Source organism: Caulobacter segnis, from assembly GCF_023935105.1.
GTDB classification, from domain to species: Bacteria; Pseudomonadota; Alphaproteobacteria; order Caulobacterales; family Caulobacteraceae; genus Caulobacter; species Caulobacter segnis_B.
Map to the genome: position 1 here is coordinate 2,291,020 of NZ_CP096040.1, position 57,671 is coordinate 2,348,690.

Consider the following 57,671-nt stretch of genomic DNA (forward strand, 5'->3'; position numbering starts at 1 on the left):
CTTTGCTGGTCTGTCCAGCGCCCTCCCTGGCCCGGAGGGCGGCGCAGCGGTTACTTGGCCACCGGAACCGCCTCGTCGACCGAGAAGTCCGTCGATCGGCCCGGCGCCTCGGTCCCGGGCTGACCCGAACCGACGCTCACCTGATAGCGGCCGGGGCTCACGCTGCGCGCGCCATCCAGATCCACCGAACTGAGATCGCGTGGCGACAGCGAGAAGGTGACCGAGCGAGTCTCGCCAGGCTTGAGCGAGAGCCGCTGGAAGCCGCGCAGGGCCAAGCGCGGCGCGCCGGGCGTCTTGGGGAAACTCAGATAGAGCTGAGCGACCTCGTCACCGGCCCTGGCGCCCGTATTGCGGACGGTGGTGGTCACTCTCAGGCCCTGGCCGGCCCCCTTGGCGGACGACTCGAGCTTCAAGGGGCTGTAGTCGAAGCGCGTGTAGCTGAGGCCAAAGCCGAACGGATAGACCGGCGCGCCCTCGAAGTAGCGATAGGTGCGCCCCTTCATGCTGTAGTCGTCGAACGGCGGCAGTTCGTCGGTCGAGCGATAGAAGGTCAGCGGCAGGCGCCCGGCCGGATTGGTCTTGCCGCTCAGGACGTTGGCGATCGCCAAGCCGCCCGACTGGCCCGGATACCAGGCCTCCAAGAGCGCGGCGGCATTGGCCTTGGCCCACGAGAAATTCAGCGGGCTGCCGTTCATCGCCACGACGACCAACGGCTTGCCCAGCGCCTTTGCCTGCTCCAGCAGGGCCTGCTGATCGGCCGGAATGTCCAGGGTGGTCTTGTCGCCGCCCTTGAAGCCGGGGATTTCGACCGGGGACTCCTCGGCCTCCAGGTCGGAGGTGAGGCCCACGACGGCGACAAGAACGTCTGCCTTGGCCGCGGCGGCCTTGAGTTCGGCCGCCGGGTCTGTGGCGATGCGCTTCCAGACCAGGCTGACGCCGGACAGGGCGTGCGACTCCGACATCACCTCGATCGGATAGCGGCGGCCCTTTTCGAGGCGCAGGGTCTTCATGGTCGGCAGGCTGGCCCAACCGGATTTGCGCAGGTCGGCGAAGGGTTTGCCGTCGACCTTCAACTCGCCGTTGAAGCCAGCCAAGCCCAGGCGGTAGGTCCCGCTCTCGGGCGGAACCAGGAACCCCGTCCAGATGACCCGGTGGTGGTCGGATACATCGGCCAGATCCAGGCTGCGGGCCGCTACGTCGGCCTCGACCCGCATCACCACCGGCTTTTCGGCATAGGTCATCTTGGCGACCGCGTCGCCGAACGCGCCGGGCGCGAAACGGGTGGGCGGCGTTTGCTTGGTGTTGAAGTATCGCGCCAGAAGGCCTGGCTTGCCGTCGGGCGTGCGCAGGGCCGAGGTGGGCACGCGGTCGCCATCGGTGAACGAGGCGCCGAACGGCGCGTAGTGGACCTGAGCATTCGGCAGGGCGCGGCGCAGCCCGTCCACCACCGAGATCGGCGGCGCCGATAGGGCCGAGGAATAGTTGCCTCTCAGGACGCGAGTGGCGTCCCCCAGCGGACCGATCACCGCGATCCGCAGGCCGGGTTTCAGCGGCAGAACCCCGTCGTTCTTCAGGAGGACGAGGCTCTTCTCGCTGGCCGTCAGCGCCAGGGCCTCGTGGTCGGGCGTCATCACCGCGGCCGGGGCCGTCGGGCGCGCGTCGCCGCCGCCGTTGGCGGGCAGATCGCCGGTCCGGATCCGCGCCGAGAACAGGCGCACCAGGGCGGTGTCGATCTCGCCGATGGTGATCAGGCCGCGATCCAGCGCCTCGCGATAACGGCCGGCCAGGCCGTCGGTATCGGTCAGGGTGGCGCCGTTGCATTCGTTGTCGACGCCGGCCCGCAGGGACGCGGCCACGGCGGCGGCCGCGTCGGGGGCGTACTTGTGATGGTCGGCGATGTCCTTGACCGCGTCGCAGTCCGAAACGACGTAGCCGTCGAACCTCCAGGCGCCGCGCAAGTGATCCTTCAGCAGCAGGTCACTGGCGCAGGCCGGTTGGCCGTCGATGCGATTGTAGGCGCACATGATCGAGCCGGCCTTGCCGTCGACGACCGCGGCGCGGAAGGCGGGCAGGTAGGTGTCTTCGAGGTCGTGGCGCGAGACGAAGACATTGGCGCTGTGGCGGGTCGATTCAGGGCCGCTGTGCACGGCGTAGTGCTTGGGCGTGGCGATGACGGTCGGTCGATCCGGGTTATCGCCCTGAATGCCCTGCACGAAGGCGACGCCCATCCGCGCCGTCAGATACGGATCCTCGCCGTAGGTTTCCTGGCCGCGGCCCCAGCGCGGATCGCGGAAGATGTTGATGTTTGGCGACCAGGTGTCGAGGCCCGTGCCGATCCGTCCCATCCGGCCAGTCGCGCGGGCCAGCTTATGCAGGTCGCGCACCTCGGCGCCGATCGCGCCGGCGACGTCGTGAACCAGCGTGGGATCGAAGGTCGCCGCCAAGCCTACCGGCTCGGGGAAGTTGGTCGTCGGCAGGGCGCCCAGCGCCCCGTGCAGGGATTCGGTCCACCAGTTGTAGGCGGGTATGCCCAGCCTTGGAATCGCGGGCGCGGTGTTCAGCAACTGCTCGAGCTTCTCGTCGAGCGTCATCTTGCCGACCAGGTCCTCGGCCAGGCGCTCGGTCTTGGCGCGATCGGCCGGGCCGGACGGAGAGGCCGGCGCGGCGGCCATGGCTTGAACGGGGCTGACGCCAGCCGCCAAGGCCGCCCAAAGCGCGGTCGCCAGAGCGCAACGGCGCCAATTTGTTCTGAACATGTGTCGCACCGTGTGAAGCAGTCTCGTTTTGTGTCTGGAGAGGTTGGGATGAACCGAGGCGAGCCGACGCGCCATGGGCCGCTCTTGGCCAGGCCGGGCCGTCGCGCCTTTCGGTGACGTCTTCATACGGGCTGCAGTCCGTGCTCGACGATCTTGCGGATCAGGTCGCGGTGGCGCGGCAGGCCAGCGCGCAGCCGTTCTGTTTGCATCGCGTTCTCGCGGATGGCGCGCTCGGCGATCGTCCGCTCGTCGGCCAGGGCCTCGGGCTCGACCTCGGTGCGAAAGCCCATGCCGTAGAGAACGTACTGGTAGCTCGCCGCGGGGAACACCTCGTCGGCCCGATCGAACTCGTCGTGCAGCCACGGCCCCTGGTGCCGCCACAAGAGCAGGAGATCGGCGAGGCGATCGGGGACGGTCTCGCGCGCGCGATTGTCGCGCCAGAAGGCCGTATCCTCGCGCTTGCTGAGTACGTAGTGCAGCTTCAGGAAATCGATGATGCGGCCCCACCGGTAGTGGGTGGTGGCGTTGAAGCGGGCGGCGACGACGTCCATCACCTCGCGGCAGGCCGGCATCTGTTCGGAGATCAGCTTGGCGGAGAGCTCGATTAAGACGATGGCGGAAGCCTCGAGCGGTTCCAGGAAGCCGGCCGCGAGGCCCACGGCGACGCAGTTGCGTTTCCAGAACGTCTCGCGATGTCCCGAGCGGATCGCGATCTTGCGGGCCGGCAGATCGCGGCTGGCCGGGCCGAGATAGGCGCGAAGCTCCCGCTCGGCGTCCTCGTCGCTGATGTGGCGGCTGGAATAGACGTGCCCGGTTCCTCGGCGCGTGGGCAGACTGATGTCCCAGATCCATCCCGCCGACTGGGCGGTCGAGATCGTATGGCTGGCGATCGGGCTGTTCTCGTGCTCGTAGGGGACCTGGATCGCCAGGGCCGTGTCGCAGAACAGCACGTCGCCGCAGTCGCGGAAGGGCACGCCCAGCGCCTCGCCCAGCAACAGCGAGCGGAAGCCCGTGCAGTCCACGAACAGATCGCCTTCGATCTCGCCGTGCTGCTCGGTGAGAATGGCGCGAATGTCGCCGTCTTCGGCCAGGGCGACGCTGCGGACGTCGGCCAGGACATGGCGCACGCCCAGCTTCTCGCAGCAGTGGCGCTGCAGGAACGGCGCGAACTTGCCCGCGTCGAGGTGGTAGGCGTAGTTGGCCGCGCCCTGATAGGGCGCGGAGGTAATGGTCTTGGGGGCCAGACCGTCGTCGCAGAGGCGTCCCTGCGGCGTCACGGCGTCGCAGAAGCTCTGGTCGCTGGCGGCGGTTAGCCAGTGGGGCGCGAGGTTCACCTGCGAGAAGCCCTGCGGGAGCATCAGGGGGTGATAGTAGGCGTCATCGGCCGCGCCGGTCGTCCAGCGCGCGAACTTGGCGCCCTGCTTGAACGCCGCGTCGCATTCCCGGAAGAAGTCGGTCTCCGAGACGCCGATCTTGGCCAGGCTGGTCCGCAGTGTCGGCCAGGTGCCTTCACCGACACCGATGATCGGCGTGTTGGGCGACTCCACCAGCGTCACGGTGAAGCCTGTCGACCGGCGCGCCTTGTGCTTGGCGGCGATCAGGCCGGCCGTGAGCCAGCCGGCGGTTCCGCCGCCGACGATGACGATGTTCTTGACCGGGCGAACCATGACGAAACTTTGAAAAAATGGCCGGGGACAGAGGGAACACGTCCCCGGCCAAGGGGAGTAGGGAAGTGTCTAGAAGCGGAACCGCGCGCCCGCCGTATAGCGGCGGCCGTAGGCGAACACGTCGAGCAGCTGATTGTCGAACCGCCCGTGCGTGCTCTGAACCTCATTGGTCAGGTTCAGCGCCTCGAAGAAGAGATTGATCTGCTTCGTCAGAGCGTAGCTCGTGCTGAAGTCGATCTGCAGGTTCGGGTTTTCGAAGGTCGGCTCCGAACCGAAAGCGCCGGTGTTCTGGTTCTGGCCGAAGGCGCGCAGATACTCCTTGCGGTAGTTGACCGCGACCCGCGCCTCGAGACCGTTCTTGTCATAGAAGGCCACGAGGTTGGCGGAGTCGGCCAGACCGGTGATCGCGAAGCCGCTCTGGGAGATGTCCTTGCGATCGTAGGGCCTGTTGGTGTCCACGAGCGTGGCGTTGGCGTTGAAGCCGAAGCCGCTGTCGCCGAACACGTGCTGCCAGGCCAGTTCGACGCCGCGCACGGTCGCCTCCGGTCCGTTCACCTGCTGGGTGACGCTGAAGATCGCCGGCTGACCGGTCGTGGGATCGATCACGCCGTTGATGGTCTGCCGGGTGGTGCCGCCGACGATGAAGTTGCTGACGTCCTTCACGAAGAAGTTCACCGCCGCGTACGAGTTCGGCTTGTAGTACCACTCGACCGCCGCGTCGAAGTTGTCGGCCAGGTAAGGCTTCAGCGCGGGGCTGCCGCCGCTGGCCGTCAGGGCGCCGACGCGCTGGCCGGTGCCCACGCTGGCGACCGGGGTCAGCAGGTTGAGGCCGGGGCGGGTGAGGGTCCGCGACGCATCCAGCCGCAGGTGGATGCTCTCGGTCAGCTCCAGCTTCATGTCGACGCTGGGCAACAGGTAGGAATAGTTGCTCTTGGTCGAGACCGCCTGCGGCTGGCTCAGGGTCACGGTCAGCAGGGTGGGGTCACCGGTGCTGCGCGTGATCGCCGTCGGCACCTGGCCGAAGCCGTTTGAGGTGACGTGAGTGTTCTCCTCGCGCAGGCCGGCGTTGAAGTGGAACGGCATGCCGGCCACGTCGACGTCGAAATTGGCCCGGACGAACAGCGCCCACGTCTTCTCGGTGATGTCGCGGATGCTGCCGTTGTCCAGCGCCAGGTCGAAGGCGCCGGTGAACTGCGTGCCGACGCCGCCGCCGCCGTAGTTGAAGCCGGGGATGTTCTTGGTCTGCGGATTGCCCAGGCCGGTCAGGAATTGCTGATAGGCGTGGGCGTCGAACTTCAGCAGGTACGGCGGCAGGGCGCCGTCGAAGCCGGGGATGAAGTTCTTGGTGCTGACACGCTCAGTGAACAGGCTGGCCGGCACCATCACACCGCCGTTCGGGCCCGAGGCGGGACCGTAGCCGGGGTAGGCCTGCCAGAAGTTGTTCACGAACGTGTTGCTCTGCTGGAACTGGTAGTGATCTTCCAGATAGCTGCCGCCGGCCTTGATCTTGAAGCCGTCCTGCTCCCAGGAGCCCGCGAACCGCAGTTGCTTGACGACGTCGGTGTTTTCCTGAGCCTGGCGCACGACGACGTGCGAGCCCATCACCGAGGTGTCGGCCCAGCGTGTGGCGTCGCCGTTCGGGCCGTAGCTGTGCAGCACGGGCAGGGTGTTCTTGCTGTCGCCGCCGATGCTGATGCCCAGGGACGGGCCAATGCCGAAACCGTAGCCGACATCGGCCCCGTCGCTGCTGATCTCGCCGCCGGGGTTCAGCCAGCTCTTGGCGTAGCTGCCGTCGACCTCGAACTTCAGGTTCTCCGACGCGTCCCACTGGACGTTTAGGCCCGTCTGGTTGGTCCGCAGAACCGAGCGGTCGGTGCCGGCCGTGAAGTCGGTCTGAGAGCCGGCCTGGCTGAAGTCGACAGTCGTGCCATTCTGGTCGAGCTTGACGTTTCGCAGGCCTTCCTGATTGAACCAGATGCCGTAACCGAAATTGTCGGATCGGATTTTCTGCTCCGAGTAGTTGTCGTCCAGCGTCACTGTGACGCCGTCCGTCGGGGCCCATTGCAAGGCGATGCGCCCGTCGATGCGCTCGTCTTTCGTATAGATCTGGCTGGCGCCGGCCTGCTGCTCGAACCAGCCCAGAACCGTCTTGTTCGACGAGGCCAGCTGAGCGGGCGTGCAGGTCGCGGTCAGTTGGCAGGGGGCGTAGTAGCCGCCCGGCCAACCGCTGATATAGACGCGGTTGGTTTGGGTGTCGTGGCGCGTGTACATCGCGTCGACCAGGACGCCGAACTTGTTGTCGGCGAAGGTGTCGCTGAACAGCGCTCCGACGGTCGGGACGAACTTGCCCGCGTCATCCTGCACCGAGCCGGAGGCGGTGAACGCCATGCGGCGACCGGGATGGTCGAAGGGCTTGGGGAAGGCGACGTTGACCGTGGCCCCGATCGAGCTGCTCGACAGGGTGACGTCCGGCGTCTTCAGGACCGACAGGCCGCCCACGAAATCAGCGCCGACGGTGCTGAAGTCCACCGAACGACCGCCGGTGGCGGTCGAGATCCGGCGGCCATCGTACAGGGTCTCGTTGAAGTCGCCGCCGAACCCGCGGACGGTGATGCCCTGCGGTTCGCCTCGCGCGCCCGACCGCTGGATCGAGACGCCGGGAAGGCGTTGCAGCGAAGCAGCCACGTTGGAGTCAGGGAACTTGCCGATATCCTCGGCCGAGATGGCGTCGACGACGCCCGCCGAGGTCCGTTTGATGTCGAGGTTGCGCTGCAACGAGCCGCGCAGGCCCGTGACGATGACTTCCTCGACGACGCTGGGATCGCTGGTGCGCTCCGAAGCGGCCTGGTCGGCCGCCGGCGCGGCCAAGGCTGTCGCCGTAACGATGGCCGCCTCTCCGCCGCGCTCGGCGGCGTTGGCTGCGCCGCAAAGCGCTAGCGCGACAAGACTCGAGGCGCTGGCCAAGGCGGCTTTGGAAACGCGCCGCCTCTGAACCAGATTACTCTGATAATTAAATAAGAGCATTTTGTCCTCCCCCTCACGGGTGTCATGATTGACCAATGGACCGGCACGAGCGGCCGGCTTTACACGCGATCGCTTTAACGTCGCGATTTCAATGGACAAAGAGGGGGTATTCACCGCCTAAGCGATGCTGCTGCATCATAGCCTCCCTGCGCATATTTTTGTTATTGAGAGGACGCTAACGCCAAAAGGTACCGGTATCAATATTTATTTGTCGGTGTAATTATCGATGCAACGAGCGTCTCGCGGTCCAGGCCGCGTGGGCATAGAACAGAAGGCCGCTCGCGCGGTCCGTGTATGGAATGGGAGGAAGAAACCATGGCGGCGACGCTGGAGCTTTTGAACGCCGAGCAGCACGCCGGCCTCCATCTGGGCGACCTCCCGTCCAGCAGCCCGCACTTCGTACAGATCGTCGCCAGCGAGTTTGTTGCCGCCGCGGCGGTCTGCCCGATCTTCCTGACCAAGAACGCCGAGACCGGCCGATTTTACGCTGGCGCGTTGTTCGGCTTCGAACCGGGAGAGGATCTGACCTCGAACGGCCAGGGCGAAGCGCGGCTGTTCACGCCTCTCGATCTGGTTCGCTTGGGCTTCTTCGTCACGTCCGACGGCGCCATGGCGATCGATCCCCAGCACCCGCGGTTCGCCGTCACTTCGGGCGCGGCGCTGTTCGAGGACGACGGGCGGCCCGCTCCGGCCCTGCGGCGCGTGCAGCACGCCCTGGCGCAGCTGAACGCTGGCGTGCCGGAGACGGACGCCTTCATCGAGGCGGCGGTCGCGGCGCGACTGGTCGAACCCGTGGACGTCGACCTGTCGTTCGACGACGGGCGGACCTTGCGCCTGGCGGGACTGTACACCATCAGCCTCGACGCCTTGGGCGAGCTAGACGACGCGACCGCGGTGGACTTCTTCCGCCGCGGCTATCTGCAGCTGATCTACGCCATGGCGGGCTCTCTCAAGCAGGTCAGCCGCCTGGCCAAGCTGCGGAACGAAAAGATCGCCGCATGAGGCGCGAGGGGGCGGCCGATATCGAGGTCGTCGATCCCGCCCGGCTCGACCAGGGCGGGGCGGCGGCGTTCGCCCAGGCGGTCGCGGCCAAGTGCGCGCCGGTCCTGTTGCCTGGCCTTTGCCGCCCATGGCCCGTCGTCGAGGCGGGCCGGCGGGGCTGGCCGGCATTGTCCGCCTATCTCGCCAGCCTGGACGCCGGGCTGAAGGGGCAGGCCTTCATCGGCGCGCCAGCGATCGCCGGCCGTTACGATTATGGCGAGGGAGCGGGCGGCTTCAACTTCGAGCGCGCCTCCTTGACCCTGGCACAGTCCTTGGAGCGCATCGGCGCGGCCGCCGCCGATCCCGGCCTGGCCAGCGTCTACATGGGCTCGCTGCCTGCCGACGACTATGCGCCGGGGTTCGCGAACGACAATCCCGCGAGCTTCCTGCCGGTCCTGGCCCGGCCTCGTCTGTGGCTGGGCAACGCCAGCCGCATCGCCTGCCACTATGACAGCTTCGACAATCTGGCCTGCGTGATCGCCGGGCGGCGACGGTTCACGCTGTATCCGCCCGACGCCATCGGCGATCTCTACGTCGGACCGATCGACCATACCCTGGCTGGCCAGCCGACCAGCCTGGCCGCGAGCGCGGGGCTGGACGATCCGCGCTATCCCCGTTTCGGCGCGGCGGCGAACCGAGCGATCGTCGTGGAGCTGGAACCTGGCGACGCGCTCTATCTGCCCAAGCTGTGGTGGCATCAGGTCGAGGCCCTGGAGCCGGCGAACCTGCTGGTCAACTACTGGTGGGACGCCTTCGCGGCGGGGCCCGACGCGCCCTACGTGACCATGATGCTGGCGATGATCGCCATCGCCGAGCGCCCGCCGGCCGAGCGCGCGGCGTGGCGGGCGTTCTTCGACCACTATGTCTTCCGGCCGGACGGCCATCCCCTGGCCCACATGCCGGTAGAGCGCCATGGCCTGCTCGGGCCGTTGGCGGAAAACTATGGCCGCATCCGCGCGATCGTCATGAAGACGCTGCGCGGCGGTTAGGACGCCGGCCGGGCGTGGCCGGCGTCCTCCAACCTATTTTGCGGCGATCGGGAATTCGAACACCGTCGCCGAGATCGGCGAAACGACGAGGCCAGCGCCTGGGAGTGGCGCGGCGCTCTCGGCGACGGTGACCCCGGCTGGCGCGCCGACCTTGTTCTCGGCCTTCAGCGAAGCCCCGCCCAGCACCCACTTGCGACCCGCGCCGCGAACGGCGAGGGCCTTGAGGTCCAGCTTCACGGTCTGGGGGGCGAAGGTCGGGTTGACCACGCCGATCCGCAGCGACTTGCCGTCCGGGCTGAGGCCCGCGATGACGTCGAGCGGATAGGTCGGGCTGCCGGCCCGCACCTTGGGATGGTTGAAGCCCACTGGATAGCGCGGCTCAGGCTGCGGCGCGTCGCCCTGGACCGACACCGGCGTGACGCCGGCTCCGAAGCGCTGGCCGTACAGCTTGAAGACCTGGCCCGTCGAGTTCAGCACCGCGTCGGTCGGGGTGATGTCCATCGTCGAGGCGCCGGTGGTGAAGGCGCTCATGGTCAGGAAATCGGTGTGACGCAGCATCTCCTGCAGCACCATGGCGTAGGCCAGGGCCGACTTCAGATTCACCTGGCCGAAGTAGGCGTACTCGTCGATCGACAGGAAGATCGCCTTGTCCTTCATCGCCGGGAAGCGCTGCTGGTAGATCTTCCACTGTTCGGCCTTCATGCGGACCTGGTTGGACGGCGAGCGGGCGTATTCGATCAGTTCGGCGTCTTCCGGCGCGTCGGGGCGGACTTCCGGCTGATCGTACCAGTGCTCGGAAACGCCGTCGAAATTGCCCCAGGCCTTGTCGAGCAGTCCGCCTGTCCAGTCCCATTCGCCGCCGAATTTCGGCGCGACGCTTTCGAGCGAGGCGTTCTCCTTCGTGCCTTTGGGGTGACCCTGGTCGGGCATGGCGCCCGAGCCGATCAGGGTGATCGAGGGATCGACCGCCCGCATGGCCTTGGCGAAGGCGTTGTGCTTGATCATGAAGTACTCGAGCGACGTCTTGCCGATCTGCCACCAGCCGTAGGGCTCGTTGCCGATGTTCCAGAACTTCACGCCATAGGGTTCGGGGTGGCCGTTGGCGGCGCGGCGGGATCCCCAGACGCTGGTCGCCGGACCATTCAGATATTCCACCTCCTCGGCGGCCGAGTTGGCGTCGCCCAGACCCGCATTGACCGTGACATAGGGCTCGACGCCAATGATCTTGGTCAGATCCATCCACTCGTCCATGCCGATGTCGTCAGGCTGCATCGCGCTCCAGGCGTAGTCGAACATCGGCGGCCGCTTGTCACGCGGGCCGATGGCGCTGTGCCAGTCCCAGTCCGACAGGAAGTTGCCGCCGGGCAGGCGCCACATGCCCGAGTTCAGCGACCGGGCGATGGCCGTGGTGTCGGCCCGCCAGCCGCGAATGTTGTCGGCCGGCATCAGCGACACGACGCCGACGCGGAAGGATCCCGAACCCAGTCCGGTGATCTCCAGTCGCGCATCGGCCGTGTCGACAGGCGCGGTGAAGCTGATCTCCGTCTTGCGCCACGCAGCGCTGGGCGAGGGGAGGGCGACGACCTGCCGTTCGTCGGGGCCAGGTCCCCAGACGAGCGCCGCTTCGAGCTTGGCGCCCGGGTCGCCGTCGAACACGACATAGCCGTCGTAGCGCTTGCCCTTGGCCAGGCCGATCCCGGCTTGCGAGAGGCCCTTGCGCACCGAAGCATCGACCGCGACCCGGGGGCTCTGCTCGCCGACATAGGGCGCCTTGGCGTCCATGGTCACGGCCATGTCGCCGCCGACCGGCCGCCACTTGCGATAGCTGACGCCCGGACGCCCCTCGGCGTTGAGGGGCGGCGGCTTGTCGAAGGCTGGGGCCACGACCGGATAGTAGAACTTGCGGTCGTCCAGCATCTCGGCCCACAGCGTGCGCGCCACCAGCCCGCCGATGGGCTCGATGAACATGCCGTACTCGTACTTCGTCACCGGCTTGGCGCGGCTGGCGCCATCGATGGCCACCTTCACCGGCGGCGCGGCGAGCGCCGCGGACATCGGCGCCGTCAGGCTGGCGCACGCGGCCAGCAGCAATCCATATCGCATTCGACTCCTCCCTATTACTCTGCGTTTTTATGAGGTTTCGCGCTCCGGCTTCGAAGCGTGTCGCCCTGAGAGCTATTCGTGTTCACAGCAGGTGAGCAGGGTTCGAAGACGCCCCACCACCATCAGGACGATTGACACATCCAGAATTTGCCGGACAAATGGTAGCGCTAACAGATCGCGCTGGGCAAGAGGCTTGAAGGCGCGGCGGGGAGGATCGGATGATCATCAAGGTTGGGCGCGACCGACGCTCGAACGGCGCTTGGACCACGGCTGGATTGCTGGCGACGGCGGTGCTGCTGGCCATGTCCAGTGTCGCCAGCGCCCAGGTGGCGACCCCCGCGCCGGCGCCGGTGGCGGGCGCCAAGCCGGCTACCGTCCAGAAGATCAAGGTCCACTCGGCTGGCGTCGAGGGCAATCTCGAAGGGGAGAGCGCCGACCGGGACGTCTTCGTGGTGCTGCCCCCGAGCTACGCCGCCAATCCCAAGCGACGTTATCCGGTGGTCTACGCCCTGCACGGCTATTCGATCGGTGCCGAGCAATGGATCAGCGAAATCCACGCGCCCCAGACCATCGAAGGCGCCTTCGCCAAGGGCGCGCGCGAAATGATCGTCGTGCTGCCGGACAGCAAGACCGTCCACAATGGGTCGATGTATTCGAGCTCGCGCACCACCGGCGATTTCGAGGCCTTCATCGCCCGGGACCTGGTCGCCTATATCGACAAGCACTATCGCACCTTGCCCGTCCGCGAGAGTCGTGGGCTGGTGGGACATTCGATGGGCGGCTACGGCGCCAGCCGCATCGGCATGCGGCATGCGGACGTGTTCGGCGCGCTCTACATGATGAGTCCCTGCTGCCTGTCGCCGCGCGATGCCGGTCCGCCCGGAGGTGCCGGCGACGCGGCGCTGGCCCAGGTCAAGACGCTGGAAGACGCCAAGAAGCTGCCGTGGGGACTGCGCGCGCAACTGGCCACGGCCGCCGCCTGGTCGCCCAATCCTGACAAGCCGCCTCTATTCCTGGACTTGCCGGTCGAGAACGGCGTGGCGCGGCCGGACGTGCTGGCCAAGTGGGCCGCCAACGCGCCCCTGGCCTTTGTCGACCAGTACATCTCGGCGCTCGGCCGCCACAAGGCCATCGCCATCGATGTCGGCGACCGCGACGGGCTGAGGACGGACGCGGCCAAGCTGCACGCGGTGCTGGATCGCTATGGTCTTCGCAACAGCTTCGAGGTCTATCCAGGCGACCACACCAGCGGCGTGCCGTTGCGGTTGCAGGATCATGTCCTGCCGTTCTTCAGCGACAACCTGGCCTTCGGGACGCGCTAGGAGGCGCCTAGGTCTTCATCCTGGCCAAGCGCGATGGGGCGGCGGCGATCGCGCCGCGGTTCCAGCGCTGGCGGCCATGAATCCCATCCAGGGGTATTCGCGTGAGGCGGTCTTGCTCTTCGATGTCCACCACCGCGGCGAGATAGGTGTCGAACAGCGCTCCGACGGCGTGGCGCGCCTCAAGGGACGAGCGCCGCATGAGGGCGTCTACGACCATGGTCTGTCGCGCGCGAACGGCCCGCCCCTCGCGCGCCAGCGCCACGTTCAAAGGATCCCGGATCGTCGGCCGGGCCACTGCGGCGTCCCACAGTTGCGCGATGGAAATCGAGATCGCGCCATTGCCGGTGGCGCGGGCCAGGCCGGTGTGGAAATCGCGGCAGGCCTCGGTGGTGATCGGGCCGGAGAGGCTGGGGCAGGGCCTGAGCGGTGCCGACTCCTTCTCGTCAAGACTTGCCGTCAGGCCGGCGGCCTCGACCTCGAAGGCGCGGCAGGCCTGGAGCAGGGCGACCAGGTCGAAGGCCGATCCATGGCCCTCGTTCTCAAGGCGACCGCTGATCACCTGGCTGCCCACGCCATGGTGAGACTCGACCACGCCCAGACACTCCAGGATGATCAGGGCTTCGCGCAGCGTCGTGCGGCTGACCGGAAATTCGGCCATAAGCGCGTGCTCGGTCGGCAACCAGTCGCCTCGGGCAAAGACGCCCGCCTTGATGCGGTTCAGAAGCACGTAGGCCAGTCGATGCGGCGCGCGACGCCCCAGAGGCGTGGCTTGACCAGTCCGCAACGGGGCAAACGACGGCATCGGCGTCTCGAATTCACTCACCCGAAAAATACGAGAGCGGCCCGTGCGTGGTCAAACGGATTTCCGCTGATGAGAAAGATCTTATATATGAAAAGTCATTCAGATATGCGCCTCGTGGCGCCGTCCGCGACGCGACCGCTGCTGGGGCGCGCGTGATGAACAAGGCGACGAAAGCGGCCAACACGGCGCGCATGATCCTGTCAGGCTTGCTGGGCCTGGCGGTCGTCGCGGGGGCCTCGGGCGCGGTGGCCCAGGTCTGGCGGTCCGATTCCGGGCGCGGAACCTATTCCAACCCGCCGCTCAACGCCGACTATCCCGATCCCGACATCATCCGGGTCGGCGAGGACTTCTATTTCGCCTCGACAACCTTCCTGAACACGCCGGGCCTCGTGATCCTGCACTCGAAGGACCTGGTGAACTGGGACATCGCCAGCCACGTCATGCCGCGTCTGACGGGCAATCCCAAGTATGATCTCGTCGATGGCGGCGACTACCGGCATGGCGTCTACGCGCCCAGCCTCCGCTATCACGAGGGCCGCTTCTACATCGCCGTCACCCCGGTCGGCGGCAAGACGCGGATCTACTCCGCCGCGAAGATCACCGGACCCTGGTCCATGCGTGAACTCGACCGCGAGGCCTTCGATCCTGGCCTGTTCATCGATAACGACGGCAAGGCCTATGTCTTCACCTCGATCGGCTCGGACGGGACGATCACGCTGCTCAGCCTGAACGCCGACCTGTCCGCCGTCGTCGACGCCCGCGTCGTCCATTTCAACAAGGGCGCCGAGGGCTCGAAGGTGATCCGGCGCGGCGACTGGTACTATCTGTTCAACGCCATTCCCTCGCGTCTGGGGCTGACGGTCTCGCGGGCGAAAAGCCTGACGGGGCCTTGGGAAACGCGCCCCCAGATCGACGACAAGACAGGTGGTCACCAGGGCGCCTTGGTCGATCTGCCCGATGGCGGCTGGTACGGCTTCGTGATGCTCGACGCTGGCGCGGTCGGCCGCGTGACCAATATCAGCCCGGTCTTCTGGCAAGACGACTGGCCGGTGTGGGGAACGCCTGAGGCGCCGGGGCGCGTGCCCAGAAGCGCCGCCAAACCGATCCTGGGCAAGCCATTCCAGGAGCCGCCCAGCTCCGACGACTTCTCGCGGGCCGTGCTGGGGCGTCAGTGGCAGTGGAACCATAATCCGGACGACCGGCGCTGGTCGCTGACTGAGCGGCCGGGGTTCATGCGGCTGAAGGCGACGACCAGCGACGGCTTCTGGACCGCCCGCAACACGCTCGTGCAGAAAGGGCAGGGTCCGCGCAGCCGGGGCGTGGCCAAGCTGGATGTGCGGGGGCTGGCGGTCGGCGACGAATGCGGCCTGGGCACATTCGGCAAGTTTTCCAGCCAACTGGTGGTTACTCGGACCGTCGACGGGCAGGGCCAGGTGAGTGCGCGCCTGATCGAAAGCACGACGCAGGGTCCCAAGATCGTATCGCGGTCGGAACCGCGTCCCGCGCCGCTGACGGATCTGTGGCTGTCGGTGACGATGGACTTCACCACCGACAAGAGCGCGCTGAGCTACAGCCTGGACGGCAAGGCCTGGGTGCCTATGCCGGGTGACTTCCCGCTGGCGTTCGATTGGCGGACGGGCACCTTCCAGGGCGAGCAGTACGGCCTGTTCTGCTACAATCCCAAGGGCGGGGACGGGCGCCTCGACATCGACAGTTTCACCTTAGGCAGGCCGTAGGCCCTAGGTCTGGCTACATGGCCAGGCGCGTGTCGTCCAACGCCAGGTCGACCAGCGCGCGCATCGCCGCGCTGGCCGCATCGGGATCGCCTGCGGCGATGGCGTCGCAGACCCGGGCGTGGTCTGGCACCGGATCGCGGGGCAGGGCGCGCGAGCGTTGCTTGAACTCGGTGGTCCAGCTCACGGCGGCGCTGATGCTGGCGCTGAGGGCGATCATGGCGTCGTTGTGGGTCGCGCGTAGCAGGGCGGCATGGAATTCGCGATCGGCCATCCGCCCCGCCTCGGTCGCCAGGGTGTGCCGCTTCATCCTGGCCAGGGCTTCGCGCATGGCCTTGATGTCGTCCTTGTCCCGGCGCTCGGCCGCGAAACGCGCCGCGGCGGGTTCGACAACGGCGCGCAGCTCGAAAAGGTCGCGCACGAAGCCCAGGTCCGGCTCGGCCGCGAAGGCCCAGGCCAGCACGGTCGGGTCCAGCACGTTCCAGCGGCTGCGCGGCAACACGCGCGTGCCCGCCTTGGGGCGGCTTTCCACCAGGCCTTTTGCGGTCAGCACCTGAACGGCTTCGCGATAGGCGCTACGCGAGACCTCCAGGGCTTCGGCATTGGCGATTTCGCCGCTCAGGGTCTCTCCGGGAGCGATCTGTCCAGAGACGATCGCCGTGCCAAGATAGTGGGCGACAGCGCCGCGCAGGCGTCGGCCAGACCCTCTCGCCGATCGCGTGATCGGCTTGTTGTCCGGCTCGTCCGAGGGCATGAGCGTGAAACTCCTGGGGATGCGCGGAATCTATAAGCGCAACCCAGCTCGGCTTGGCAAGTTGCCAGGCAATTTGAGAGGCGGCCGCGCCCTGGAATTTACCCCTTCCAGCATTGAAATCAGAGACATTTTTGGACGTCTTTCGGCCCAGGGTAGTGGGTGCGCGCCCAACCCACGTCCGCGAGTGGTCAGACCTCAGGCGACGCCGCCCAGCTATTGCGCCGATATTCCACATATGAAATATTCTTCGCATACAAAAATATCTGGGGAGAAAGCGGCTCATGGTTCCCAATCGGCGCGCGCTATTTGGCGGCTTGGCTGCCGTCGGCGCGGCGGGCGCGTTTCCCGCGACAGGCAGCCAACTGGCCCCCTCGGGCTTCGACCGGGTCGCCGACGGGCCGTTCAAGCCGTCCTGGGAGTCGCTGAACGCGGGCTACGCCGCGCCCGACTGGTTCCGTGACGCCAAGTTCGGGCTCTGGGCCCATTGGGGCGCGCAGTGCGTGCCGGAAGCCGGAGACTGGTACGCGCGCAACATGTATCTGCCGGGGCAGCGCGCCTACGAGCATCACCGCAAGACCTACGGCCATCCCGCCGACACAGGTTTCATCGACCTCTATCCCAAGTGGCGCGCGGAGAACTGGAACCCCGACGACCTGCTGGATCTCTATGCGGGCGCCGGCGCCAAGTATTTCGTGGCCATGGCCAACCACCACGACAATTTCGACGCCTTCGACTCGAAGTTCCACGACTGGAACTCGGTCCGCCTGGGACCCAAGAAGGACATCATCGGCATCTGGAGCAAGGCCGCTCGTCGGCGTGGCTTGCGCTTCGGCGTTTCGAACCATTCGGCTCATGCCTGGCACTGGTTCCAGCCCGCCTATGGCTACGATCCAGAAGGCCCCCGCCAGGGTCAGCGTTACGACGCCTTCAAGCTCTACGCGGTCGACGGCAAGGGCAAGTGGTGGGAGGGGCTGGATCCACAGCAGCTCTATGGCGGGCCGGCCATGGTCATGCCCGACGGCCTGGCCAGCGTGGCCGAGGCCAACAAATGGCACGAGGCCAATGATCGGGTCTGGACCGAGACGGCGCCGCTGAGCAATCCGGCCTTCACGCGCCAATGGTACCTGCGCTGCAAGGACCTGATCGACAGCTACAAGCCCGATCTCGTCTATTTCGACAATTTCGACCTGCCGCTGGAGCAGGCCGGCCTGGATATCGCCGCCCATTTCTACAACGCCTCGCGCCAGTGGAATGGCGGCAAGCTCGAGGCGGTCATCAACATCAAGCCAGAACATGGCCGACTGGTCCCGGGCGTCGTGCCCGATGTCGAGCGCGGCCTTCGCAGCGAGATCAGCCCGATCGCCTGGCAAACCGATACCTGTATCGGCGCCTGGCACTACGATCGCGAGATCTTCGAGAAGAAGCGCTATCTGCCCGCGTCCGAGGTGGTGCATCGGCTATGCGACATCGTCTCCAAGAACGGCAACCTGTTGCTGAGCGTGCCGGTGCGGCCCGACGGCACGATCGATTCCGAGGAGCGCCGGATCGTGCAGGAGATCGGCGGCTGGATGGCGCGGTTCTCCGACGCGATCCATGGCACCCGGCCCTGGGTGATCTATGGCGAGGGGCCGACCGAAGTGATGAGCGGCATGTTCAACGAGGCCAAGCAGAAGTCCTTCACCCCGGCCGACATCCGCTTCACGACCAAGGGCAAGAGCCTGTACGCCATTGCGCTGGGGACGCCGCGCGATGGTCAGGTGTCGGTGAAGGCGCTGGCCAAGGGCGGGCCGCATGCGCGTCGGCCCGTGCGGCGGGTCACTCTGGCGGGAGACAACGCGCCGCTGGCCTATCGCCAGGACGCCACGGGACTGCACGTCTCGGTTCCCGAGCGCGCGATGCACCCCTTCGGCGTCGCACTCCGCATCGACGGCGTCATCTGAGGCGCGGCGGGAGCTAGGCCGTCCCTTGCACTTCCCGGGAGATGGCCGCGGCCGTCTCCCGTACGTCGTCGATGATCTCGTCGACCGGCCGGACGCCGCGCTTGTACAGATAGGGCATGGTCAGGGCCGCGATCGCCGCTCCGCCGGTCATGATCGGCGCGGAGATGTCGATGATGTTGGGCACCAGGTCGCTTTCGGCCCGCCAATAGCCTTGCCGGGCGACCTGGCTGGCATTGGCCAGGAAGGCCGCCTGATCGTCCGGCGCCACGTCCTTGAAGATCACGTCCCGCCATCGGGCCTGCACCGGCGGCGGCTGGAAGGCGTAGAGCACCATGCCCGAGGTCGCCGCCACGATATCGCGGCGATGGCCGGTGCGCACCGAGTAGCCGTAGTAGCCTGGGTTCTCGATCCGGGCGATGACCACGATCTGCTCGCGCGAGGCCTGGGCCAGGTGGCAGGACTGTTCGACCTGCGCGGCCAGTTCGCGCATCAGCGGAAGGGCCGCCTCGAGGAGGTTCTTGACCGGCGCGCGCGCCATGCCCAACCGAAACAGGCGGTTGGTCAGGGCGTAGCCGTCTCCGGCCGGCGATGTCTCGATGAAGCCCTTGAACTCCAGGACCTGGACCATCCGGAAGATCTCACTGACCGATTTCTCCAGGGCGACCGAGATCTGGGACAAGGTCATCGCCTGGCCCTGCCCAGCCAGGAGGTCAAGAATATCCAGACCCTTCTCGAGGGCGGGCGCGGTATACTTGCGATCCGACATGGCGGGTCCCCGAACGAAGGGTTCAGCCTCTAACTTTGGCTGGACGCGCAAGCAAGCCGGGCATGGGCCAGCTGTTCGAGCGCTTACAGGTTGAGCCGCTCATAGGAGGCGCGACCTTCGGGACGTTCGCGGCCGCGGACTTCTCCACCCAGCGGAACGCCATTCACCGCTTCCGCTAAGGCAACAGCCGCCTCCAGCCAGCCAAGCGTCATGGCCGGGCGCGCCTGATCACAAGCCGAAGCGCCGGTACGGGCAAGTTCATCGATCGATCTTGGATAGGATAGTTGCGGGTCGATGAATATCCGCGAGGCGCGGCGACGAAGTCGGTCCAGGCATAGATAAACAAAAATGGAGGGATAGTTCCTGGCCAGGAATGGCATTCTTATGTCGGCGTCCGTGCTGGCGCTTACGCTTTTAGCTCCCACCGTTCATGCGCAGACCGCATCGACGACGGCATCCCCCGCCGAGCCGAGCTCCGAAATCCAGGAGATCGTGGTCACGGCCACGCGCCAAGCCACCAATCAGCAGGCCACCCCGATCGCGATCACGGCCGTGACCTCCAAGCAGGCCAGCAATTTCGCGCCGAGCGACTGCACCACCGGCCACCAGGGCGGCGACGACGTTCGCGCCGTCAAGGGCTCGCTTCTGATCGCGCCGAACGATCGCGTCCGCCTGACGGTCTCGGCCGACTACACCCACGACCAGTCCGAAAATCCGGCCGACCAGCTGTTGTCCGTCACCGGTCCGGGCTCGACCAACCTCCAGGCCGAGGCCGGCTATTTCGGGATCGCCTATGACAGCCGGTTCGTGACAGGCAATCCGTTCACCACCTACGCCACCTATACCGATCCGGTAGGCTCGGGCGTGGTGATCCCGGGCAGCACCTTCCACAATGGGCTGGTCAACCGGGGCGGCGCCAAGTTCAGCCCGATCAACGATCTCCAGAACCGAGGCGTTTCGGGTCCCTCCCGGCATAGCGCAACCGTCGCGTGATCGGCGCGACAAGCCAACGGCCCCTCTTCATCGCAAGGGCCCGCCAGGATACGCCCCCCGCTAGTAGCGCTAACTGGCCACCCCAGGCTTAGACCCTCATTCCGGTTTAGCGCTCAACCTAATGCGTCTTGACACGATGACGCCGATGCCTCATGTCTGATGAAGGTTTAGCGGTAATCCAAATCTGGATTGCCCGAAAGCCGCCGAAACAGGCGGCGCGCCACTAGGGGAGGATTCAAATGAGCCATCATCGCTCTAAGACCGTCATTCTTCGCTGTTCCGCCAGCCTGATCGTGATGGCGACCGCGCTGGGCGCGTCGTCGGCGTTCGCGCAGGACGCTGCCGCGGCCAAGCCCGATGTCGCCGAGGTCGGCGAAGTCGTGGTCACGGCCCAGAAGCGTTCCGAGCGCCTCGTTGAAGTGCCGATCGCCGTCAGCGCCGTCAGCGCCGACGCCCTGGAAAAGGCGCAGATCAACGACACCGCCTCGCTGAGCAAGGCCGTTCCGTCGCTGAGCTTCCAGCAGGGCAACAACCCCAACAACAGCACCTTCCGTGTCCGTGGCGTCGGCGCCCAGCTGTTCGGCCAGGCGGTCGAGCCAGCCGTGTCGGTCGTCGTCGACGGTGTGGTCGGCGCGCGTTCGGCCCAGGGCTTCGCCGACCTGGCGGACATCGAGCGCATCGAGGTGCTGCGCGGCCCGCAGGGGACGCTGTTCGGCAAGAACGCCACCGCCGGCGTCCTGAACATCGTCACCCTGAAGCCCGACGACTACTTCAACGGCAAGGTCGACGCGACGATCGCCGAGGACAATGAGTACCGCATCAAGGGCACCGTCACCGGACCGATCGCCGAGGGGCTGAACGGCCGCGTCAGCGGTTTCTACAACCATGTCGGCGGCTTCATCCGCAACGTGGCCACCGGCAAGGACACCAACGGCTTCGAGAGCTGGGGCGTGCGCGGCAAGCTCGAGCTGGACAAGGGCGGTCCGTTCACGGCCCTGCTGACCGCCGAGGTTCGCGAGATCGACGCCAACTGCTGCTCGCGCGTGCCGGTGAAGGTGGTCACGCCGGCCATTCAGACGCTGCTCGGCTCGATCGTCGCTTCGCCGGACAACCGCCAGGTGTCCAACGACGACGCCAGCTACAGCTTCAGCCAGCTGGCGTCCGTGTCGCTGCAGACTGACTATGATCTAGGCCAAGCGACCATCACCTCGATCTCGGCCTATCAGCACTGGAAGTCCAAGGACCAGTTCGAGCCCGACCAGATCGTCTCGAACCCGGTTCGCTACGTCGGCAACTTCGGTTACGCGCAGTGGAACGCCAACGCTTCGTCGACCGCCTATGACGCCTGGTCGGAAGAGTTGCGGATCGCGTCCAACGGTTCGACGCCGCTGACCTATGTCGCGGGTGTCTATCTGGCGGGCCTGGACATGGACCGGGGGCTGGATCGCCGGCAGGTCCGCTGCGCCTCGGGCGTGATCGGCCAGACCTGCACCGGCGCCCAAACGGGCCTTTCGTCGGGTTTCCGCGGCAACTTCAAGAGCAAGAGCTCGGCGATCTTCGGCCAGGCCGACTACAACCTCGTGGCCGGCCTGCACGTCCTGGGCGGCCTGCGCGTCTCCTATGAGAAGCAGACCGTGACAGGGAACCGCTATGTGCCGGTGGTCGCGGGCGATCTGCCGTTCGCGGGCCTGACGAACGACAGCGGGACCTCGACGCGCGACGACACCGCCGTCACCGGCAAGGCCGGCCTGCGCTACGAGTTCAACCGCAACACCAACATGTATGCGAGCTACACCCGCGGCTATAAGGCCTTCGCGCTGGACATCGACGCGGGCACCACCTTCTCGGACAACAAGGGTCTCAACCCGGAACATGTCGACGCCTACGAGATCGGCCTGAAGACGCGCACGTTGGACGGCAAGCTCGACGTCAACATCGCTGTCTTCCGCACCGACTTCGCCAACCTGCAGGTCCAGGCGATCGACCAGACCAACGGCAATTTCCAGGTCCGTCTGCTGAACGCCGGCCAATCGCGCTCGCAGGGTTTCGAGATCGAGTCGACCTGGCGTCCGGTCAGCGGCCTGTCGATCCCGGTCGGCTTCACCTATCTGGACGCCACGATCGACGTGAACGGCCAGACCTGCGCCTTCCAGCAGCAGGCCGCGGCCCAGACCTTCGCGGCCAACTACCCGGTCAACACCTGCTACAAGCGCCAGACCACCAGCGGCGGCGTCACCACGACGTCCAGCCCGATCATCGACGTGAAGGGCGGCAAGCTGCCGCTGGCCCCGCGCTATCGCGTCAACCTGGCTCCGCGCTACGACTTCGACCTGAACGCCGACTGGCGGGCGTTCGTGCAGGCCAACATCAACTACCAATCGCGCCAGATCTTCCAGATCAACCAGGATCCGCTGCTCGAGCAGAAGGGCTACACCCAGGTCGATCTCAGCGTCGGCGTGTCGACGGGCAAGATCAGCCTGACCGCGTTCGCCAAGAACGTCTTCGACAAGACCTACTACTCGCAGCTGAACCACGGCACGATCCTGACCGCCGCCGCGACGCCCTACGACCTGTGGGCCAACATTCCCAAGGACGCCGACCGCTACTTCGGCGCTACCCTGGGCTATCGCTTCTGACATCCTTGACGCCGATCGCCCGCCACCACGGCGGCGCGGTCGGCGTCGACAGACCATGATCGGGGAGCAGAGCGTGAACCAGCAGACATCCAATCCCGCCTCGGACGGGCAGCCGCGTTGGCCTTCGCCGGCCTCGGCCTGGTACGCGGCCGTCATCCTGATGCTGGCCAACACCCTGGCGTTCATCGACCGCCAGGCGCTGGCGCTGCTGGTCCAGCCCATCAAACAGGATCTGCAGATTTCCGACACCGCCATCAGCCTGCTCTACGGGCTGAGCTTCACGATCTTCTACGTCGCCGTGGGCCTTCCCGTCGCATGGCTGGCCGATCGCTCGAACCGCCGCAATATCGTCGTGGCGTCCGTGGCGATCTGGAGCCTGATGACCTCGCTCTGCGGTCTGGCGCGCAACTTCCCCATGCTGTTCCTGGCGCGGGTCGGCGTCGGGGCGGGGGAGGGAGGCTTCAGCCCCTCGGCCTATTCGATGCTGGCCGACTATTTTCCCAAGGAGCGGCTGCCGGCCGCCATGGGCGTTTATCAGATGGGCGTCTATCTGGGCGGCGCCGGCGCGCTCCTGATCGGCGGCCTGATCGCCACCGTGATCCCGCCCGAAAGCCTCGTGACCCTGCCGCTGCTCGGGGCGGTGAAGGGCTGGCACATCGTCTTCCTGCTGCTGGGCGTCCCGGGCCTGCTGCTGTCGCTGCTGCTGCTGACCGTACGCGAGCCGGCGCGAATGTCGGCGACGGGCCAGGCGGGAGCGGCCGAGCGCGCTAGCCTCGGCGAGCTGTTCCGCCACCTGGGCCGTCATGCCGGCGCCTATGTCGGCATCGGTCTGGGCTTTGCGCTGATGATCTTCGTCGGCAACGGCACCGGCGCCTGGATCCCGGCCTTCCTGACCCGCAAGTTCGGATGGACCACGGCCGAGATCGGCCATTCGTACGGCCTGGTTGTGTTCCTCTGCGGCACCACCGGCGCGCTGACGGGCGGCTTCGTGGCCAGCCTCCTGCGCAAGCGCGGACACGACAAGGCCAACCTGCTGACGGCGGTGTTCGGCTTCGTCGCCCTGATCCCGATCACCGTCAGCTTTCCCCTGATGCCGACGGCGGGGCTGTCCCTGGGCCTGATCGGCCTGATGAACTTCTTCGCCGGCTTCAACTTCGGCGGCGGTCTGGCGGCCTTGCAGGAGCTGACGCCCAACCGCATGCGGGCGCTGGTCTCGGCGGGCTACCTCCTGACGATCAACCTGATCGGCGCGGCGCTCGGCCCGACGGCCGTGGCCGTGGTGACCGACTACTGGTTCCACGACCCGAGCCGCCTGCCGCAAGCCATTTCGGTGACCTGCGCGATCGCCTCGCCGCTGTCGGTGGTGATGCTGCTCATCGGGCTGCGGGGCTACAGCCACGCCCTCAAGACTTCCACCAACGCCTGAACGATCGAGCCCGGCCATGACCACGCATCTGCCCAATGACCAGCGATCGCAGCTCGAGGATCTGTACCGCGAGATGGACCCCAGCGCCCTGACGCCGCTGTGGGAGGTGCTGGCGGCCCTGGTCAAGCCGGAGCCCCGTCCGCAGGCCATCGCCCACAGGTGGTCCTACGATGAGGCGCGCGGCTATCTGATGCGCGCGGGGGACCTAATCAGCGCCGAACAGGCCGAACGCCGGGTTCTGGTGCTGGAAAACCCTGGCATCCGGGGACAGTCGGCGATCACCGGCAGCCTCTATGCCGGCCTGCAGCTGATCCTGCCCGGCGAGATCGCGCCCTGCCACCGCCATACCCAATGCGCGCTGCGCTTCGTGATGGAAGGCAGCGGCGCCTACACCACGGTGGACGGCGAGAAGGCGGTGATGAACCCCTTCGACCTGGTGCTGACGCCCAACTGGCAGTGGCACGATCACGGCAATCCCTCCGACAAGCCGATGATCTGGCTCGACGGCCTGGACATCCCGACCGTGCGGATCTTCGACACGACCTTCTCCGAACGGCTGGACGACAAAGTCCATCCCGAGACCGCGCCCGCCGGCGCGACCCTGGCCACCTATGGGGGCAACCTGAGGCCCTTCCGCGGATCGGCCGCAGACCGCCGGCCCGCCGAGCGTCCGCTGTTCCACTATCCCTATGTCCAATGGCGCCAGGCGCTGACCGTGATGGCCCAGAGCGCGGCGATCGATCCGCATCTCGGTCACGCCCTGGAGTTCACCAATCCGGCCGATGGCGGGCCCGTGCTGCCGACGATCTCGGCTCATGTCCGGCTGATCCCGGCCGGCTTCGAGACCCGCCCGCGCCGCGCCACCGACGGCGCCGTCTTCGTCGTGTGCGAGGGCAGGGGGCGCGCGCGGATCGGCGACACCGAGGTCGAGCTTCGCGAGCGCGACGTGTTCGTCGTCCCGTGCTGGCAATCGCTGGTCCTGCAAGCCGACGAGGACCTGGTGCTGTTCGCCTATTCGGACAAGGCCTCCCAGCAAAAGCTTGGTCTGTACAAAGAGGAATCTCAATGAGCGTTCTGTTCGACGTTCCGGCCGCTCCGGTCGTCAAGACCACCGACGGCAAGGCCTTCCCGGTCCGCCGAGTCTTCTGCATTGGGCGCAACTACGCCGCCCACGCGCGGGAGATGGGGCGCGATCCCGACGCCGAACCGCCGTTCTTCTTCACCAAGTGGGCCGAAACGGTCGTCCCCAGCGGATCCGAGATCGCCTATCCCGGTGAGACCGAGAACTTCCACTACGAAGCCGAGCTGGTCGTGGCTATCGGCAAGGGCGGCCGCCGGATCGCGGTCGAGGACGCCGCGAGCCATATCTACGGCCATGCGATCGGCCTCGACATGACGCGTCGGGACTTGCAATTGGTCGCCCGCGAAAAGGGCCGGCCCTGGGACACCGGAAAGAACGTCGAGCAATCCTCGCCCATCGGCCTGATCCATCCGATCGCCGAGACCGGCGAACTGACTTCGGGCGCCATTCGCCTGGCCGTCAACGACACGGTGAAGCAGGACGCCGACCTGGCCGAGCTGATCTGGTCGGTGAATGAAGTCATCGCCTACGTCTCGCGGTTCTACCGCCTTGAGCCGGGCGACTTGATCTACACCGGCACGCCCGCGGGCGTCGGCGCCGTGGTTCCGGGCGACAGGATCGTGGTCACCATCGCCGGCCTCTCCGACTGCGTGGTCACCATCGGCCCACCGGCCGAGGACTGAGCCGGTGCTGCTGCACGGCTTCTTCCGCTCGGGCGCCTCGCACCGGGTCCGCATCGCCCTGAACCTGAAGGGCCTGGCCTATGAAAGCCGGACCTACGTCCTGCGCGAGGGCGAGCAGCGGTCGGCCGCCTATCTGGCGCTCAATCCCGAGGGGCTGGTGCCAGCGCTTGAGCTTTCCGACGGCGTCGTGCTGACCCAGTCGCTGGCGATCTGCGAATATCTGGACGAGATCCATCCCGAGCCGCCGCTGCTGCCCCGCGATCCGGTCCGCCGCGCCCAGGTCCGAGCCTTCGCCCAGGCCATCGCCTGTGACGTGCATCCGGTTCAGAACCTGAAGGTCCTACGGCGTGTCGAGGCCCTGACGGGCAGCGAAGAGGCGTCCGTCGCTTGGGCGCGGGAGACCATCCAGGCGGGCCTGGACGTCTGCGAACAGAGAGCCGCGCGCGAAGAGGGGCCGTTCTGCTTCGGCGACGCGGTCACCCTCGCCGACATCTGCCTGATCCCCCAGCTGGGCAACGCGCGACGTTTCGGCGCCGAGCTTCGTTGGCCGCGGTTGCTGGCCGTGGAGGCGGCCTGCGACGCGCTCGAGGTCTTCCAACGCGCCGCGCCGCGAAACCAACCCGACGCGGCCTGAGACGTCGCTTCCGATTTTTCGAGACTGGAGAGTTCTCCCCGATGCTTTCGATCGACACCCCGCCGACCCAGGGCGCGGCGACCGGCTGGGATGTGCCGATGGAAGGCGCCGAGGACGAGGTCGCCCGCGGCCTCATCGCCCAGATGACCCTCGCCGAAAAGGTCGAGATGATGTCCGGGCGTGGCTTCTTCACCCAGCTCGCCGAAGACAACCGCGTCTGGGGCGCCCGGCCCTATCGCGCCGGCAGCGGCAATGCGCGGCTGGGCGTTCCGCCGCTGTTGTTCACCGACGGACCGCGCGGCGTGAACCGCGAGGGCTCGACCTGCTTTCCCTGTTCGATGGCGCGCGGGGCGACGTTCGACGCCGACCTCGAGCGCCGGATCGGCGAGGTGATCGGCATCGAGGCGCGCGCGCGTGGCTGCACCTTCACCGGCGCCGTCTGCATCAACCTTCTGCGCCATCCCGCCTGGGGACGGGCGCAGGAAACCTATGGCGAGGACAGCTGGCACCTGGGCGTCATGGGCGCAGCCCTCGGCGCGGGGATCCAGGCCCACAACGTGATCGGCACCGTCAAGCACTTCGCGGTGAACTCGATGGAGAACGCGCGCTTCAAGGTCGACGTGCGCATCGACGAGCGGACGCTGCACGAGGTCTATCTGCCCCACTTCCGCTATTGCCTGGACGCGGGCGTGGCTTCGGTCATGGGGGCCTACAACAAGGTCAACGGCGAGTACTGCGGTCATCACCACGAACTGCTGACGGACATTCTGCGCGGCGAGTGGGGCTTCGACGGCTTCACCCATTCCGACTGGGTGCGCGGCGTGCGCGAGGTGCGCGGCGCGGCGGCTGGCCTGGACATCGAAAACCCCGAGCCGCTGGTTTTCGGCGAAGCTCTTGTGGCGGCGGTCGAGAATGGCGAGATCGCCGAGGCGGTCGTGGACGAAGCCTGCCTGCGCATTCTGCGCATCCAGATCCGCTTTGCGCGGCGGACGGATCCGCTGCCCGTCTATGACGAGCGTCTGGTCGCGTCCGAGCGCCATATCGCCCTGGCGCGCGAAGCCGCGACCAAGGCGGCGGTGCTGCTCGAGAACGATGGCGTCCTGCCGCTGGCGGCGGGCAAGCTCGGCAAGCTGGCCGTCCTGGGGCGGCTGGCCGCGCTTCCGAATGTCGGCGACAACGGCTCCAGCCGGGTCAAGCCGCCGTACGTCGTCACGCCCCTGATCGGCCTGCAACGGGCGCTGGGCGAGGACCGCGTGCTGCATGCCGACGAGAGCGACCTGGTCGCGGTCGCCGCCGTCGCAGGCCAGGCCGACGCCTGCGTCGTCGTCGTCGGCTATACGGCCGAGGAGGAGGGCGAGTACATCATCGGCGATATCGCCCTCGGCGCCGACAAGGACGCTTCGCCGAAGGGCGTTGGCCCTCGCACCAGCATCTCCGATCGCCCTATCGGCGGGGATCGGGCGTCGCTGGGCCTTCCCGAAGAACAGGTCGCGCTGATCCGCGCCGCCGCCGCGTCGGGCAAGCCGGTCATCGTCGTGATCGTGGCGGGTTCAGCGGTCATGGTCGAGGAATGGCGCGAGGCGGCCAATGCGATCGTGCTGGGCTTCTATTCGGGGATGGAGGGCGGCGTGGCCCTGGCCGACCTGCTGCTGGGCCAAGCCAACTTCTCGGGCCGCCTGCCGTTCACGGTGGCCCGCGACGCCGGCGACTATCCGTTCTTCGACGCCGACGCCGACAGCATCGAGTACGGCTATTGGCACGGATACGCCAAGTTCGATCGCGAGGCGATCGAGCCGCGCTATCCCTTTGGCCACGGCCTGTCCTACACGCGCTACGCGCAAAGCCAGCTTCGGGCGTGGCGGGAAGGCGACGAGATTGTCGCCAGCATCCAGGTCGCCAACACCGGCGACGTCGCCGGCGAGCAGGTGGTGCAGTGCTACATCGGTCCGCCGGGCGTTGCGGCCGAGCGTCCGCTGAGCACCCTGCGCGCCTTCACACGGGTCGCCCTCGCGGCGGGCGAAGCCAAGGTGGTCGAGCTCCGCGTTCCGCTCGAAACCCTGCGCTGGCGCGATCCCACGCATCACGACTGGAAGCTGGAGCTCGGCGCCTACAAGGTCTTCGTGGGGGCGTCATCTCGCGACCTGGCCAGCGTCGAGGTGATCGTCGCCTAGGATCGGGCGCGCTGTCAGGTCGAGCCGCGAGCGATGACCTGATGGCGCTTCCGCTCGGCGCGGGCGTCTTCGATCGCGACGGTCTCCCTGGCCTTGCCAAGCTTGGCCCGATGGCGATCGACGAGCATCTCGACACCGCGACGCGCCAGCGCCTCGACGTCCTGGCGCACGGTCGAGAGCGGGGGCCAGATCTTGGCGGCGATCGGCGCGTCGTCGAAGCCGGCGATGGCCAGGTCCTCGGGGATCTTCAGGCCGCGCTGGTGAGCGACCAGGCTGACGCCCGCCGCCATGTCGTCGTTGCTGGCGAAGATCGCCGTTGGCGGCGTGCGGAGGTTCAGCAGGGCTTCGCCGGCGGCGAGCCCCGATCCGAACGAGTAGTTCCCGGCCGCGATCAGCTCGGGATCGATCTCGATGCCGTGCTTGGCGCAGGCGAGCCGATAGCCGTCAAGGCGTGCGCGGGTGGCCATCTGGCCTTGCGGACCAGTGACGAAGCCGATCCGGCGATGGCCGCGCTCGATCAGGTGGGTGGTCATGTCGCAGGCCGCCGCCCGCTCGTCGACGCCCACGCAGTCGATGCCGGGAAGGGGATCGCCCTGGGCGATGGCCGAGATCGGCACGTCGATGCGGTCGGTGACGCCGGCGTCGCTCAGCAGCTCGCAATAGGGGGGATTGAGCAGGAGGGCGTTGGCGCCGCCCCGCACCAGCCAGTCGACCGCCTCCATGGCGTCGTCCACCTCCAGCGTGTCGCACTTGCGTAGGAGCACCTGAGCGCCGAGGTTGGCCGCGGCGTTGAGGCAGCCGACGAGCATGGCGCTGAGAAACTCGTTCTCGGCGTTGCGATAGACGATGCCGATCTGGATGGCGTTGGCCGAAGCCAGCTGCCGCGCGGCCTTGTTGGGCACGTAGCCCAGCGTCTTGACCGCATCGAGAACCGCGTGCCGGGTCTCTTCGCGCACCCGCTTCGTCCCGTTGAGGACGTGGGACACGGTCATCGCCGACACGTTGGCCCGGGCCGCCACCGCCTGGATCGTCACGGCCCCACCCGCGGCGCGCTTTCGCGCGCGTATCGTGCGCTCTTCCATGCGTCGTTCAGTTCTCACCCAGTCGCCCGTCGCCGGGCGGTGCAAATCGGCTAAGGCGCGAGCGCGAGCCAACCCGCGCCGATATCGTGCTGGAAACCCCTGCTGAAATCCAGAGCGTGATGGTCGCCAGGGAAAAGCGGGTTGACAGCGGGAGCATCTGGTTTAGCGTTAACCCAAAAGGGCGAGGGAGGAAAGTCGCCATGGCTTCACAGGCCGACAAGATGAAGGATTCGGCGCTCGGTGTAAGCTCGCCACCTCGCCGCCGGCGGCTGCGCGGCCTGCTGGTCGCGTGTTCGGCGTTGTTGGCGGTTCAGGTGCTTTCGGGCGGCGCCGTGGCCCAGGCGGCCGAGACGGCGCCACGGACGCCGACGGCGGCGCGCGTCGCCGAGCAGGGACGTCCGAACGTCCTGCTGATCATCTCCGACGACTTGAACACGCGCCTTGGAACCTATGGCGGCGCGGCGCTGACCCCGAACATCGACCGGCTGGCCAGCGAAGGCGTGCGGTTCGATCAAGCCTATTCGCAGTTTCCCTGGTGCGCGCCCAGCCGAGCCTCGTTCCTGACCGGACTGCGTCCTTCCGCGGTGGGTGTGCTGGACCTGCACACGCCACTCCGCAACAAGGTCGCCGACCTCGTCACCCTGCCCGAGTACTTCCGCCAGAGCGGCTACTTCACGGCGCGCTCGGGCAAGATTTTCCACCAGGAAGTGCCGAGCGGCGTCGGCCATGCGGGACCTGACGATCCGCAGTCGTGGAACGTGGCGCTGAACCCCGCCGGCCGTGACCTGCCGCTCGAACCGAAGATGCACAATCTGACGCCTGGTCTGGGACGGGGCTCGACCCTGGGCTGGCTGGACGGCGACGGTCCCGACAACGCCTATACCGACGGCAAGGTGGCCGACGACGTGATCGCGCTGCTGTCGCGCCAGAAGACCGGCGGCCAGCCGTTCTTCATCGCCGCCGGCTTCTATCGTCCGCACACGCCGGAGATCTCGCCCAAGGCCTATTTCGAGCGCTATCCCCAGGCCTCGATCGCGACGACGCCCGTCAAGGACGCCACCAAGCCGCTGGACATCACCAGCGCCTGGTCGCCAGACGACTTCGGCATGAACACCGAGGAACAGAAGGCCTTCATCCGCGCCTACTACGCCTCGACCTCGTACATGGACGCCCAGGTCGGCCGGATCCTGGAGGCCCTGAAGGCGCGGGGTCTGGATCGGAACACCATCGTCGTCTTCGTCAGCGACCACGGCTTCCTGCTTGGCGAGCATCATCAGTGGATGAAGAACGTCCTCTGGGAACAGTCGACGCGCGTCCCCCTGATCATTCGGGCGCCCGGCATGGCCGGGAACGGCGGCCAGAGCGGCAAGCTGGTCGAGCTGGTCGATCTGTTCCCCACGCTCGTCGACCTGGCCGGGCTCAAGCCCGTCGCCGCCAACCAAGGCTCCAGCATGGCCGGGCTGCTGAAGGACCCCGGCGATAAGGCCTGGGACAAGCCCGCCTTCAGCCAGATCGCCGGCGGGCGCAGCGTGCGAAGTGGCCCGTGGCGCTACACCGAGTGGCAGGCGGGAAAGCTGGGGCGCGAACTCTACAACGTCGAGCAGGATCCTCAGGAGGCCCGCAACCTGGTCGACGACCCGGCCAATGCCGCGGTGATCGCGCGCCTCAGCGCCATGCTGCCCAAGGATGTCGAGGTCCGGCGCAAGCCGCTGGCCTACGATCCCGCGGCCGATTGCCTGCACATGCCGCCGAATCTGGCCAAGGCGGTCGGCACGGCGTGCCAGGCCAGGCTCGATCCATGATCCGGCGCCCATCTCCAACGCGCCGGACCTGGCTGAGAGGGCTCATGGCCGGAACGGCCATGAGCCTGGTGGTCGCCGGCCCGGCCGGCGCGGCCGGCCGGAACAAGCCCGACATCGTCGTCATCGTGTTCGATGATCTCGGCTTCTCGGACTTCGGCTGCTTCGGTTCCGAGATCGAGACCCCGGCGATCGACGCGCTCGCCAAGGCGGGCCTGCGCTACACCGCGTTCGACACCAAGGCGATCTGCTCGCCGTCCCGGGCGGCCCTCCTGACCGGGCGCAACGGCCACACGGTCAACATGGCCGATCTGGCGGCGGGCGAAGGGCCGGGCGCCGAAGCGCGCAGCGCGACCACGCCGGGCGTCATGCGCCGGGACGCGCAGATGCTGCCGGACGCTTTGCGCCGCGCGGGCTACGCCACCTTCGCCATGGGCAAGTGGCACCTCGCCCCGGTCTGGGAGGATGGGCTGCCGGGCAACAACGCTCACTGGCCGCTGCAGGTCGGCTTCGATCGGTTCTACGGCTTCAAGATGGGCTGGGACGATCAGTATAGGCCCAGGCTGATCCGCCAGAACGAAGCGATCGGCCAGCCCGACGCGCCCGGCTATCATTTCTCCAAGGCGATCGTCGACGAGTCCATCGCCGCGATCGACGGGACGCCCAAGGACAAGCCGTACTTCCTGTACCTGGCGCTCGGCGCCACCCACGCGCCGCTGCAGGTTCCCAAGCCCTATGTCGACCGTTACCGCGGCCGCTTCGACGCGGGTTGGGACTCGCTGCGCGAGGCGCGTTTCAAGCGCATGAAGGCGATGGGGATCCTGCCCGAGGACTGCGCCCTTCCGGCCGCCAACAGCGGGGATCGCCGCTGGGCCGATCTGAGCGATGACGAGCGCAAGGTCTATGCCCGCTACATGGAAACCTATGCGGGTTTCCTGACCCATGCCGACGAGCAGGTCGGGCGCTTGGTCGAGCATCTTCGCCATACGCGGCGCCTCGACAACACGCTGATCCTGGTCATTTCGGACAATGGCGGTTCAGCCGAGGCGGGACAGCCTGGCAGCTTCGACCAGCTCTATCCGCCCAAGCCGGCCGACGTCGCCAAGCTGGCGGCGGATCTCGACGCGCTTCAGACCCACCACATCGGCTATCAGCGGCCATGGGCCATGCTCAGCGACACGCCCTACCGTCGCTACAAGGGCTGGCCGCACTTGGGCGGGGTGCGCACGCCTCTGATCGCCAGCTGGCCGGCGGGCATTCGCGATGCGGGCGCGGTGCGGCGCCAAGCGGTGGACATCATCGACCTGGCCCCGACCCTGGTCGAGGCGGCCGGGGCGCGGTTCGCCGGGACGCTCGACGGACAGGCGCAGTTGCCGGTGGCAGGGCGGTCGATCGCCGCGACCTTCAAGTCGTCCTCGGCGCCGGATCCTCGCCCCGTCCAATATTTCGAGCTGAGGGGCAACCGCGCCATCCGTCTGGGACGCTGGCGCGCGGTGGCCGTCCACCGGCTCGGGACGCGGTTCGAGGACGATCGCTGGGCCTTGTACGACCTGAAGGCGGATCCCGCCGAGGCGCGCGATCTGGCCGCCAGCATGCCGCGCAAGCTGGAAGAGCTGAAAGCCGCCTGGTGGGGCGAAGCCAAGCGTTATGGCGCGCTTCCGTTGGGCGAGGGGCCTGAATACGTTCGCAAGCTTGATCGCTATCGCGACGCCTTCCTGCCCGACTAGGACGCTCGACAATGAGGACACGTCTCAAATCCGCACCGGTGACCGAAGGCATGATCCGCCTTGCGGGCGGCGCCTTCACCATGGGGGAAGAGAGCTTCTATCCCGAGGAGCGTCCGCTGAGGCGTGTGAAGGTCGATCCCTTCTGGATCGACCCGACGCCGGTGACCAACCGGCAGTTCGCCGCGTTCGTGGCCGACACCAACTACAAGACCTTCGCCGAGACGCCGCCGAACCCGAAGGACTATCCTGGGCTGGATCCGGAGATGGCTCATGCGGGATCGCTGGTCTTCCGCAAGCCGGTCGGTCCAGTGGGCCTGAACGACTGGACGCAGTGGTGGCAGTTTTGCGTCGGCGCCAGCTGGCGCCATCCGCAGGGAGCCGACAGCTCGCTGGAGGGCTTGGACGACCATCCCGTCGTGCACGTGACCCACCAGGACGCCAAGGCCTATGCCGAGTGGGCGGGCAAGACCCTGCCGACCGAGGCGGAGTGGGAGTTCGCCGCGCGCGGCGGGCATGACGACGGCCGGGCCTATCAATGGGGCGCCGAACTGGCGCCGGAAGGCCGGATGCTGGCCAACTACTGGCAGGGCGCCTTTCCGGTCGAGAACACCGCCGAGGACGGGTGGGAGACCTCCAGCCCCGTCCGCAGCTTTCCGGCCAACGACTACGGCCTCTACGACATGATCGGCAACGTGTGGGAGTGGACGCACGACTGGTATGTCCAGCCCAAGGCCGTCGAGAAGAAGAAGGGATCGGCCTGCTGCGCCGTGTCCAATCCGCGCGGCGGCGCCAAGGGCGACAGCTACGACCCGCACGCGCCGGGCATGAAGATCGCGCGCCGCGTGACCAAGGGCGGCTCGCATCTGTGCGCCGAGAACTACTGCCGTCGGTATCGCCCGGCGGCCCGGCAGGGCCAGCCGATCGACAGTTCCACAAGCCATATCGGCTTTCGATGCGTCGTCCGCGGCGCCCGCACGGACTGATGGACGGCGGCGATCAATGAAATGTTTGGGGAGAGATTTCGCGTGACCAGGACGATAGCCAAACCCGGCGCGATCCGCCGCACGCTCGCGCGCGTTGCGCGGCAGGCCCTGTTGCCGGCGCTGCTGGCGACTTCCGCGCTGGTCGCGCCGATAGGCTCCGTCGCCCAGGAGAGCGCGTCGTCGACGAATCCGGCGCGTGGGGCGGCGGTCGCGCGCACGGAGGGGCCGCCGAACGTCATCGTGATCCTGGCCGACGATGTCGGGGTCGAGGCCTTCCGGCTGTACGGCGGTTCGATCGCCACGCCCAATCTGGAGCGCCTGGCCAATGAGGGCGTCACCTTCGACAGCGCCTTCGCCACGCCGCTGTGCTCACCCAGCCGCACACGCCTGATGACGGCCCGAGAGAACGCCAAGAACTATGAGGCCTTTGGCTTCCTGAGCCCGGGCGAAAAGACCTTCGGCAACCTGTTCTCCGACGCCGGCTACGCGACCTCGATCATCGGCAAGTGGCAGCTGAGCGGCAACGGCTTCGACGACCGGGTCGGGATCTCGCCGGAAGGCGCGGGATTCAGGGAGTCGCTGCTGTGGCAGCTGAAGTCGGGTCCCTCGCGGGGCTCCCGCTACTGGGGGCCGACCCTGTGGGCCAACAGCCAGCCCAAGCTGCACGAGGAAGGCTTCGGACCGGACCTGGCGAACCAGGCGGCCATCGACTTCATCGAAACCAACAAGGCCAAGCCCTTCTTCCTCTACTATCCCATGGTGCTGGTGCACGACCCGTTCGTCGGCGTGCCGGGCAAACTGGACGCCGAGGGCGAGCAGGCCAAGTTTCGCGGCATGATGCAGTACATGGACGACCTTGTCGGCAAGCTGCTGGACCGGGTCGACGCGCTGGGCCTGCGCGAACGGACGCTGATCGTGTTCACCGCCGACAACGGCACCAACCAGCGCATCTACTCGATCCGCAACGGCCAGCAAGTGAGCGGCGGCAAGGGCCTTCCGACCCTGACCGGCACCCACGTGCCGATGGTGATGAGCTGGCCCGGCCACATGCCGGCGGGCGTGCGAAGGTCCGGCCTGACCGACTTCGCCGACGTGCTGCCGACCATCGCCGACGCCGCCCAGCTGCCGGTCTCCTGGCAGATCGACGGGGTCAGCCAGTTGCCGGTGGCGCGCGGCGAGCGCCCGGCGGTGCGCGAGGCGATCTACCAGCACTATGCGCCGACCTGGGTGTTCAAGCCGGTGGGTTTCGCTTTCGACCGTGATCGCAAGCTCTATTCGGACGGCCGCTATGTGGCGCTCAACCTCGAGCATGACGTCGAGACGCCGATCGACACGACCCGCCTGAGCAGCGACGAACAACGCCGCTACCGCAAGCTCAAGGCGATCGTCGACGCCGACAAGCGGCCGTTCGATCCGGTCCGCTTCCCGTGGTGCAAGGGCCGCAAGCCGACGAAGGAAGGCGGCGACCCGACGGTCGTCGGCTGCGGCATGAAGCCGTTCGACATCGGCGAATAAAGAACAAGGGCGCGCCGGCGATCGACAGCGGGCGGCGGGAGGAGTGACGGTGATGGTCCAGAACGGCGTAGGCGCCTCGCGACAGGGCGAGCATACCCGGCGGCGGCTGCTGCGAGGCGGCGCCGCCCTGCTGGCGGGGACGGCCGTGGGCGGCGTGGCGCGGGCCGCGCCCGCCCGGCCGAACATCCTGTGGTTCGTCAGCGAGGACAACAATCCCTTCATCGGGGCCTATGGCGATCGTCTGGCGCACACGCCGACGATCGACAAGCTGGCGCGGGAAGGCGTCCTCTTTCGTCACGCCTATAGCAACGCCCCGGTCTGCGCGCCGTCGCGCTTCGGCATCCTGACCGGCGTCTATCCGGAAGCGTGCGCGCCCGCCAACCACATGCGGGCCCGCGCCGCCTTGCCGGCGATGCTCAAGACCTATCCGGAACTGCTGCGCCAGGCCGGCTACTACGTCACCAACAACGACAAGACCGACTACAACTGCGACGTCGACCCGGCGCGGATCTGGGACGACAGCAGCAAGGCCGCCCACTGGCGCGGCCGCCCCCAGGGCGCGCCGTTCATGGCCGTCTTCAACACCATGACCACCCACGAGTCCCGGCTGTTCGATCCCACGCCCGGTCGCGTGAAGCCCGAGGAGGTGACGCTGCCGGCCTATGTCCCGGACACGCCCGGGATCCGCCAGGACTACGCCAGCTACTACAATCTGATGGAGCGGATGGACGGCGAGCTGGCCAGCCGGCTGGCCGAACTGGAAGCCGACGGCCTGGCCGACGACACCATCGTCTTCTACTACTCCGACAACGGCGGGACGCTGCCGCGGTCCAAGCGCTATTGCTACGAGGAAGGCCTGCGCTGCGCCCTGGTCGTGCGCGTGCCGCCCAAGTGGCGGCATCTGGCGCCGGCCGCGCCGGGCGGCGAGATCGATGCGCCGGTCAGCTTCATCGACCTGGCCCCGACCCTGCTGGCGCTCGCGGGCGTCCCGCAGCCGGCGACGATGAACGGCAAGCCGCTGATGGGCCGCGGTTCGAAGACTGAGCGCCGCTACGTGTTCGGCATGCGCAACCGGATGGATGAGCGCTACGACTTCGTGCGCACGGTGACGGACGGCCGCTACCGCTACATCCGCAACTACATGCCGCATCGCCCGAACGGCCAGAACCAGGCCTATGAGTGGCTGGCCAAGGGCTATCAGGATCTGGACCGCCTGCATCTGGCCGGCAAGCTGAACCCGATCCAGGAGCGCTTCTTCCAGCCGCGGCCGTACGAGGAGTTCTACGACCTGTCGGTCGATCGCGACGAGATCGACAACCGGATCGCCGACCCGGCCCATGCGGCGCGGATCGAGCGCATGCGCCGCGCCCTCGACGCGCACATGCTTTCCATCAACGACAACGGCTTCATTCCGGAGGGCGGGGAAGCCGAGGGCTACCTGGCCAGCCGCGCGCCCGGCGCCTATCCGCTCCAGGCCATCATGGCGCTGGCCGCCACGGCGGGCAGGCGCGACGCCAAGGCCGTCCCGTTTCTGCAGGCCAAGCTCTCGGACGCCAATCCGGTGATCCGATATTGGGCCGCGACGGGACTGCTGATCCTCGGCGCCGACGCGGCGCCGGCGGCCGGCCGCTTGCTGGAAGTGATGAGGGACGACCCGTCCAAACCAGTGCGGATCGCCGCAGCGGAGGCTGCAGCCCATGTCGGTCACGGTCCCGAGGCGGTCGCCGTCCTGGTTTCGTTGATGGCGCCGGGTGAAACGGCCGCCGTGAGCCTGCAGGCGGTGAACGCCCTGACCTATGTTCCCGACCCGAAACCCGCCTTGCCGGCGATCCGAGCGGCGGCGCGGAGCGAGCAACAGTATGTCCGGGATGCGTCCCGTTATCTCGAGGCCGTGCTGGATGGCGTCTACGACCCCGGGAAGCCGCTCTTCGACCTGGAGCGCATGCGGCGGGCGATGAAGGGCGGCGGTTAGCCGCCGACGCTGGCAGCCCGAAGAAAGATGCAGGCGTAGGCCGCCAGAAGGCGCCGCGCCACCTCAGGAGACCCGGAAATGAAACCCATGCTCTCGACCCTTCGCGCACTGGGCGCGGCTTTGCTGGCGACGGCGTGCGCGGTGGGCGCGCGGGCCGAGCCGGCGCCGCCTCCGCCGCCGCCTGCGAGCCATCCCAACATCGTGTTCGTGCTGGTCGACGACCTGCGCTTCGACGCGATGGGCTTCCTGAACCCGGGCCTGAAGACGCCCAACATCGACTTCCTGGCCCGCAACGGCGTCTACTTCCCCAACGCGGTGGTGACCTCGTCGCTGTGCTCGCCCAGCCGCGCGACGATCCTGACCGGGATGACGGCGCGCAATCATGGCGTCATCGACAACAACAATTCCTCGGAAGCGGGCCTGACCTTCTTTCCGAAATACCTGCAGGCGGCCGGCTACCAGACCGCCTTCGTCGGCAAGTGGCACATGGGCGACGCCAATGACGGGCCGCGACAGGGGTTCGACCGCTGGATCAGCTTCCTGGGCCAGGGCAACTATTTCCCGACCGACGGCCTGACCCCGCAGCAGGTGGCGGCCGGCCAGCGCAACATGCTCAATGTCGACGGCAAGGAGACGGCGCAGAAGGGCTACATCACCGACGAACTGACGGACTATTCCATGGACTGGCTGGAGCACGGCCGCGACAAGTCCAAGCCGTTCTTCCTCTATCTGTCGCACAAGGCCGTGCACTCGGACGTCAAGGCCGCCGAGCGCTATGCCGACCAGTACAAGGATCTCGACATCAAGCTGCCGACCAGCATGGCCGACACGCCCGAGAACAATCGCGGCAAGCCGATGTGGGTGCGCAACCAGCGCAACAGCTGGCATGGGGTGGACTTCTTCTACAACCAGGACCGGCCGCTGAAGGACTACATGCGCGAGTACTATCGCGGGCTCAGCGCCGTGGACGACAGCGTCGGACGCATCCTCAAGTACCTGCGCGACAACCACCTGGAGGACAACACCATCGTGGTGTTCTTCAGCGACAACGGCTTCCAGTTCGGCGAGCACGGGCTGATCGACAAGCGCGACGCCTACGAGGCCTCGATCCGGGTGCCGATGGTCGCCTATGCGCCGGGACGCTTCGCCAAGGGCGCGGTGATCGACAACCGGGTGCGCAACCTCGACCTGGCCCCGACCTTCCTGGACGCCGCCGGCGCGCCGCGTCCGGCCCAGTTCGAGGGCCAGAGCGTGCTGCCCCTGGCCAGCGGCAAGGTCAAGCCACAGGACTGGAAGGAGCAGGACTTCGTCTACGAATACTACTGGGAATGGACCTTCCCCCAGACCCCGACGACCTTCGCCATCGAGCGGGGGCGGATGAAGTACATCCAGTACCACGGCGTCTGGGACCTGGATGAGCTGTACGACCTGGCCAAGGATCCGGACGAGATGACCAACCTCATCGACGATCCGGCCTATCTCCAGGCCAAGATCGAGCTGCGCAAGGCGCTGTATCAGCAACTGACCAACGCCAAGGGCCAGACGGTGGTGCCGTTCACCGAGCGCACCAGCCAGGGCCAGGTGTTCCGCAGCCTGGCCGGCGCCAAGGCCGCCGAGTTCCCCGAAACCTGGCTGCGGCCGGCCAACCCCGTCGACCGCTACAACGGACTGTTCCCGGACTCGCCCGCCAAGCTGGAGGCCCAGAAACAGGGCAAGCCTTATCGTCCCCAGCCGCACTAAGCGGGGCGCTCTGATCGCGTGTCACGACTTTTGCCGTGGACGCTGCAGAAGGTCTTCGCCGCGAGACACGCCGCCCTGCAAATCCTGCTAGAGGTTGGGTCGATGACAAGGAACGACCAGAAGCGCGTGACGATCGTCGACATCGCGCGCGAAGCGGGCGTCTCGATCAAGACGGTGTCGCGGGTCCTCAATCGCGAGGAGGGGGCCAGCGCCGAGGTCCGCTCCCGTGTCGAGACCGTCATCGAGAAGATGGGCTACCGCCCCAATGCTTCGGCCCGCAGTCTGTCCAGCCGCCGAAGCTATCTGATCGGCGTGATCTTCCAGCGCCTGGGCGGCTATCACTATGTCGGCGAGGTGCAGACCGGCGCGCTGCGGGCGACGCGGCGTGGCGGCTACCAACTCGTGGTTGAACAGGTGGAAACGCCGGACGGCGTGTTCGACGCCGAGGCCGTTACTGCCATCCTCCGCAACACCACCTTCGACGGCCTGGTGCTGACGCCGCCGCTCTGCGACGATCCGCGGATCCTGGAGGCGGTCGAGGCGGCGGACTTGGCCTATGTCCGCATGGCCCCCAACGCCGATCTGGATCGCGCGCCCTATGTCTGGATGGACGACGAAGGCGCGGCGCGCGAACAGACCCTGTCTCTGTGGGAAATGGGCCACCGACGGATCGCCTTCGTCGCCGGGCCGGAGGATCATCGCGCCGCCATCCAGCGGCGCCAAGGCTACCTGAGGGCGATGGCTGAGCGCGGCGTGGCGGTTCCCGACGCCTGGATCGCGTCGGGCGACTTCTTTGGCATGTCCGGCTTCAAGGCCGGCGACGCGCTGCTGTCTCTGCCGGAGCCGCCAACGGCGATCTTCGCGGGGAATGACGAGATGGCCATCGGCGTGCTCGCGGCGGCGGCGAAACACGGCGTGCCGGTTCCAGATCGACTTTCGGTCGTGGGCTTTGACAATGCTCCGAACGGCGCATCGGCCTGGCCGCCCCTGACCACGGTTCACCAGCCTATCGCCGAGATGGCCGAGGCGGCGGTGGACCTCTTGATCAAGCGCTTTGGCGACGCGCGATTCCGTGAACAGGAACATTCACGCAAGCTGGACTACCGGCTGGTGGTGCGGGATTCCGTGAGCCCAGTGTGACGCCGCATAGCCGATATCTGGGCAACCATGGGGAATTAAAAGGTCGTGAGGGAGGGGCGCTGGCGGGAACCGCCAGCGCCTGGACGGCCTGTCATCTCCGATCCGAAGGACTGATCGGATGGATCGAGCACGACAGTCGGCGGAGGGCGCCCCAGCCTAGAACCGGCGGCTCAGGCTGAGGCCCCATTCACGGGGGCGTCCGAAGCTGGCTTCCTTCAGCCCGAAGCCGCTGGAGGCGTTGCCCGACACCATGTAGCGCTCGTTCGACAGGTTCGTACCGAACAACGCCGCTTGCCACGTCTGGTTCGGCGAGGCGTAGGCCAGCCGGGCGCCGAACAGGTCGTAGGCGGGTTGGGTCAGGTCGGGATCATTGGCGACGTCGTTGTAGACGGTGCTGTAGTGCGTCCAATCGGCCCGAGCGGTCAGGCGGCCTCCGCCCGGCAGGTCATGGCCGTATTCGACGCCGCCGTTCAGCGTCCATTTCGGAGCCTTGACGAAGTGGGTGGCCAGCGTGATCGGCAACACCTGTCCGGCGGCCAGGCCCGCGCCGACCTCGGTGTATTTGGCGTCCATGTAGCCACCGCCGAAATTGAAGCTCCAGCTGGCGGTCGGTCGGGCTTGAAGCTCGACCTCGACCCCCTTGACCTTGCCCGCCGCGGCGTTGGCCACGAAGTTGCGCGGGGTCTGGTTCACCGTGACCTGGATGTCCTGATAGTCGCTGTAGTAGCCGGCGACGTTGAGGATCAGGCGACGGTTCAGCCAGGCGGTCTTGGCGCCGGCTTCATAGGTGAGCAGCGTTTCGGGCTGGTATTCGGTGACCTCGCTGGCGTCGTTCAGCGGACGAGCGTTGAAGCCGCCGCTCTTGAAGCCCTTTCCGACCGAGCCATAGAGCAGGACGTCTGGCGTGGCCTTGAATTCCAGGCCGACCTTGGGCGTGAACGAGTTCCACGACCCGCCCGGGCTGACCTGGGCGATGACGCCGCCGTCACGGATGCGGCGATGATCGAGCACGTAGTCCTTCTCGTCGCGATTGTAGCGGGCCCCGAGCGTGGCGCTGAGCCGGTCGGTCAGGGTCAGGCTGCCTTGAGCGAACAGGGCGTAGGTGGTGCTGGTCACCTTGGTGTAGACCGCCGCCGAGGGGCTGTAGGGCGGCGGCGAGGCGCCCGGCGCCAGGCCCAGCGCCAGTTTGGCGTAGCCGGAGTCGGTCCCGCGCTCGCGGAACACATAGGCGCCGGTCACCCAGGTCAGGCGGTCATCGAACGACAGGCCGCTGAACTGGAATTCCTGACTGTATTGGGCCTGGACGTCGTGGTTGAAGGTCTCGCGGAAGGTGAAGGGCGTGTTGTCCCCATCGCGGGCGAAGGTCGCCTTGAGGCCACGCATGGCGCTGATGCTCTTGAAGGTGATCCCGCCGAGGTCCCAGGAGACGGTCGCCGAACCGCCCCACAGATCCAGATCGTTGATGTTGGGACCCGTGCCATAGGTCGTGAAGGGGCTGTCCGTCAGGAACGAGGTGTTCAGCGACTTGGCCCCGTTCGGAGCGGTGATCCCCAGGCCTGGGGCGACATAGGTGTTGAAGTTGCCCATGAAGGGGCCGATCGCGAAACCCGGAACGGCGCCGATGACCAGCAGCTTCTGCGGCGCCGAATGCTCCCGCGCTCGGGTGTAGTCGGCCGACAGGCTGACAGTGACCTTGTCGGACGGTTCCCACAGCAGTTGCGCGCGCGCCGCCGTGGCGTTTCGGTCGCCCAGATCATCGCCGGTGAGCAGGCGCTTGCCGTAGCCGTCACGCGTCAGGCGCGCCGCCGACAATCGCGCCGAGACCTTCTCGCCAAGCGGGATGTCGACATGCCCTTTGACGTCCAGTCGGTCATAGCTGCCGGTGACGCCCTCGATCTGGCCGCCGAACGTGTTCTTGGGCTGGTCGGTGGTGATCAACACTGCGCCGCCGATGGTGTTCTTGCCGAACAGCGTGCCCTGCGGTCCGCGCAGCACCTCGATGCGGCTGACGTCGAAGGCGTCCAGCGTGCCGCCGATCGAGCGGGCGTAATAGACGCCGTCGACATAGACGCCCACGCCGGGGTCGCTGAAGATGGCGAAGTCGTTCTGGCCCACGCCGCGGATGAAAACCGTGGCGTTGTAATTGCCGCCGCTCAGCGCCGCCGCGCCATCGAAGCGGATGCTGGGAGCGAACTTGGCGATCTGGTCGACACTGTCGACACCTCGGCTCTGCAGCGCCTCGCCCGCGAGGGCTGTGACGGCGACGGGCGTGTCTTGCAGACGCTCCTCGCGGCGACGCGCGGTGACGACCACCTCTTCGATCTGCACGGTCGGCGCTTCGGCCTGTCGCGCGGCGGCGGGCGAGGCGATGACCTGCGCGCCCGTGGCGGCGCAGATCAGCAGTCCCCCAGCGCGCAGGCGCCTGGAGATATTCCCATTCCTGGGCATCTGTTTCCTCCTGGTACGTCGATGTTTTTTGGTTCGACGAACCCCCGAGCGTCCGCCGTCAACGCGCACTTTGTTATGAGTACTAACTATTATGGAACATGATTGTATGCTGGGATCAATTGGCCAATGTCGGCGAGCGAGACTTTCGACGAACGCTGTTGCGCGAACGCCGCTGGGTGACCACGGCGCGAATCCGCCCGTTGTGATAGGAAGGCCGGAGTGGCGGGAAAGAAGCAGGAATGATCGACGCGGGTGAGCGTGTGGCGCCGACCGGCGAGGGCGTATCGCTGGGGGGACTGGAAACCACGGTTGGATTTCTGCTCCGCCTGGCGCAGGTCGCGGTCTTCAAGGATCTTCTGGCGGCCCTGAAACCTTTCGATCTGCGTGTTACCGATCTGTCGGTGTTGCTGGTGATCGAAGCCACGCCGGGCCTGCATCAGCGCGCCATCGGCGATGTGCTGCGGATCCAGCGTCCCAATCTGGTGACCATCATCGACCAGCTGGAAGCTCGCAGGCTGGTGCGGCGGGGACCTGTCGCGGATGACCGCCGCGCCTACGCCCTTCGCTTGACGTCGGAAGGCGAGGCGCTGTTGCGCGAGGCCAAGGTCGCGCACGCCGAACATGGCCGTAAGGTCCTAGACGCCCTCGGCGACCTCGAGCCCGAGCGGATGCTGGCCGCTCTGGAGCGTATCGCCGCCCTCTGAAGGCGATGTCGCCCTGTCAGTCCTCTGGCTTAGAGGCTCGCTCCGTCGGCAAGAATTGCTCTTCATCGCGGCGACGCGCACTCCGGCGCTTGTGGCGGGAGCACGGGCGCCATCCCGCCGGTGCGCCAGTTCCAGGACTGGATCCCGGAGGCTCGGCGTCGACACATCACCCGCTCGTGCAGGGCGTACATGCCCGGCATGAAATCCGTCGACGCCTTTGGACGGTCGGCGAAGGTCATGAAGGCGCTGTCGGCGCCGAAAGCGCTCCAGGCGGGACCGCGCTCGGACGTCGGCTTTCCGCTTCGCGCGAAGCTGGTCCAATAGTCGAGCATCGCGTCGGAGAGGTGGCGCTCAGCGGCCGTGTCGGGGATCGCCGGCCAGGCTGGCGGGGTTTCGGTGATTGTCCCGAAGACAAAGGGCACCTCGCTGGCGTGAAAGCCAGTCAGGCCGGCCGCGTCGGCGCTCGGATAGCTGTGGCTGAAATAGTAGAGGAACGCGGGCTGGCCGAGGGACGCCTGCTTGCGCACCAGGCGCTCGGACGTCCAACCGAAGACGGCGTCGCGCGTGCTGTCCAGTCCCCTCTGGGCGAGATCACCGCTGGCGGGATAGAGCCGCAGATAGTCGTCGGCCAGATCGCGATAACGTTCCTTGATCTCATCGGCATAGGCCGCCGGGCTCGCCGGGATAGGCGGGGCCAGGAAACGGAGCGTGCGGATCTCGCCGCTGTTGAAGCCGGCCATCAGCGGCACGGTAGCCTGCTCGCCGTGGTCGAACGTGTCGACGAGCTGGCGTTTGAGGACCTTCCCGTCGACCGTGCCGTTCGGGGCATAGCCGGCCGTCGCGGAGGCATCGACCAGTCGCTGGGCGTCCATGGCTCGCAGCGCCGCGACGTCAGGCGCCTTCAATTGGGCCGTGAGCCAGAGGCCGATGGCCTCGGCCGAGAATTCCTCGCCTTGCTTGGCGCGCAACTCGGGCATGGTGAAGAGATAGCCGCTCTCCACGATCGCCTTGTCGAAGGCGCCGCGCGCCTTGGGCGAGGCAAGCAGGAGTTCGGTGCTGAGCGCGCCGGCCGACTCGCCGAAAATCGTGATGTTACCGGGATCGCCCCCGAAGGCGGCGACGTTGTCGCGCACCCAGCGCAGCGCCTGGATCTGATCGAGCAGTCCATAGTTGCCGGAGGTGTCGTCGCTCGATTCCTTGCTGAGTTCCGGATGGGCCAGGTAGCCGAGCACGCCCAGGCGATAGTTGATCGAGACTAGGACGACCCCGCGCTTGGCGAACGCCGCGCCGTCGTACATCTTCGAATGGCCCGATCCCCAGATCAGGGTCCCGCCGTGGATCCAGACCATCACCGGAGCCTTGCGCGCGTTGACGGGGGCGGTGACGTCGAGCGTCAAGCAGTCCTCCGACATCGGCGTCTTGCCGCGATCATAGGGGCCGGCCGCCATGGGCGGCTGCATGCAGGCCACGCCCATCGCCTGCGCCGTGCGAACGCCCGTCCAGCGGGGCATCGGCGCCGGCGGACGCCAGCGACGCTCGCCGAGTGGCGGCAGCGCGTAGGGGATCGCCCGGAACACCTCGGCGCCGCCCTCGCGCAGGCCCATCACCGAACCGGCGGGCGCATTAACGACAGGCGTGTCAGCTGGCGCAGCGAAAGCCGGAACCGCGGCGCAGGCCATGACAGACGCGGCCAAGGCGGTGGCCAGCAGGCGCGGGAGACCTTTCATGACGGGCTTCCTTCCAGGGCGCGCTCCTTGCGGCGGATCAGGCGCGCGAGGATCAGGAATAGCGCCGCGCCGATCAGGTACATCGGCGCGAGCGCGAAATAGGCGGCTTGCAGGGCATGTCCGCCGTGGGTGGGGCGGAAATGGTCGCTGAGCATGCCGACATAGGTCGGACCGAGCCCGAGACCGATCAGGTTCATCACCAGCAGTAGCAGGGCGCCGGAGATCACGCGCCGTTCGGGCGCGACTTCGCCCTGCACGAAGGTGACGGTCGCCGACAGGAAGAACGAGTTCAGGAACATGGGAACCAGCAGGAAGAGCAGGGATAGCTGCCAGGTCGGCGCCCATGCGAAACCGAGGAAGAAGGGGAGGGCCAGCATCAGAGAGGCGGCGGGGATGGTCGCATAGGCCGCTTTGCCGCGCGTGGCGAAGCGATCGACAATCCGCCCGGAGGCGTAGATGCCGGCGCCCATGCCCACGCCCACGACCAGGGCGTACCAGATGGCGACGTCGGCCAGATGCATGCCCTTCTCGCGCATCAGGAACAGCGTGGCGAAGTTGAGCACGCCGTAGGTGATGAAGTTGCCGGCCCCGCTGGCCAGCGACGCCATGGCCAGCAGCGGATTGCCGAAGAACTGCGCGATGGTCGTGAAGAGGCCGGCCGCCGGCCCATCGCCGCGAGTTGATGGGACGGCCTCGTCCATTTGCCCGCGCCGTGGTTCTCGCACGATCAGATAGACCGCCAGGGCCGTGACCACGCCAACCGCGCCGATCACATAGAACGGGATGCGCCAGCTGAAGCTCGAGGCTAGCGATGCGCCGAAGGCGACGCCCAGCGCCGAACCCAGCGGTGGGCCGAGGTTGAAGATCGCCATGGCCGTGGTCCGCCGCTCGCGCGGGAAGGAGTCGGAGATGATGGCGTACGACGGCGGCACGCCGCCGGCTTCGCCGACCCCGACCAACATGCGAGCCACGACGAGTTGCCCATAGCCGCCGACCATGCCGCAGGCGGCGGTGGCGGCGCTCCACAGCGCGCAGGCCAGCGACAGCACCTTCACCCGGCTGGTGCGATCGGCCAGCCAGCCGACGGGGATGGCGATGAAGCAGTAGAACAGGGCGAAATAGAAGCCGGTGATCATGCCCAGTTGGCCGTCGGTGATCTTCAGGCTGTCCTGGATCGGCTTGGCCAGGATCGAGATCAGCTGACGGTCGAGAAAGTTGAGCACATAGACGAAGCACAGCATCGCCAGCGTGACCCGCGCGCCGGCGGTGGAAGGGGCGGACTGTCTCGATCCCTTGGGGGCTGCGTCCATGTCGAAGCTCATCTCTCCAGGATGTCGTTCGCCCGTCTCGGGCGCGGACGGTGGTCGCCCGCCGCCTGGGAAGGCGCGGCGGCGGGCGACGTCGCGGCGACGGCGCGCGATCAGAAGTGTTTGCGCAGGTTCAGCGCCACATAGCGGCCGATCGGATTGTAGCTGCCGCCGATCCCGTCGGCGGCCGGGAAGAACGGCGGCTTCTGGTCGAACAGGTCGTTGACCTGCAAGCTCAGCTCGGTCCCTTTCGCCAGGCCCGTGTCCGGCAGCTTGGTCGAGACGCGCAGATCGACGGTCGTATAGGCGTTGGCATGATAGCCCGCCGTGCCGGTGGGCGTGGCGTATTGGCTCCTGACGCCGTCGCGATAGTTGACGAAGCCGACGGCGTTGACGGCGCCGAACTGTGCGCCAAGCGTGCCGCGCAGGGTCGACTGGGGCACGCCGAGCAACAGGCTGTTCGAGAGCGGAGCGGTCGGCGAGAGCTGGGTCTGGAACCGGATGATGTAGTTGGCGGCTATTCCGGCATAGACGGCGCCGAAGCTGGTCGGCTGGCGATATCCGAAGTCGACGTCCAGGCCGTTCGTCTTGCGGACGCCGAAGTTGCCCTGGCGGAAGTCCAGCAGATTGCCGATCGCGGGCAGGGCTCCCGCCGCGAAATTGACCGGCACGGCGATCGCCAGAAGGCTCGAGAGCTGCGCGGCGGTGGGATTGCGATAGACCACCGAGGCGAAGGTCGGGTCGGTGAAGGCGATGGCGCCGCCGGGCGTCCCGATCACGTTGGTATAGCGGATGTCGTAATAGGTGATGCTGCCCCGGAAGTTGGGCATCACCGCCGGGCGCAGGTCGACGCCCAGCGAATAGGTCTTGGCCTTTTCCGGCTGCAGGCCGCGATTGCCGCCCAGCAGGAAGACGGTGTCGACCTGGGCGGCGCCACGCAGGGGGTCGCGGAAGGTGCTGCCGGCGATGGCGGCGGCGTTGTAGTAGTAGGCGCCGACCGTCGCGCCGACGTCGCGCAGGCCCGGGGCTCGGAACGAGCGGCCGAAGGTGCCGCGAACCATGAGGCCGTTCACGGGCTCCCAATTGATCCCGATCTTCGGATTCTTGGTCGAGCCGAAGTCGCTGTAGTGGTCGTAGCGGCCGGAAAGCGACAGGGCCAGGCTGCGCATCAACGGCGCCTGGGCGTCGGCGCCGAAGATGGGGATGAACAGTTCGCCATAGACCGACCCGATGTTGCGGGTCAGGTTCTCGGGCACTTGGGACCCGCCGTAGATCCCACGCTGCTCGAAAGTCTCGTGGCGGTATTCGGCGCCCACGGCGATCTTCAGCTGTCCGCCGGGCAACTCGGCCAGGGGGCCGTCGATCTTGGCGGCGCCCAGATAGGTCTTTTGGTAGATAACGAGATCGCCGGCGTAGTCGGTGATCTTGGCGGCGACGGCGGACGAGGTGCCGTTGCCGAACGGATCCAGCGCCGTCGCGGCGGTGGTTCCATTGGCCGCGGCGTCCAGCGCGGCTGGATTGATCGCGGGCAGATACGAGTCGTTCCTGGCCCAGTCATAGGTGCCATAGACGCTCAGCTTCAGATCATGGGGCAGCTTGGCGTCCAGGCCTGTCGACGAGTTGCCGGCGCGGACGCGGAAGATGTTGTCGATGTGGTCGGCCCCATAAAGGTTGTCCGTTCTGAACTGGACGAATTCCGTCGTGGCGCCGCTGCCGGGCGGGGTCTGGAAGAACGGGTTGGCGAAGCCGGGGATGTTGTTGAGGATCACCCCGCCCGAGGCGCCGGCCCCGGCGGGCGGTGGAGCCCGCACCGTGTCCTTGCGATCCGAATAGAGAAGCTCGCTCCACAGGGTGATGCGATCGTTCAGGTCCTGCTGGGCCGCCAGATAGCCGCTGTGCAGCCGCGACTTCGGAACGAGGTCGGCGACCGCGCCATTGTCGCAGGAATTGGTGGTGTTGGCGGCCAGGCCAGGCGCGGCGTAGTTGACCGCATAGCCGGTGGTGTTGACCCGGACGTTGGCGGTCGGACAGACCGTCGTGCGCGTGTCGACGCCGCCATAGGGGCGCAGGTCGACGATCCGGTAGTCGCGATCGCCGCCGACGATGTTGCCGTTTTCCGCATACTGGTAGGCGGCGACGACGGATCCGCTTTGCCAGTCCTTGCCGAAGAGGCCGCTGGCGCTGAGCGTGTGGTAGTCGTCGGCGATGCCGTAGCGCACGGAGGCGTCGACCCCGGAATAGCGCTTGCGGGTGATGAAGTTGACCACGCCGGCGACCGCGTCCGAGCCGTAGATCGCCGAGGCGCCGTCCGCGACGATCTCGACGCGCTCGATGGCCAGTTCGGGCAGGAACGGGAAATCGGGATTGGTCTGGTTCGTACCCCCGGCCACCAGCCGGTGGCCGTTCATGAGCGGCAGGGTCGCGCTGGCAGGCAGGCTGCGCAGGCCCGGCGCGAAGGCGCCGGCGCCGCCGTTGGCGGCGCGGGGCGCGGTGTTGAAGCTGTTCAACTGCGGCACGCTGGCCAGCAACTCCGGCGTCGTGTTCGCGCCGATGGTCCGGATATCGTCTCGAGACACGCTGATCAGGTTGGAGCCGGTGGGCGGAACCCCTCGGATGCTCGATCCGGTGACGACGATCTCGGAAACCACCTCCGAACGCTCTTGCGCGGTCTGGGCGCCGGCGACGCCCGGCGCCAGTAGCACCAGCGCCAGGGTGGACACGCCGGACAGGGCAAGGCGCGCCTTGCCGTTCGAAGAACTTCCCATGGTATCCCTCCCTTATGTCATGCGGCGTCGCCCGTTATTTTCGGGGCTGCCGCGGTCTCCCGTTTGCCGGGAGCGTTTCTTCTCGATCCGGGCCTCGCGCGGGCTGAGCGCGGGGCAACTGGCCATCGATGTCCGACCACGACGCGATTTGCCATGGCGCGGATGACGCCGAGATTTGACACAAGTGACCAGCGCGCGGCGCGCCCGGATCAGCGCCTTGACGGCGCTTGCGACCGTGCCATGAAGGCGCGGGCGCGCCCTCGAGAACGCCAAGAATAAAGCGGGGAAGGACAGGAAGCTGGAACAGGGCCTGGACGGCGAAGCGGTGGCGGCCCTGCTGAGCGGCGCTGTCCTCAAGGGAAAGGAACCGGACGTCATCCTGCGTCAGGCCCTGATCGACCCGCGCGTCTATGCCAATCCCGACGCCGCCATCGACGGCCCCGCGCTTGTTCGGCTTGTCCGCCAGATCCAGTTCTCGCTCGACGACGTCTATCTGGGTTTCTTGGCGCAGGGTTGCCGGATGGCGCTCGAGACCGAACGGCTGCTGTCGTTCCTCAACTGCGCCACCTTTGGCGAGGCCTTGCGCGTCAGCATCCGGTTCACCGACGCGATGTCCACTGACGTGGGGCCCGGGATCACCGAGGAGCACGGCTCGGGGCTGCAGCATATCTGCAAGTACCAAACCGTTCCGGGCGTGGATCGCGACATCCTGGTTTGGATTCGCTTCGTGTGGATCTACCACCTCTTCAGCTGGTTGATCGGTCGCCCGCTGGCCTTGCGCGAGGTGTCGGTGCGCGCGCCGCGACCCGTGCAGCGCAATGGCTTCGATCGCTTCGCGCTGTTCCGCTGCCCCGTCCGCTTCGACGCCCCGGTCGATGCGCTCAGCTACGATTTCAGCGACCTGACGGTCAGGCTGGTGCACGGATCGATCCAGGAATACGAGGACTATTACGCCAGCGCGCCGGACTGGTTCGCCGCGCCCGCCGGCGAGCCGAGCTGGCGCGAGCGCACCCAGCAGGTGCTGGTCGACCTGCAGAAGGCCGGCCTGTGGTCGGCGCCCATCGAGGTGGTCGCCGCGCGGCTGCGGACTCGCCCCCGGCGCTTGCGGCACGACCTGGCCCTTGAGGGCGAGAGCTTTCAGGACATCCGGACCCGTCTGCGCGGAGAGCTGGCGAGCGCCTATCTCCTGGCCAGCGACACGCCGGTCACGGCCATCGGGTTCGCGCTGGGGTTCAGCGAACCTGGCAGTTTCTCGCGGCATTTCCTCGCTTGGGCCGGGATGGCGCCTTCGGCCTATCGTTCGGCCTTTTCAGGCGACGCGACCAAGATCGCCGCCGCCACAGCCCTGCTCAAGGAGCGGCGCATTTCCTGACGGCGAGCGCCTGAGCGACGCGGTCACTTCCGGCAAATCCTTTTGTCACTCCCGCCATGTTCTTCCTCCGGGCGAGTGTCAGTTTCCCCGAACTTCAGAGGGTGGAAAGCCACCCCGCTTGGGAAGATGGGGAGGGCGATGAGCCAGGACTTTAGCGCCGCGGGCCTTGATGACGCGGCCATGCGCCATGCCCACTGACGGCGCCGACGGGCTCCAGGACGAGCCCATCCCGCAAATCCGGCTCTATCGTGAATGGCTGGAGCGCGAACGCGGTCTGCGGTTCGATGATCATGAAGCGATGTGGCGATGGTCGACACGCGATCTGTCGGCCTTCTGGCGCAGCATCTGGGACTATCATGGCGTCCAGTCGCCCACGCCGTTCACGTCGGTCGTGGAGGGCGGTGAAATGCCCGAGGCCACCTGGTTCGACGGCGCCCAGGTCAGCTATGTCCGCGAGGTCTTCCGCCACGTCGAGATGGCCGACGCCGCAGGTCAGCCGGCGATCGTCGCCGAGGGCGAGCAGGGCCAGAGCGTCGAGATCGACTGGCGTACCCTGCGCCAGCGCAGCGCCTCCCTGGCCCTGGAGCTCCGCCGCCAAGGCGTGGAGCGTGGAGACCGGGTGGCGGCCTACCTTCCCAACATCCCCGAGGCGGTTGTGGCCTTCCTGGCGTGCGCCAGCCTCGGCGCCGTGTGGACGCTGTGTTCCCCCGACATGGGAGCGCCGGCCGTCCTGGACCGCCTGCGGCAGGCGTCGCCCAAGGTCCTGATCGCCGTGGACGGCGTCTACTATGGCGGCAAGGCCATGGATCGGGTCGCGACAATTCTTGAGATCGGCGAGGCCCTGCCCACCGTGTCGGCGCTGTTCGTGCTCGAGACCGGGCACAGCCAATCGCGCATCGTCGACGCGGTGGACCTGACGACGGCGATGGCGCGACGGGATGACGAGGTCGCGGCCTTCGAACCCGAGTGGCTGCCGTTCGACCATCCGCTGTGGATCCTCTATTCGAGCGGGACCACGGGCCTGCCCAAGGCCATCGTCCACGGGCATGGCGGCGTCATTGTCTCGGCCGTCGTCGGCAACATGCATCTGGACCTGGGTCCCAGCTATGCCCGGAACACGTTCGGCGAGCGGTTCCACTGGTACAGCGCCACCGGCTGGGTGATGTGGAACCAGCAGGTCGGCGGCCTGCTCAGCGGAACCACGATCTGTCTGTTCGACGGCTCGCCCAGCGGTCCCAAGGCGCGGCCCGACTGGGGCGTGCTTTGGGACTTCGTCGCACGTCATCGGGTGACCTGGTTCGGTGCGGGCGCGGCCTTCTACAGCAGCTGCCAAAAGGCTGGCGTCGTCCTTGCCGATCACGCCCAGCTCGGCGTGATCCGGGCTCTCGGCAGCACTGGCTCGCCTTTGCCCGCCGATGTCCAGCTGTGGGGAACCGACCAGTTCGCGCGCCTGGGACGGCAAGACATCTGGTGGTGCAACATCAGCGGCGGCACCGACATCGCCGCGGCGTTCCTGACGGGGAACCGGGAATTGCCGGCGACGCCGGGCCGCCTGCAGTGCCGCCATCTCGGCGCCGCCGTGGAAGCCTGGAACGAAGATGGCCAGCCGGTGGTCGGCGAGGTGGGCGAGCTTGTCTGCACGCAGCCGTTTCCAAGCATGCCGCTTTATTTCTGGGGCGATGAAGACGGCAGCCGGTATCGATCCTCCTATTTCGCGACGTGGCCAGGTGTCTGGCGACACGGTGACTGGCTGCGCGTCGAGGCCGACGGCAGTTGTTCGATCAGCGGGCGCAGCGACGCGACAATCAACCGCCACGGGCTACGCATGGGCACGGCGGAGCTCTATGCCGCGGTCGAGCGCTTGCCCGACATCGCCGACACGCTGGTCGTGGATATCGAGGACGATCAGGGCGGCAGCCGGCTGGTGATGTTCGTCACCCCCGTCGCCGGCCGTCGGCTGGACGACGAGATGCGGAGACGCCTGGGCGAGGCCATCCGCGCCAGCCTCTCACCGCGCTTCATCCCCGACCAGTACATCGAGGCGCCGGGCATTCCGCGCACCTTGTCGGGCAAGAAACTGGAGCTGCCGGTCAAGCGCCTGTTCCAGGGCTGGCCCATCGCCAAGGTGATCAATCGCGACACCATCGCCAATCCGGAACTGGTGCCCTGGTACGCCGACCAGGCCGCCGCGGCTGTTGGCCAACAGGAGGAACGGCTGTGAAGATCGGTGTCGTGGGCGCGGGGCTGATGGGCGGTGAAATCGCGCTGGTCTTCGCCCTGGGCGGGTTCGAGGTTCTGCTCAACGATCGGGACGAGGTCGTCCTGCAACGGGGGATCGACCGTCTGGCCACGTTGCTGGACAAGGGTGTCGCGCGCGGGATGTATGCCGCCGAGGCCAAGGACGAGGCCCTGGCGCGGATCACGCCCGCGACCGACATCGCCCTCCTTTCAGGGTGTGATCTGGTCAGCGAGGCCGTGTTCGAGGCGCTCGAGGTCAAGCAAGAGGTCCTCAAGACGCTCGACGCGGTCTGCCAGCCGGACTGCATCCTGACGTCGAACACGTCGACCCTGCCGATCTCGACGCTGAGCGCCGCGCTCGCCCCAGCGCGTCGCCCGCGGTTCATCGGCGCTCACTTCTTCTCACCGGTCTCGCGCATGGCGCTGGTCGAGGTCATTCCCAGTTTCGACACCGCGCTGGAGACGTCCGCCCCGGTCGTGGAGATCCTGCGACGGATCGGCAAGTCACCTATCGTGGTCAAGGACGTGGCGGGGTTCGCGGTCAACCGGCTGCTGCACGCCATGCTGATCGAAGCCGTCAAACTGGTGGAGGAGGGCGTCGCCACCCCCGAGGACCTCGACACGGCCTGTCGTCTGGGGCTGGGTCACCCGATCGGCCCATTCGCCCTGATGGATGCGGTGTCCTCTGGCCTTTGCCTGCAGGTTCAGCAGATCCTGCACGACGCCTACGGGGAACGCTTCCGTCCGCCGGCCCTGCTGAAGCAACGCGTGGCGGGGGGCTTCGTCGGCGGCGCCGGTCGACCGGGGTGGACGACGGCCTCTGGCCGATGAGCGCGGTCGCGGGCTTGCTGGCGCTGACCATGGTCGGCGCGATGGCCGGCCCGGCGATCGTCCAGCCCGCCGTCCGGCCGTTCATGCGCGGCGTGGCGCCCGCCAGATCCGACACGCCAGCCTGGTTCAATCTACGCCTGCCAGGTCCGGAAACCGACCCCGAAAAGGGACCGCTCGAGGCGGCCGACGCGCGGCTGCCGGCGCGCCCGGCCGTATTCGCGCCCGGTCCGATGGATCCGACCCTGGACGGCGCTGCGATCCATCGGGACGTGGCGACGATCGTCGGCTTCTCGCACGAGAGCCGGGCGGCGGGCGACTATCTGTGGGGCCGGGTCACCGGACGCCCGGCCTATGACAGGACCATCGCCTGGACAGCGGAGGAACTGCGGCGCGCCGGGCTGGTGGATGTTCGCCGGGAGCCGTTCCGCGCGACCGGCATTAACCTGCCCGTTCGGGGCGAGGTGCGACTGCTGGGCGCCGAGGCGATGGGGCAGGGCAGCCGGGACATCGTCCTGGCCTCGGCGATGGTCGGCGGCGACGGCCCCGTCGTCGGCGTGGTCACCGCGCCACTGGTCTATGCTGGACAGGGCCTGGACGCCGACCTGGCCGGACGCGACCTGAAGGGCAAGATCGCCGTCATCATCGCGACGCCCGATCCAAGCCTCTACGCCGCGGTCCCGTCGAACCGCCTGACCGCCGTCATGGACGCCGGCGCGGTGGGCGCGATCGAGATCCTGGCGCAGCCCGGAAACCTCAAGAGCTTTGACCGGGATCGGCATGGCTGTGGTCGGCGACTGTGCTTCACGGTCGGCGGCGAGGATGGCTTCTTCGTGCAGACCCTGCTGGGCGAAGCGGCCAAGGTCGGCAAGACCGTGACCGCGACCTTGTCGGCAACCTCGGAGACGCTGGACCGCGACGTCCCGAATGTTGTCGCCACCCTGCCGGGGCGGACGAACCGGACCGTGATCATCGTCGCCCACGCCGATGGGTGGTTCGGCGGTGCGGACGACAACGCCTCGGGCCTGGCGGTCATGATCGGCCTGGCCCGGCATTTCGCCAGGCAGCCGAAGCTCGAGCGGACCCTGGTCTTCGTCGCCAGCGCCGGACATCACAGCGCCGGCGCCAACGGCGTGCGGGCGTTCCGCGCGATGCACGCGGACGACGTGGCCAGGGCCGACCTGATCGTCAACATCGAGCATCCGGCTCAGAGCGCCATGATGCGGACCTATGTCGAGCGGCGGAACGACAATTTCGGCTCGGCGATGGTCGCCGCGTCCGGCGACCTGCCCAAGCAGATCGCGGTCAACAACCGCGCGCCTTTCCTGATCGATCTTTGGCGCCAGGGGATCACGTGCTTTGGCCTGGAGGGGCAAAGGTTCGTCGACCAAGCCTTGCCTGGCGATCTCAATGGATTTTCGGACCTGACGAGCGTGCCCCAGACCCAGATGATCGCGTCAGGCGGCGTCTATCACACGAGCGGGGACGACCTCTATTCCGTGCCGCCCGCGGCGCTGGAGCGCGCGGCGCGCTTCCACGCCTATCTCGTTGAAATGGCCACGAACGCCACTCCGGAAGCCTTGCGCGGCGCCAGCGTCACGCCTGCCCGAAGCTGTCCGCCCACGCCCTAGGCGGCGATGTCAGTTGGGCCAAATCGCCGCGTCAAACCTGTCATGGCGTTCCGCCCCCACGCGTCAAGAATTCACGATGACCGGAGGCCTCAGAACTTCGGCGAAGCCAATCACAAAGGTTGGGGAGGGATGAAATGAAACGCCGAGAACTGATCCGTCACGCCAGTATGCTGTCCATGGCCGCCGCGCTGGGCGCGGGGCTGCTTCCGACACAAACGCTGGCGCAAGACCATTCGAACCCCGCAAGGTCCGCCGGGCAAAGCGCGACCACGCTCGAAGAGGTCGTGGTCACCGCCGAAAAGCGCGCCGAAGGGCTGCAGAACATCCCGATCGCGATCACGGCGGTCTCCGGCGCCACCTTGCAGAAGGCTGGCATCCGCGAGGTCGGTGACCTCGTCCAGCTCACGCCCAGCCTGCAGTTCGGCACCCGTTCGACCAACGTGTTCATCGCCTTGCGCGGCATCGGCCAGGCCGGGCAGGACATCGGCAGCCAGTCGGGCGTCACGGTCTCGCTGGATGGCGTACCGCTGCTCAACCACTTCATGATGAACCCGGCCTTCTTCGACGTCGAACGCGTCGAGGTGCTTCGCGGCCCGCAAGGCACCATCGCGGGGCGCAACGCAACCGGCGGCGCCATCAACATCCACAGCCGGACGCCCACCGAGGATCCGTCGGGCGAACTGGCCGTGACGCTCGGAAACTACGATCGGACCAGCGTCCGGGGCTTCGTCAACGGACCGCTCTCCAGCACCGTTTTCGGGCGTCTGGCGTTCCAGACGGATCGGGCCGACGGCTGGCTGAAGAACGCCTATCTGGGGCGTCGCAACGACGACACGGACCTGACGCAACTGCGCGGCACGTTGTTGTTCAAGCCGTCCGACGGCTTCAGCGTGCGAGCCCTGGCCGAATATACGCGTGACCGCGGCGACCCGTCGTTCGCCCTGCTGCTGGGGCGGGCCGTGCCCACCATCCCGACGCCCGACGAACTGCCGGGCTACGCCTATCCGCGGAACGACATCAACAACCTGACCGCCTATTACAACGAGCCCAATCGCCGCGACGTGCAGGATTTCCGCACCAGCATCCTGGCGACCTGGGTAGTGAGCCCGGATCTGACCATCACCTCGACGACCGGCTTCATCCACCACGACATCGACCTGCAGGATATCGACAACGACGGCACGCCCGCGCCGAGCTCGAAATTCGATCTGATCGGGCTCTACGCCAAGCAGATGACCCAGGAGTTCACGGCCACCGCGACGCTGAGCGAGCGAGCCGATCTCATCGGCGGTCTGTTCTACATGCATGGCGAGTCCAGCGAGCCGCTGTATCTCAGCACGGCGACGGTCAAGAACTCCCTGGTCCTGCTGCCGTCGGAGGAATTGAACTCCTACGCGGCCTACGCGCAGCTGCGCTATCGGCTGACCGATACGCTGCGCGCCACGGTCGGCGGTCGCTATACGTCCGACAGGAAGGACTATGACCTGAACGCGGTCAGTTCTCGGATCGTCAAGTCCGCGAAGGACACCTGGAACGCCTTCACGCCCCGCTTCGTGCTCGACTACGCGCCCAGCGAACAGGCGCTGGTCTACGCCAGCGTTTCGCGAGGCTTCAAATCCGGCGGGTTCAACACGCTCGGCGACGTCAATCAGCCCGTGAACTTCTTCGACCCTGAATATGTCTGGAACTATGAGCTGGGCACGAAGGCGACGCTGTTCGACAAGCGGCTGAGGTTCGGCCTGACGGCCTTCTATGCCGACTATACGAACCTCCAGGCCAGCATCTTCCGGATCAACGAGGCCACGGGCGTTCGCTTCCCCAAGGTCGAAAACTCGCCCACGGCCAAGATCAAGGGCGTCGAGTTCGAGTTCGAGGCCGCGCCGGTCCGAGGGCTGCGCTTCACGGGTTCTGCGACGCGTCTCGACGCGACCTATGGCAAGTTCTGCAACAACGATCCGCTGTACGCGACCGCGCCGACCGATCCGGGGTGCGTGGGGGCGACGCTGAGCGACGGCAAGCCGCTTCCGCCGGGGGCGAAGGACCTCTCCGGCAACCGCCTGACCCAGGCCCCGAAGTGGCAGGCCAGCCTGTCGGGCGAGTACTCCTTCCCGATCTCGGGCGACCTGCAGGTGACGGCCCGCGCGGACTACAAGTGGCAGAGCAGGGTCTATT

Annotated in this window: 38 protein-coding genes (1 of these 38 running past the window's edge); 25 read left to right on the forward strand and 13 right to left on the reverse strand. The window is 67.2% G+C overall.

The genetic code is table 11. From position 1 onward, the window contains the following. Positions 1-50 precede the first annotated feature (50 nt). The 3 genes from MZV50_RS11085 to MZV50_RS11095 form a co-directional block, all read right to left on the reverse strand. Positions 51-2,702: a glycoside hydrolase family 3 C-terminal domain-containing protein gene (locus tag MZV50_RS11085; RefSeq protein WP_252634626.1), complete on the reverse strand. Its 2,652-nt coding sequence runs from the start codon at positions 2,700-2,702 to the stop codon at positions 51-53. Positions 2,703-2,878: 176 nt separating this feature from the next. Next, positions 2,879-4,423 (reverse strand): tryptophan halogenase family protein, encoded by a 1,545-nt coding sequence (locus MZV50_RS11090; protein ID WP_252634627.1) that lies wholly within the window; start codon positions 4,421-4,423, stop codon positions 2,879-2,881. Positions 4,424-4,492: 69 nt separating this feature from the next. After that, complete coding sequence (locus MZV50_RS11095; protein WP_252634628.1) at positions 4,493-7,387, reverse strand: TonB-dependent receptor; 2,895 nt, start codon at positions 7,385-7,387, stop codon at positions 4,493-4,495. A 375-nt stretch (positions 7,388-7,762) separates the two neighbouring features. Between MZV50_RS11095 and MZV50_RS11100 the strand changes: the two genes are divergently transcribed. Together MZV50_RS11100 and MZV50_RS11105 are read left to right on the forward strand one after the other, a co-directional pair. Then, positions 7,763-8,449 carry a SapC family protein gene (locus MZV50_RS11100; RefSeq protein ID WP_252634629.1) on the forward strand — a complete coding sequence of 229 codons (687 nt, stop codon included), beginning with the start codon at positions 7,763-7,765 and terminating at the stop codon, positions 8,447-8,449. Beyond that, positions 8,446-9,477: a cupin-like domain-containing protein gene (locus MZV50_RS11105; protein WP_252634630.1), complete on the forward strand. Its 1,032-nt coding sequence runs from the start codon at positions 8,446-8,448 to the stop codon at positions 9,475-9,477. Before MZV50_RS11100 ends, MZV50_RS11105 begins: the two co-directional genes overlap by 4 nt. 33 nt (positions 9,478-9,510) lie before the next feature. On the opposite strand, the gene MZV50_RS11110 is transcribed toward MZV50_RS11105, so the two are convergent. Continuing rightward, positions 9,511-11,580 (reverse strand): alpha-L-arabinofuranosidase C-terminal domain-containing protein, encoded by a 2,070-nt coding sequence (locus MZV50_RS11110; RefSeq protein WP_252634631.1) that lies wholly within the window; start codon positions 11,578-11,580, stop codon positions 9,511-9,513. Positions 11,581-11,798: 218 nt separating this feature from the next. Here MZV50_RS11110 and MZV50_RS11115 point away from each other — a divergent pair, with 218 nt between their 5' ends. Beyond that, positions 11,799-12,902, forward strand: coding sequence for an alpha/beta hydrolase (locus tag MZV50_RS11115; RefSeq protein ID WP_252634632.1), 1,104 nt, complete (start codon positions 11,799-11,801; stop codon positions 12,900-12,902). 7 nt (positions 12,903-12,909) lie between these two features. On the opposite strand, the gene MZV50_RS11120 is transcribed toward MZV50_RS11115, so the two are convergent. Beyond that, a complete protein-coding gene (locus tag MZV50_RS11120; protein WP_252634633.1) occupies positions 12,910-13,704 on the reverse strand; it encodes a FadR/GntR family transcriptional regulator in 795 nt (264 codons plus the stop codon). A gap of 155 nt (positions 13,705-13,859) precedes the next feature. Here MZV50_RS11120 and MZV50_RS11125 point away from each other — a divergent pair, with 155 nt between their 5' ends. Then, a complete protein-coding gene (locus tag MZV50_RS11125; protein ID WP_252634634.1) occupies positions 13,860-15,440 on the forward strand; it encodes a glycoside hydrolase family 43 protein in 1,581 nt (526 codons plus the stop codon). A gap of 13 nt (positions 15,441-15,453) precedes the next feature. On the opposite strand, the gene MZV50_RS11130 is transcribed toward MZV50_RS11125, so the two are convergent. After that, positions 15,454-16,191 carry a FadR/GntR family transcriptional regulator gene (locus tag MZV50_RS11130; protein WP_252634635.1) on the reverse strand — a complete coding sequence of 246 codons (738 nt, stop codon included), beginning with the start codon at positions 16,189-16,191 and terminating at the stop codon, positions 15,454-15,456. Between the two features lie 281 nt (positions 16,192-16,472). Here MZV50_RS11130 and MZV50_RS11135 point away from each other — a divergent pair, with 281 nt between their 5' ends. After that, entirely contained in the window at positions 16,473-18,131 is a 1,659-nt protein-coding gene (locus MZV50_RS11135) for an alpha-L-fucosidase (protein ID WP_252634636.1), read from the forward strand. Positions 18,132-18,144: 13 nt separating this feature from the next. Here the strand turns inward: MZV50_RS11135 and MZV50_RS11140 are convergent, their stop codons facing one another. Next, the gene (locus MZV50_RS11140) at positions 18,145-18,897 is read right to left on the reverse strand and encodes an IclR family transcriptional regulator (protein WP_252634637.1); all 753 of its coding nucleotides are present in this window, start codon (positions 18,895-18,897) and stop codon (positions 18,145-18,147) included. Between the two features lie 83 nt (positions 18,898-18,980). Further along, a complete protein-coding gene (locus MZV50_RS11145; protein ID WP_252634638.1) occupies positions 18,981-19,277 on the reverse strand; it encodes a hypothetical protein in 297 nt (98 codons plus the stop codon). A 112-nt stretch (positions 19,278-19,389) separates the two neighbouring features. Here MZV50_RS11145 and MZV50_RS11150 point away from each other — a divergent pair, with 112 nt between their 5' ends. The 7 genes from MZV50_RS11150 to MZV50_RS11180 all read left to right on the forward strand — a co-directional run bounded on the left by MZV50_RS11150 (position 19,390) and on the right by MZV50_RS11180 (position 28,521). Next, positions 19,390-19,890, forward strand: coding sequence for a hypothetical protein (locus MZV50_RS11150; protein ID WP_252634640.1), 501 nt, complete (start codon positions 19,390-19,392; stop codon positions 19,888-19,890). A gap of 239 nt (positions 19,891-20,129) precedes the next feature. Further along, entirely contained in the window at positions 20,130-22,526 is a 2,397-nt protein-coding gene (locus MZV50_RS11155) for a TonB-dependent receptor (RefSeq protein ID WP_252634642.1), read from the forward strand. Positions 22,527-22,599: 73 nt separating this feature from the next. Further along, positions 22,600-23,952, forward strand: coding sequence for an MFS transporter (locus tag MZV50_RS11160; protein WP_252634644.1), 1,353 nt, complete (start codon positions 22,600-22,602; stop codon positions 23,950-23,952). A 16-nt stretch (positions 23,953-23,968) separates the two neighbouring features. Further along, complete coding sequence (gtdA, locus tag MZV50_RS11165) at positions 23,969-25,021, forward strand: gentisate 1,2-dioxygenase (RefSeq protein ID WP_252634645.1); 1,053 nt, start codon at positions 23,969-23,971, stop codon at positions 25,019-25,021. Next, positions 25,018-25,716: a fumarylacetoacetate hydrolase family protein gene (locus MZV50_RS11170; protein ID WP_252634647.1), complete on the forward strand. Its 699-nt coding sequence runs from the start codon at positions 25,018-25,020 to the stop codon at positions 25,714-25,716. Before gtdA ends, MZV50_RS11170 begins: the two co-directional genes overlap by 4 nt. A 4-nt stretch (positions 25,717-25,720) precedes the next feature. Further along, the gene (gene maiA / locus MZV50_RS11175; RefSeq protein ID WP_252634649.1) at positions 25,721-26,350 is read left to right on the forward strand and encodes a maleylacetoacetate isomerase; all 630 of its coding nucleotides are present in this window, start codon (positions 25,721-25,723) and stop codon (positions 26,348-26,350) included. 41 nt (positions 26,351-26,391) lie between these two features. Further along, positions 26,392-28,521: a beta-glucosidase family protein gene (locus MZV50_RS11180; RefSeq protein ID WP_252634650.1), complete on the forward strand. Its 2,130-nt coding sequence runs from the start codon at positions 26,392-26,394 to the stop codon at positions 28,519-28,521. Between the two features lie 14 nt (positions 28,522-28,535). Here the strand turns inward: MZV50_RS11180 and MZV50_RS11185 are convergent, their stop codons facing one another. Then, complete coding sequence (locus tag MZV50_RS11185; RefSeq protein ID WP_252634652.1) at positions 28,536-29,555, reverse strand: LacI family DNA-binding transcriptional regulator; 1,020 nt, start codon at positions 29,553-29,555, stop codon at positions 28,536-28,538. A 248-nt stretch (positions 29,556-29,803) separates the two neighbouring features. Here MZV50_RS11185 and MZV50_RS11190 point away from each other — a divergent pair, with 248 nt between their 5' ends. The 7 genes from MZV50_RS11190 (at position 29,804) to MZV50_RS11220 (ending at position 40,479) form a co-directional block, all read left to right on the forward strand. Then, on the forward strand, positions 29,804-31,405 hold the full coding sequence (locus tag MZV50_RS11190; RefSeq protein WP_252634654.1) for a sulfatase: 1,602 nt from the start codon (positions 29,804-29,806) through the stop codon (positions 31,403-31,405). Positions 31,406-31,449: 44 nt separating this feature from the next. Then, positions 31,450-33,129 (forward strand): arylsulfatase, encoded by a 1,680-nt coding sequence (locus MZV50_RS11195; protein WP_252634655.1) that lies wholly within the window; start codon positions 31,450-31,452, stop codon positions 33,127-33,129. Between the two features lie 50 nt (positions 33,130-33,179). Beyond that, positions 33,180-34,112 carry a formylglycine-generating enzyme family protein gene (locus MZV50_RS11200; protein WP_252634656.1) on the forward strand — a complete coding sequence of 311 codons (933 nt, stop codon included), beginning with the start codon at positions 33,180-33,182 and terminating at the stop codon, positions 34,110-34,112. Between the two features lie 42 nt (positions 34,113-34,154). Next, complete coding sequence (locus MZV50_RS11205) at positions 34,155-35,627, forward strand: sulfatase-like hydrolase/transferase (RefSeq protein WP_252634658.1); 1,473 nt, start codon at positions 34,155-34,157, stop codon at positions 35,625-35,627. A gap of 52 nt (positions 35,628-35,679) precedes the next feature. Then, positions 35,680-37,599, forward strand: a complete 1,920-nt coding sequence (locus MZV50_RS11210) for a sulfatase-like hydrolase/transferase (RefSeq protein WP_252634660.1) — start codon at positions 35,680-35,682, stop codon at positions 37,597-37,599. 78 nt (positions 37,600-37,677) lie between these two features. Next, positions 37,678-39,339 carry a sulfatase family protein gene (locus tag MZV50_RS11215; RefSeq protein ID WP_252634661.1) on the forward strand — a complete coding sequence of 554 codons (1,662 nt, stop codon included), beginning with the start codon at positions 37,678-37,680 and terminating at the stop codon, positions 39,337-39,339. A gap of 102 nt (positions 39,340-39,441) precedes the next feature. Beyond that, the gene (locus MZV50_RS11220) at positions 39,442-40,479 is read left to right on the forward strand and encodes a LacI family DNA-binding transcriptional regulator (protein WP_252634663.1); all 1,038 of its coding nucleotides are present in this window, start codon (positions 39,442-39,444) and stop codon (positions 40,477-40,479) included. 156 nt (positions 40,480-40,635) lie between these two features. Here the strand turns inward: MZV50_RS11220 and MZV50_RS11225 are convergent, their stop codons facing one another. Beyond that, complete coding sequence (locus MZV50_RS11225) at positions 40,636-42,927, reverse strand: TonB-dependent receptor (protein WP_252634664.1); 2,292 nt, start codon at positions 42,925-42,927, stop codon at positions 40,636-40,638. A gap of 239 nt (positions 42,928-43,166) precedes the next feature. Between MZV50_RS11225 and MZV50_RS11230 the strand changes: the two genes are divergently transcribed. After that, positions 43,167-43,631: a MarR family winged helix-turn-helix transcriptional regulator gene (locus tag MZV50_RS11230; protein WP_252634666.1), complete on the forward strand. Its 465-nt coding sequence runs from the start codon at positions 43,167-43,169 to the stop codon at positions 43,629-43,631. Positions 43,632-43,693: 62 nt separating this feature from the next. On the opposite strand, the gene MZV50_RS11235 is transcribed toward MZV50_RS11230, so the two are convergent. The 3 genes from MZV50_RS11235 to MZV50_RS11245 form a co-directional block, all read right to left on the reverse strand. Further along, positions 43,694-45,358 carry a carboxylesterase/lipase family protein gene (locus MZV50_RS11235; protein ID WP_252634668.1) on the reverse strand — a complete coding sequence of 555 codons (1,665 nt, stop codon included), beginning with the start codon at positions 45,356-45,358 and terminating at the stop codon, positions 43,694-43,696. Continuing rightward, positions 45,355-46,680, reverse strand: a complete 1,326-nt coding sequence (locus MZV50_RS11240) for a spinster family MFS transporter (RefSeq protein ID WP_252634669.1) — start codon at positions 46,678-46,680, stop codon at positions 45,355-45,357. The genes MZV50_RS11235 and MZV50_RS11240 overlap by 4 nt, the downstream gene beginning before the upstream one ends. Positions 46,681-46,778: 98 nt before the next feature. After that, on the reverse strand, positions 46,779-49,430 hold the full coding sequence (locus MZV50_RS11245) for a TonB-dependent receptor plug domain-containing protein (RefSeq protein ID WP_252634670.1): 2,652 nt from the start codon (positions 49,428-49,430) through the stop codon (positions 46,779-46,781). Between the two features lie 325 nt (positions 49,431-49,755). On the opposite strand from MZV50_RS11245, the gene MZV50_RS11250 reads away from it, so the two are divergent. From MZV50_RS11250 to MZV50_RS11270, 5 genes are all read left to right on the forward strand, one after another. Then, positions 49,756-50,802 (forward strand): AraC family transcriptional regulator ligand-binding domain-containing protein, encoded by a 1,047-nt coding sequence (locus MZV50_RS11250; RefSeq protein WP_252634672.1) that lies wholly within the window; start codon positions 49,756-49,758, stop codon positions 50,800-50,802. A gap of 187 nt (positions 50,803-50,989) precedes the next feature. Then, on the forward strand, positions 50,990-53,023 hold the full coding sequence (locus MZV50_RS11255) for an acetoacetate--CoA ligase (protein ID WP_252634673.1): 2,034 nt from the start codon (positions 50,990-50,992) through the stop codon (positions 53,021-53,023). Continuing rightward, the gene (locus tag MZV50_RS11260) at positions 53,020-53,871 is read left to right on the forward strand and encodes a 3-hydroxyacyl-CoA dehydrogenase family protein (protein WP_252634674.1); all 852 of its coding nucleotides are present in this window, start codon (positions 53,020-53,022) and stop codon (positions 53,869-53,871) included. The genes MZV50_RS11255 and MZV50_RS11260 overlap by 4 nt, the downstream gene beginning before the upstream one ends. Continuing rightward, positions 53,868-55,499, forward strand: a complete 1,632-nt coding sequence (locus MZV50_RS11265) for a M28 family peptidase (protein ID WP_252634675.1) — start codon at positions 53,868-53,870, stop codon at positions 55,497-55,499. The genes MZV50_RS11260 and MZV50_RS11265 overlap by 4 nt, the downstream gene beginning before the upstream one ends. A 134-nt stretch (positions 55,500-55,633) precedes the next feature. Continuing rightward, positions 55,634-57,671 carry the 5' portion of a TonB-dependent receptor gene (locus tag MZV50_RS11270; protein WP_252634676.1) on the forward strand. 230 nt of this gene lie beyond the right edge of the window, so the window shows 2,038 of its 2,268 coding nt (coding positions 1-2,038); it begins with the start codon at positions 55,634-55,636; its stop codon lies off the right edge, out of view.

What these genes read in the sequence shown, in the direction of transcription:
- MZV50_RS11090 (WP_252634627.1), bottom strand. Translation starts at nt 4,423, where the DNA reads ATGGTTCGCCCGGTCAAGAACATCGTCATCGTCGGCGGCGGAACCGCC.
- MZV50_RS11100 (WP_252634629.1), top strand. Translation starts at nt 7,763, where the DNA reads ATGGCGGCGACGCTGGAGCTTTTGAACGCCGAGCAGCACGCCGGCCTC.
- MZV50_RS11105 (WP_252634630.1), top strand. Translation starts at nt 8,446, where the DNA reads ATGAGGCGCGAGGGGGCGGCCGATATCGAGGTCGTCGATCCCGCCCGG.
- MZV50_RS11110 (WP_252634631.1), bottom strand. Translation starts at nt 11,580, where the DNA reads ATGCGATATGGATTGCTGCTGGCCGCGTGCGCCAGCCTGACGGCGCCG.
- MZV50_RS11115 (WP_252634632.1), top strand. Translation starts at nt 11,799, where the DNA reads ATGATCATCAAGGTTGGGCGCGACCGACGCTCGAACGGCGCTTGGACC.
- MZV50_RS11120 (WP_252634633.1), bottom strand. Translation starts at nt 13,704, where the DNA reads ATGCCGTCGTTTGCCCCGTTGCGGACTGGTCAAGCCACGCCTCTGGGG.
- MZV50_RS11125 (WP_252634634.1), top strand. Translation starts at nt 13,860, where the DNA reads ATGAACAAGGCGACGAAAGCGGCCAACACGGCGCGCATGATCCTGTCA.
- MZV50_RS11130 (WP_252634635.1), bottom strand. Translation starts at nt 16,191, where the DNA reads ATGCCCTCGGACGAGCCGGACAACAAGCCGATCACGCGATCGGCGAGA.
- MZV50_RS11135 (WP_252634636.1), top strand. Translation starts at nt 16,473, where the DNA reads ATGGTTCCCAATCGGCGCGCGCTATTTGGCGGCTTGGCTGCCGTCGGC.
- MZV50_RS11140 (WP_252634637.1), bottom strand. Translation starts at nt 18,897, where the DNA reads ATGTCGGATCGCAAGTATACCGCGCCCGCCCTCGAGAAGGGTCTGGAT.
- MZV50_RS11145 (WP_252634638.1), bottom strand. Translation starts at nt 19,277, where the DNA reads ATGCCATTCCTGGCCAGGAACTATCCCTCCATTTTTGTTTATCTATGC.
- MZV50_RS11155 (WP_252634642.1), top strand. Translation starts at nt 20,130, where the DNA reads ATGAGCCATCATCGCTCTAAGACCGTCATTCTTCGCTGTTCCGCCAGC.
- gtdA (WP_252634645.1), top strand. Translation starts at nt 23,969, where the DNA reads ATGACCACGCATCTGCCCAATGACCAGCGATCGCAGCTCGAGGATCTG.
- MZV50_RS11170 (WP_252634647.1), top strand. Translation starts at nt 25,018, where the DNA reads ATGAGCGTTCTGTTCGACGTTCCGGCCGCTCCGGTCGTCAAGACCACC.
- MZV50_RS11180 (WP_252634650.1), top strand. Translation starts at nt 26,392, where the DNA reads ATGCTTTCGATCGACACCCCGCCGACCCAGGGCGCGGCGACCGGCTGG.
- MZV50_RS11190 (WP_252634654.1), top strand. Translation starts at nt 29,804, where the DNA reads ATGGCTTCACAGGCCGACAAGATGAAGGATTCGGCGCTCGGTGTAAGC.
- MZV50_RS11195 (WP_252634655.1), top strand. Translation starts at nt 31,450, where the DNA reads ATGGCCGGAACGGCCATGAGCCTGGTGGTCGCCGGCCCGGCCGGCGCG.
- MZV50_RS11200 (WP_252634656.1), top strand. Translation starts at nt 33,180, where the DNA reads ATGATCCGCCTTGCGGGCGGCGCCTTCACCATGGGGGAAGAGAGCTTC.
- MZV50_RS11210 (WP_252634660.1), top strand. Translation starts at nt 35,680, where the DNA reads ATGGTCCAGAACGGCGTAGGCGCCTCGCGACAGGGCGAGCATACCCGG.
- MZV50_RS11215 (WP_252634661.1), top strand. Translation starts at nt 37,678, where the DNA reads ATGAAACCCATGCTCTCGACCCTTCGCGCACTGGGCGCGGCTTTGCTG.
- MZV50_RS11220 (WP_252634663.1), top strand. Translation starts at nt 39,442, where the DNA reads ATGACAAGGAACGACCAGAAGCGCGTGACGATCGTCGACATCGCGCGC.
- MZV50_RS11225 (WP_252634664.1), bottom strand. Translation starts at nt 42,927, where the DNA reads ATGCCCAGGAATGGGAATATCTCCAGGCGCCTGCGCGCTGGGGGACTG.
- MZV50_RS11230 (WP_252634666.1), top strand. Translation starts at nt 43,167, where the DNA reads ATGATCGACGCGGGTGAGCGTGTGGCGCCGACCGGCGAGGGCGTATCG.
- MZV50_RS11235 (WP_252634668.1), bottom strand. Translation starts at nt 45,358, where the DNA reads ATGAAAGGTCTCCCGCGCCTGCTGGCCACCGCCTTGGCCGCGTCTGTC.
- MZV50_RS11240 (WP_252634669.1), bottom strand. Translation starts at nt 46,680, where the DNA reads ATGAGCTTCGACATGGACGCAGCCCCCAAGGGATCGAGACAGTCCGCC.
- MZV50_RS11245 (WP_252634670.1), bottom strand. Translation starts at nt 49,430, where the DNA reads ATGGGAAGTTCTTCGAACGGCAAGGCGCGCCTTGCCCTGTCCGGCGTG.
- MZV50_RS11255 (WP_252634673.1), top strand. Translation starts at nt 50,990, where the DNA reads ATGCCCACTGACGGCGCCGACGGGCTCCAGGACGAGCCCATCCCGCAA.
- MZV50_RS11265 (WP_252634675.1), top strand. Translation starts at nt 53,868, where the DNA reads ATGAGCGCGGTCGCGGGCTTGCTGGCGCTGACCATGGTCGGCGCGATG.